43 protein-coding genes and 2 tRNA genes (1 of these 45 running past the window's edge) are annotated in these 57,671 nt (G+C 66.5%); 28 read left to right on the top strand and 17 right to left on the bottom strand.

The window, feature by feature from the left end; translation table 11 throughout:
- A protein-coding gene (locus A5789_RS14415) for a hypothetical protein (protein ID WP_036507404.1) crosses the window boundary here: on the top strand, window positions 1-438 show its 3' portion. It extends 78 nt beyond the left edge of the window; 438 of the gene's 516 nt are visible here — the last part of the coding sequence; its start codon lies off the left edge, out of view; its stop codon occupies window positions 436-438.
- A 9-nt stretch (window positions 439-447) separates the two neighbouring features.
- On the opposite strand, the gene A5789_RS14410 is transcribed toward A5789_RS14415, so the two are convergent.
- Complete coding sequence (locus tag A5789_RS14410) at window positions 448-1,119, bottom strand: DUF4190 domain-containing protein (protein WP_082940712.1); 672 nt, start codon at window positions 1,117-1,119, stop codon at window positions 448-450.
- Between the two features lie 48 nt (window positions 1,120-1,167).
- Window positions 1,168-1,968, bottom strand: a complete 801-nt coding sequence (locus tag A5789_RS14405) for a pirin-like bicupin family protein (protein ID WP_104362356.1) — start codon at window positions 1,966-1,968, stop codon at window positions 1,168-1,170.
- A 95-nt stretch (window positions 1,969-2,063) separates the two neighbouring features.
- On the opposite strand from A5789_RS14405, the gene A5789_RS14400 reads away from it, so the two are divergent.
- From A5789_RS14400 to A5789_RS14390, 3 genes are all read left to right on the top strand, one after another.
- Window positions 2,064-3,428, top strand: a complete 1,365-nt coding sequence (locus A5789_RS14400; RefSeq protein ID WP_064906247.1) for a hypothetical protein — start codon at window positions 2,064-2,066, stop codon at window positions 3,426-3,428.
- A gap of 187 nt (window positions 3,429-3,615) precedes the next feature.
- A complete protein-coding gene (locus A5789_RS14395; protein ID WP_064906360.1) occupies window positions 3,616-5,226 on the top strand; it encodes a DUF4185 domain-containing protein in 1,611 nt (536 codons plus the stop codon).
- Between the two features lie 80 nt (window positions 5,227-5,306).
- Window positions 5,307-6,122: a hypothetical protein gene (locus tag A5789_RS14390; protein WP_063017389.1), complete on the top strand. Its 816-nt coding sequence runs from the start codon at window positions 5,307-5,309 to the stop codon at window positions 6,120-6,122.
- Between the two features lie 27 nt (window positions 6,123-6,149).
- On the opposite strand, the gene A5789_RS14385 is transcribed toward A5789_RS14390, so the two are convergent.
- Entirely contained in the window at window positions 6,150-7,598 is a 1,449-nt protein-coding gene (locus A5789_RS14385; RefSeq protein WP_064906358.1) for a CCA tRNA nucleotidyltransferase, read from the bottom strand.
- A gap of 195 nt (window positions 7,599-7,793) precedes the next feature.
- Between A5789_RS14385 and A5789_RS14380 the strand changes: the two genes are divergently transcribed.
- The 8 genes from A5789_RS14380 (at window position 7,794) to A5789_RS14345 (ending at window position 20,575) form a co-directional block, all read left to right on the top strand.
- Entirely contained in the window at window positions 7,794-8,330 is a 537-nt protein-coding gene (locus tag A5789_RS14380; protein WP_064923396.1) for an NUDIX hydrolase, read from the top strand.
- A complete protein-coding gene (locus A5789_RS14375; protein WP_064906245.1) occupies window positions 8,327-10,888 on the top strand; it encodes a DUF6049 family protein in 2,562 nt (853 codons plus the stop codon). Before A5789_RS14380 ends, A5789_RS14375 begins: the two co-directional genes overlap by 4 nt.
- Before the next feature lie 967 nt (window positions 10,889-11,855).
- Complete coding sequence (gene murJ, locus A5789_RS14370) at window positions 11,856-15,782, top strand: murein biosynthesis integral membrane protein MurJ (protein WP_064906243.1); 3,927 nt, start codon at window positions 11,856-11,858, stop codon at window positions 15,780-15,782.
- A gap of 271 nt (window positions 15,783-16,053) precedes the next feature.
- Entirely contained in the window at window positions 16,054-16,617 is a 564-nt protein-coding gene (gene sigM, locus A5789_RS14365; protein ID WP_030514058.1) for an RNA polymerase sigma factor SigM, read from the top strand.
- Between the two features lie 181 nt (window positions 16,618-16,798).
- Window positions 16,799-17,668 carry a hypothetical protein gene (locus A5789_RS14360; protein ID WP_155525866.1) on the top strand — a complete coding sequence of 290 codons (870 nt, stop codon included), beginning with the start codon at window positions 16,799-16,801 and terminating at the stop codon, window positions 17,666-17,668.
- Between the two features lie 99 nt (window positions 17,669-17,767).
- Window positions 17,768-18,754: a thioredoxin-disulfide reductase gene (trxB, locus tag A5789_RS14355; protein WP_063017396.1), complete on the top strand. Its 987-nt coding sequence runs from the start codon at window positions 17,768-17,770 to the stop codon at window positions 18,752-18,754.
- 55 nt (window positions 18,755-18,809) lie between these two features.
- Window positions 18,810-19,139: a thioredoxin gene (trxA, locus tag A5789_RS14350; RefSeq protein WP_064906239.1), complete on the top strand. Its 330-nt coding sequence runs from the start codon at window positions 18,810-18,812 to the stop codon at window positions 19,137-19,139.
- Window positions 19,140-19,378: 239 nt separating this feature from the next.
- A complete protein-coding gene (locus A5789_RS14345) occupies window positions 19,379-20,575 on the top strand; it encodes an N-acetylmuramoyl-L-alanine amidase (RefSeq protein WP_030514054.1) in 1,197 nt (398 codons plus the stop codon).
- A gap of 61 nt (window positions 20,576-20,636) precedes the next feature.
- Here the strand turns inward: A5789_RS14345 and A5789_RS14340 are convergent, their stop codons facing one another.
- The 9 genes from A5789_RS14340 to rpmH all read right to left on the bottom strand — a co-directional run bounded on the left by A5789_RS14340 (window position 20,637) and on the right by rpmH (window position 27,539).
- Window positions 20,637-21,377, bottom strand: coding sequence for a hypothetical protein (locus A5789_RS14340; RefSeq protein WP_030514053.1), 741 nt, complete (start codon window positions 21,375-21,377; stop codon window positions 20,637-20,639).
- Between the two features lie 192 nt (window positions 21,378-21,569).
- Complete coding sequence (locus A5789_RS14335) at window positions 21,570-22,571, bottom strand: ParB/RepB/Spo0J family partition protein (RefSeq protein WP_063015267.1); 1,002 nt, start codon at window positions 22,569-22,571, stop codon at window positions 21,570-21,572.
- A 4-nt stretch (window positions 22,572-22,575) separates the two neighbouring features.
- Window positions 22,576-23,577, bottom strand: a complete 1,002-nt coding sequence (locus tag A5789_RS14330) for a ParA family protein (RefSeq protein ID WP_104366055.1) — start codon at window positions 23,575-23,577, stop codon at window positions 22,576-22,578.
- A 307-nt stretch (window positions 23,578-23,884) separates the two neighbouring features.
- Window positions 23,885-24,631: a 16S rRNA (guanine(527)-N(7))-methyltransferase RsmG gene (rsmG, locus tag A5789_RS14325; RefSeq protein WP_082940711.1), complete on the bottom strand. Its 747-nt coding sequence runs from the start codon at window positions 24,629-24,631 to the stop codon at window positions 23,885-23,887.
- A 97-nt stretch (window positions 24,632-24,728) separates the two neighbouring features.
- Window positions 24,729-25,304 carry a R3H domain-containing nucleic acid-binding protein gene (locus A5789_RS14320; RefSeq protein ID WP_193615583.1) on the bottom strand — a complete coding sequence of 192 codons (576 nt, stop codon included), beginning with the start codon at window positions 25,302-25,304 and terminating at the stop codon, window positions 24,729-24,731.
- A 44-nt stretch (window positions 25,305-25,348) separates the two neighbouring features.
- Window positions 25,349-26,503 (bottom strand): membrane protein insertase YidC, encoded by a 1,155-nt coding sequence (gene yidC, locus A5789_RS14315; protein WP_063015269.1) that lies wholly within the window; start codon window positions 26,501-26,503, stop codon window positions 25,349-25,351.
- Between the two features lie 4 nt (window positions 26,504-26,507).
- Entirely contained in the window at window positions 26,508-26,873 is a 366-nt protein-coding gene (yidD, locus tag A5789_RS35620) for a membrane protein insertion efficiency factor YidD (RefSeq protein WP_081879322.1), read from the bottom strand.
- Entirely contained in the window at window positions 26,870-27,310 is a 441-nt protein-coding gene (rnpA, locus tag A5789_RS14310; protein WP_082940710.1) for a ribonuclease P protein component, read from the bottom strand. The genes yidD and rnpA overlap by 4 nt, the downstream gene beginning before the upstream one ends.
- Window positions 27,311-27,395: 85 nt before the next feature.
- Window positions 27,396-27,539 (bottom strand): 50S ribosomal protein L34, encoded by a 144-nt coding sequence (gene rpmH / locus A5789_RS35615; protein ID WP_006550910.1) that lies wholly within the window; start codon window positions 27,537-27,539, stop codon window positions 27,396-27,398.
- Window positions 27,540-28,110: 571 nt separating this feature from the next.
- Between rpmH and dnaA the strand changes: the two genes are divergently transcribed.
- The 11 genes from dnaA (at window position 28,111) to A5789_RS14250 (ending at window position 42,977) form a co-directional block, all read left to right on the top strand.
- A complete protein-coding gene (gene dnaA, locus A5789_RS14300) occupies window positions 28,111-30,156 on the top strand; it encodes a chromosomal replication initiator protein DnaA (RefSeq protein ID WP_064902017.1) in 2,046 nt (681 codons plus the stop codon).
- Window positions 30,157-30,990: 834 nt separating this feature from the next.
- Complete coding sequence (dnaN, locus tag A5789_RS14295) at window positions 30,991-32,160, top strand: DNA polymerase III subunit beta (protein WP_064902029.1); 1,170 nt, start codon at window positions 30,991-30,993, stop codon at window positions 32,158-32,160.
- A gap of 166 nt (window positions 32,161-32,326) precedes the next feature.
- Window positions 32,327-33,562: a DNA replication/repair protein RecF gene (recF, locus tag A5789_RS14290; protein WP_064902018.1), complete on the top strand. Its 1,236-nt coding sequence runs from the start codon at window positions 32,327-32,329 to the stop codon at window positions 33,560-33,562.
- A 58-nt stretch (window positions 33,563-33,620) separates the two neighbouring features.
- Window positions 33,621-34,193, top strand: a complete 573-nt coding sequence (locus A5789_RS14285) for a DUF721 family protein (protein ID WP_064902030.1) — start codon at window positions 33,621-33,623, stop codon at window positions 34,191-34,193.
- Between the two features lie 391 nt (window positions 34,194-34,584).
- Window positions 34,585-36,630 (top strand): DNA topoisomerase (ATP-hydrolyzing) subunit B, encoded by a 2,046-nt coding sequence (gyrB, locus tag A5789_RS14280; RefSeq protein ID WP_063015272.1) that lies wholly within the window; start codon window positions 34,585-34,587, stop codon window positions 36,628-36,630.
- A 72-nt stretch (window positions 36,631-36,702) separates the two neighbouring features.
- Window positions 36,703-39,201 carry a DNA gyrase subunit A gene (gene gyrA, locus A5789_RS14275; protein ID WP_063015273.1) on the top strand — a complete coding sequence of 833 codons (2,499 nt, stop codon included), beginning with the start codon at window positions 36,703-36,705 and terminating at the stop codon, window positions 39,199-39,201.
- 79 nt (window positions 39,202-39,280) lie between these two features.
- Window positions 39,281-40,255, top strand: a complete 975-nt coding sequence (locus A5789_RS14270) for a DUF3566 domain-containing protein (RefSeq protein ID WP_063015274.1) — start codon at window positions 39,281-39,283, stop codon at window positions 40,253-40,255.
- Between the two features lie 152 nt (window positions 40,256-40,407).
- Window positions 40,408-40,481 (top strand) — tRNA-Ile (locus tag A5789_RS14265).
- Window positions 40,482-40,514: 33 nt separating this feature from the next.
- Window positions 40,515-40,590: transfer RNA gene (locus A5789_RS14260), tRNA-Ala, on the top strand.
- A 136-nt stretch (window positions 40,591-40,726) separates the two neighbouring features.
- Window positions 40,727-41,971: a site-specific integrase gene (locus tag A5789_RS14255; RefSeq protein WP_155525726.1), complete on the top strand. Its 1,245-nt coding sequence runs from the start codon at window positions 40,727-40,729 to the stop codon at window positions 41,969-41,971.
- A gap of 70 nt (window positions 41,972-42,041) precedes the next feature.
- Window positions 42,042-42,977 (top strand): hypothetical protein, encoded by a 936-nt coding sequence (locus A5789_RS14250; RefSeq protein ID WP_064902020.1) that lies wholly within the window; start codon window positions 42,042-42,044, stop codon window positions 42,975-42,977.
- 659 nt (window positions 42,978-43,636) lie between these two features.
- Here the strand turns inward: A5789_RS14250 and A5789_RS14245 are convergent.
- On the bottom strand, window positions 43,637-45,403 hold the full coding sequence (locus A5789_RS14245) for a hypothetical protein (protein ID WP_064902021.1): 1,767 nt from the start codon (window positions 45,401-45,403) through the stop codon (window positions 43,637-43,639).
- 130 nt (window positions 45,404-45,533) lie between these two features.
- Here A5789_RS14245 and A5789_RS36585 point away from each other — a divergent pair, with 130 nt between their 5' ends.
- Entirely contained in the window at window positions 45,534-45,725 is a 192-nt protein-coding gene (locus A5789_RS36585) for a hypothetical protein (RefSeq protein WP_155525727.1), read from the top strand.
- A gap of 555 nt (window positions 45,726-46,280) precedes the next feature.
- Window positions 46,281-48,365, top strand: a complete 2,085-nt coding sequence (locus tag A5789_RS14240; RefSeq protein ID WP_231953300.1) for a UvrD-helicase domain-containing protein — start codon at window positions 46,281-46,283, stop codon at window positions 48,363-48,365.
- Window positions 48,366-48,462: 97 nt separating this feature from the next.
- Here A5789_RS14240 and A5789_RS14235 read toward each other — a convergent pair whose 3' ends face one another.
- Window positions 48,463-52,542 carry a hypothetical protein gene (locus A5789_RS14235; protein ID WP_156747561.1) on the bottom strand — a complete coding sequence of 1,360 codons (4,080 nt, stop codon included), beginning with the start codon at window positions 52,540-52,542 and terminating at the stop codon, window positions 48,463-48,465.
- Between the two features lie 662 nt (window positions 52,543-53,204).
- Between A5789_RS14235 and A5789_RS14230 the strand changes: the two genes are divergently transcribed.
- Entirely contained in the window at window positions 53,205-54,053 is an 849-nt protein-coding gene (locus tag A5789_RS14230; RefSeq protein WP_064902024.1) for a TIGR02391 family protein, read from the top strand.
- Window positions 54,054-54,145: 92 nt separating this feature from the next.
- Here A5789_RS14230 and A5789_RS14225 read toward each other — a convergent pair whose 3' ends face one another.
- Window positions 54,146-54,580, bottom strand: coding sequence for a hypothetical protein (locus tag A5789_RS14225; RefSeq protein WP_064902025.1), 435 nt, complete (start codon window positions 54,578-54,580; stop codon window positions 54,146-54,148).
- A gap of 436 nt (window positions 54,581-55,016) precedes the next feature.
- Here A5789_RS14225 and A5789_RS14220 point away from each other — a divergent pair, with 436 nt between their 5' ends.
- The gene (locus tag A5789_RS14220) at window positions 55,017-55,331 is read left to right on the top strand and encodes a hypothetical protein (RefSeq protein ID WP_156747562.1); all 315 of its coding nucleotides are present in this window, start codon (window positions 55,017-55,019) and stop codon (window positions 55,329-55,331) included.
- Window positions 55,328-56,248, top strand: coding sequence for a hypothetical protein (locus A5789_RS14215; RefSeq protein WP_156747563.1), 921 nt, complete (start codon window positions 55,328-55,330; stop codon window positions 56,246-56,248). The genes A5789_RS14220 and A5789_RS14215 overlap by 4 nt, the downstream gene beginning before the upstream one ends.
- Window positions 56,249-56,500: 252 nt before the next feature.
- Here A5789_RS14215 and A5789_RS36580 read toward each other — a convergent pair whose 3' ends face one another.
- Together A5789_RS36580 and A5789_RS14205 are read right to left on the bottom strand one after the other, a co-directional pair.
- On the bottom strand, window positions 56,501-57,043 hold the full coding sequence (locus A5789_RS36580) for a hypothetical protein (RefSeq protein ID WP_064902028.1): 543 nt from the start codon (window positions 57,041-57,043) through the stop codon (window positions 56,501-56,503).
- Window positions 57,044-57,184: 141 nt separating this feature from the next.
- On the bottom strand, window positions 57,185-57,671 hold a 487-nt coding region (locus A5789_RS14205; protein WP_064927256.1), incomplete at its 5' end, for a peptide deformylase.

Below are 57,671 nucleotides of genomic sequence, written 5' to 3'. Positions count from 1 at the left end.
CAGGAAGCGCTGGTCCGCTGTCGTCGCTACCGCAAAGAGAACGGGCTCTACGGGATCGTCGAACCGGTACGAGGTCGCATCCTGTTGGAAATAGGCCCGGTCGGCGCGATCACCGTGCCGGCCGCCCTCGGAGCCCCCATTCGCGAATACCTCACCGTGCGTGGACATCGCGGGCCGATCATCGGACATCCGCGATCGGCACGCTGGACGTTTCTCACCGGACACGTCGACGAATCGGCCACCGACGCCGCGATCGCTTCCGATATGTTCCATCGCTGCGCCGCACTGGTAGCCCCGGGCACCACCATCGTGCTGCCCTCACCCGCCGACGAACGCACCGGATACCGGGTGTGGATCGATTCGCCGCACAGCGACTACCGGCCGGAACTGGCCGAGGTGCTCACCGCAACCCGCCAGTGCCGGCCGGACCCGTACTGACCCGGCCGATCAGGAGGTCGGCCGCGGGCTCAGCGTCACGCTGTACTTGTTCTCCAGCGTCTGATTCCAATCACGTTGGCACTGATCGATCTTCGACTGATCGCCGTTGGCCTTGTTCACGCAGTCGAGGAAATCCTTGCCGCCGTTGTTGACGAAGAAGTTGACCCCGATCGCGGCGATCACGATTCCGGCGATGAGCCCGAGCAGGCCCAGCACCAGGCCGGCCATCGCCATACCACCCCCGGCCGCGGTGCCGCGCCGAGCCTTGACCGTCGCGATGATGCCGAAGATCAGGGCGACCAGGCCGAACAGGATTCCGCCCACCACTGTCCAGCAGGTCAGCAGGGCGATGATGCCGAGGACCAGCGCCGTGATGGCCAGCCCCTTGCCCTTGGGCTGCTCCCACGTGCCCTGTCCCGGCGGGCCGGGGTAGCCGCCGGCCGGCGGCGGGGGATATCCGCCCGGATACTGTCCAGGCTGCTGGCCGTACTGTCCCGGCTGCTGGCCGTACTGGCCGGGTTGTTGTGGGTACTGCCCCGGTTGCTGGGGATATTCGCCGGAGTGGCCGGGATACTCGCCGGAACGACCGGGGTACTCGCCCGAGCGTCCGGGCTGTTCGCCGCCCGACTGCGGATACGGTTCCGGCGGGGGATAGTTCCCGGGCGGTGGATTCTCGGTCATCGCTGTCCTCTCCTCGGACGCACGGGCCCTCGACGGCCGCGTCTGACTCTATTGGCCGCCGAGACGTGCGTGCATTTCCCACACCAGGACTTCCGCCGGAACTTCGGCGACGATGCGCTGCCCGCCACTGCGCGTCATCCGCACCGCGTCGCCCTCGTAGAGGATTCCGACCCCCTCCATCTCCACCTCGCCGCGGGCGACGAAGACATGCAGGTAGGGCGCCTCGGGCAGGGTGATCGCCTGCCCCGCACCGGTTCCCGCCGCGCCGGGCATGCGCCCGACGTGCAGGGCGGAATGGCTGCTGCTGATCGCGATCGCGGTTCGATCGCGGTAGCGCGGCATCCCCGTGGCGACCGTGATCAGGCCGCCGCGGTCCAGTTCGTCGTCGATTTCCAGTTGTTGATATCCCGGAGTAATTCCCGGCTCGTCCGGTACTACCCACATCTGCACGAAATGAACCGGCTCGGAATGCGGAGACGTGCCGCCCTGTTCGGGCGGCAGTCGCCACGAATCATTCTTTTCCGAATGCAGAATTCCGGTTCCCGCACTCATTCGCTGCGCCAATCCGGGATAGATGACACCGGCATGTCCCAGCGAATCCTGATGCACCAGAGAACCGTTCAGAACCCAGGTGACAATTTCCATATCGCGATGCGGATGAGTTTCGAATCCCTCACCCGGCAACACGATGTCCTCGTTGTTCACCAGCAGCAGCCCGTGATGGGTGTTCTCCGGATCGTAATGCTCGCCGAACGAGAACGAATGCTTCGAATCCAGCCATGCCACACGGGTTTTCATGCGATCGCCGGCGCGATGAACATCGATGTGTGGTGTCGTGAGTGTGGACAACGGGGGTCCTCCTCTCGAGCTGCTGTCGAGGCCGCCGGGTAGATTCTACCGTGGCTGTGCACCGGCCCCGCACATTGATCCGGAGGTGAACCGAAATGCGACCCGACGCTGCGCGGCGGGCCGCCGTGGCCGCCGCCGTCCGCCGGCCCGGAATGCCGCGGCTGGCGCTGATCCGGTTCTCCGGACAGTTCGGCGACGGAATGTTTCAGGCCGCACTGTCGGGAGCGATTCTGTTCAATCCCGAACGTGCCACGGATCCGCTGGCGATCGCGGGCGGGTTCGCGGTGCTGCTGCTGCCGTATTCGGTGATCGGGCCGTATGCCGGAGCGATGCTGGACCGCTGGGACCGCCGGATGGTGCTGCTGGTCGCCAATGCGCTGCGCGCGGTGTTGATCGTGGTGACCGCCGTCGGACTGTGGGCCGGAATCCGGGATACGCCGCTGTTGCTGCTGGCGCTGGCGGTGGTCGGGATCAGCCGCTTCGTCCTGGCCGGTATCTCGGCGTCGCTGCCCCGGGTGCTGGAACAGCGCTGGCTGGTGCCGATGAATTCGGTCCTGGCGACGGTGGCATCGGGATGCGCCGGTGCGGGAGCCGCGGTCGCGGTGGCGATCATCGGCGCGATGGGAGCAGGCGATGTCGCGAGCGCGGTGGCGGTGGCGGCCAGTGCCTGCGGGTCGGTGATCTCGGCCGTGGCGGCGATCGGTTTCGCGCGACGCCGACTCGGACCCGAACATCGCATAGAAACACCCGGGCGCAGTGCGGCCGCCGAATCCGTACGGGCCGTGCTGACCGGTCTGCGCACCGGTGCCCGTGCGGTCGCCGAATCACGGGATTGCACCACCGCGATGATCGGCGTCGGCACCCACCGCATCGTCTTCGGTGCGAACACCCTGCTCATGGTGCTGGTTTTGCGTCGTCCCAACGAATCCGGGATCTCGGCCGGTTCGGGACTGGTCGGCTTCGGGGTCGCGATCACCGCGGTCGCCGCGGGCATGCTGGCCGCCGCGGTACTGACGCCGCTGCTGATTCCGCGGCTCGGGCGCCCGCGCACGGTGGTCGCCGGTCTGTCGGCGGCGCTGCTGGTGCAGGCGACACTGGTCCCGCCGATCACCGTCGCCACCGGTGCGGCCGAACACCGTGCCCATCAACTGTTGCTGGTGGGCGCGTTCCTGCTCGGCTTGGCCGGGCAGATGGTGAAACTGACCGGCGACGCCACCCTGCAGATCGATGTCGACGACGCCCGGCGCGGACAGGTATTCGCCCTGCAGGACACGATTTTCAACATCACGTTCGTGGTCGCCGTCGCGGTGACGGCCCTGATCATTCCCGCCGACGGCCGTTCCCTCGGCGTGGTGGCGGCCGGCGCCGGACTGTATGCGCTGGGTATCGCGGCGATCGCGGTCAACAGTCGCCGGCCTGCGCCACGCGGTTCCGGACGTTCGCAGACGCATCCCGAGTGATCGGTTAGATTGTTAGCCGCTGTGCTCGGTCCCAGCTGATGCGGTGACTGACAGTGCATGTCACCAGCGGTGCGAGTGGTAGTCGAGGAGTGCGGTGTTCGGGAACAACGCGACGGGGAGAGCGGCTGCCGGTAGACCGGCGGCGGCGCGCGGCTCCACCCGCAACGGAAAGCGCTGCGCCTCGGCGATTTTCACGCCCGCGGTCACCGGACTGCTGTTGTTCGGCACGGTCGCCCCCGTCCCGGCCTCGGCCGAACTCGCGCCGTGGGCGCCACCGCCGAAGAATGCCTGCGGCGAAACGGGATTCGATCCGCTGGCCCGCCAGCCCGATCCGAATGCGCCCGCGCCGCCGATCCTTCCGCCGCGAATCGACATTCCGGTGCCGGTGCCCGAGATCGTGCCCGTGCCGGTGCCGGGCCCGCGACCGGACAACACCCGCATCGTGCCGCAGCCTCTGCCCGCGGACCCGTGCCGCAACCCGTGCCCGGATATTCGCGATACGCCGAAACCACCGCCGGCCGAGGACCCTTCCGCGCCGGGCGAGCCCGCACCGGACTCCGGTTCGGCATCCGGCTCGAACGGTGGCTCGAACAACGGCTCGGGCACCGGTTCCGGGTCCGGCACGGGCTCGGGGTCGAATTCCGGTCCGTTCAATCTGCCGAACATCAACATCAATCCGGAACCCGAACCGATCCCGATCCCGATTCCCGGGGGCGAGCCGCCCGCACCGGAAACCCCGCCGCATCCGGTGCACCCGTCGATCGACCCGGGCGCGGTCGTCGAAGCACCCGCACCGCGCACGGTCGAGAACGTGAAGCTGGTCAATCAGGTGACCGGCCACGGCTCGGTCAACCGCACCGATATGCGCTGGCAGGTCGACGGGACCGACCTCGGCATCATGTGGGAGACCAAGCCCGGCCAGGTCGCGGTGGTGTTCGGCGACACCTTCGGCAAGGGCTGGGAGTACGGCCAGGTCGGCGGACCGGACTGGCGTTCGAACGTGCTCGGCTTCAGCTCCGAACGGGACCTGTCCAAGGGCCTGATCATCGACGACATGGTGCAGGACAGCCGCTGCCACGCCGCCGAACTGCTGAACAGTCGCAAGATCAAGAACTTCGAGACCACCGTGATCCCGACCTCCGGATTCGCACTCGGCGACCGGCAGTACATGAGCTACATGTCGGTCAATCACTGGAGCAAGATTCCGGGGATGTGGTGGACCAACAACGGTGGTCTGGCCTATTCCGACGACGGCGGCAGCACCTGGGTCAAGGATCAGTACGCCAAGTGGGACAACATGTTCGGCATCGATCGCTTCCAGGTCACGACGATGGTGCCGCACGGCGACTACGTGTACATGTTCGGCACGCCCAACGGCCGCATCGGCATGATCGGCCTGGCGCGGGTGCCGAAGAAAGAGGTACTGAACAAGTCCGCGTATCAGTACTGGGTCGACGGGACCTGGGCGCCGGCGCAGGAGAACCGCGCGACGCCGCTCATACCCGGCATCGCGGGCGAACTGTCGGTGCGCTACGACGACTCGAGCAAACAGTGGCAGATGGTCTACCTGGACCCGGCTCGGCATGCGATCGTGCTGCGCACCGCGACCGAACCGCAGGGGACCTGGACCGACGGCACGCTGCTGGCCGATACGAACGACTACCCGAAGGCCTACGGCGGATTCATCCACCCCTGGTCGACGGGTAAGGACCTCTACTTCACGATGTCGGCCTGGGACAGCTACAACGTCTACCTGATGCACGCGACGCTGAACGACCCGGAACCCGCCGATCCGTAGGTCCGCGCCGCCGTCCGATCGGGAAATGTCATCCACAGCCCCTGGCGTATTCACCGGCGGCCAGTACTCTCGAATCAATCATGGCCACCTATTTCGATCCCAAATCCTGGTCGCCGTCGCGGGCAGTGGACCTCGGCCGGCGGCTGTTCGACCCGGAGTTGCTGGATCAGTGGACGGCTTTCACCACCGCCTGGCTCGACCCGGTGGCGGATCTCGGTGCGGGTACGGTCACCGCACTCATGCCGGATGTGCTGATGACGCTGCTCAGCGAGGGGATTCTGAGTCGCTTCGGCGGCCGGGAGGTCACCGCGACCCTGCTCGGACACGATCTGACCGCGATTCTGCAAACCCTCAAGGTGCGCCGCCGCGGCGCCCACTTCCAGACCAAGACGGTACTTACCGAGCTGCGCTGGAACGGGCATCCGATCGAGGAGATGACGGTGATCGCGCACGGGGTGCGGCTGATCCCGGGCGTCCCGACGAAGGTGCGCACCGCGGGACTCGACGTCACCGGCACCGTGACGACCGTGGCCCTGGTCGAGTGGCTCAACGAGAAGCGGCTGGACTGGCGGTTCGAGGTGCATCCGAGCGGACTGATCAGCGCGCGTCATCGCACCCGGAAATTCCAGGCGCTGGTCGACGCCGCGATCAGTGACAACCTCGTCACGATCGCGGTCCATCAGGCCGCCTGGTCGGGCGTCCGGGTGCCGCGGCGCTGGGTGACGGTGGCGCCGGTCACCCTCTCGGACCTGCCCAACGACGTACGCATCGTGCGGGCCGACCGGCAGGGCGACCGGGTGCATTTCCGGCTCGAACTGTCGCAGATCACCGGCTCGTTCGACCTCGGGCAGATGCGGGCGGCGATCGTCGCCGGCACGACGCTGATCGTGTTCTGAGGCGTTTCGGTCCGCCGATTCCGGACGCTATTGTCCGCCGGCGTTCCACCATTCGAGCAGCGCGGCCTCGGCCTCGTCGCGAGTGAGCGGGCCGCGATCCAGCCGCAGTTCCTTCAGATAGCGCCAGGCACGGCCGACCTGCGGCCCCGGCTCCAGGCCGAGCAGTTCCATGATCGCGTTGCCGTCCAGATCCGGGCGCACCCGCTGCAGATCCTCCTCCTGCTGCAGGCGCTCGATCCGGGCTTCCAGGTCGTCGTAGGTCGAGCGCAACAGTGCGGCGCGGCGCTTGTTGCGGGTGGTGCAGTCGGCGCGCACCAATTTGTGCAGCCGCGGCAGCAGATCGTCGGCATCGGTGACGTAGCGGCGCACCGCCGAGTCGGTCCACTGGCCCTTGCCGTAGCCGTGGAACCGCAGGTGCAGATATACCAGCCGCGCCACGTCCTCGGTGAACTGCTTCGGATATTTCAAGGCGCGCATGCGCTTTCGCACCATCTTCGCGCCGACGACCTCGTGGTGGTGGAAGCTGACGCCGCCGCCGGGCTCGTTGCGCTTGGTCGGCGGTTTGCCGATGTCGTGCAGCAGCGCGGCCCAGCGCAGCACCAGATCCGGATCGCCCTGCTCCTGGTCGATGGCCTGGCGCAGCACGGTCAGCGAATGCTGGTAGACGTCCTTGTGTTGATGGTGTTCGTCGATCTCCAGTTTCATCGCCGGAACCTCGGGCAGTACGCGTTCGGCCAGCCCGGTCTCGCACATGATGTCGATGCCGTCGGTCGGATGTTCACCCGCGATCAGCTTGTCCAGTTCGGTACGGACCCGCTCGGCGGTGATGCGGCGGATCTCGTCGGCCATCAGCGCGATCGCCACTCGCACCCGCGGCGCCACCTCGAAGCCGAGCTGGGAGACGAAGCGGGCGGCGCGCAGCATGCGCAGCGGATCGTCGTTGAACGAATCCTCCGGCGCCGCAGGCGTATCCAGCACTCCGGCCAGTAGCGCGTCCATGCCGTCGAGCGGATCGACGAATTCCAGTTCACCGGCCCCGCCGATGCGCACGGCCATGGCGTTGACCGTGAAGTCGCGGCGAACCAGATCGCCCTCGAGGTTGTCGCCGAAGGTCACCTCCGGGTTGCGGGAGACGCGGTCGTAGCTGTCGCTGCGGAAGGTGGTGATCTCCAGCTGCCAGCCCGATTTCGACGCGCTCACCGTGCCGAACGCCAAACCGCCGGTGTCCCACAGGTTGTCGGCCCAGCCACGCACGATCTCCTGCACGACCTCGGGCAGCGCGTCGGTGGTGAAGTCCAGATCGGTGCCGAGCCGGCCCAGCACCGCATCGCGCACGCTACCGCCGACCAGGTACAGCTCGTGCCCGCGCGCGGCGAACAGGCCGCCCAGCGGAATCAGCACATCCGAGAGCCGGCCCAGGGTGATCGCCGCCGCGGCAAGCAATCGCGTCCGGCGATCATGGTCGGGGTCGGACACGGCCCTTCCTTTCACTTGTGTGCCGTCCTCCACTTCTGCGTCAACGGACTTCGGCGAAACCACGGAAACGCAGCTTAGTTGGTACGCACCCGCCGGTACCCGCCCGGACCGGCCGGACGACACCACCGCGGCGCGGCATGACACTCGGCATCGAACACGTTCAGTGCATCGATCCGGCGCGGCTAGACTGACCCGGTGTCTCCGGCCGATCGCGCGAACAGTCGACGCCGCCAGCCCCGGCGCCGCGGTTCGGCCGGTAATGCGGCGAAACCTCGCATGCGCACCGTCCGGGAAACCTCCGCGGGCGGATTGGTCGTCGACGGACTCGACGGCCCCGCCGAACAGCGCTGCGCCGCGCTCATCGGGCGCACCGACCGCCGCGGCCGGCTGCTGTGGTCGCTGCCGAAGGGCCACATCGAGGAGGGGGAGACGGCCGAGCAGACCGCCGTCCGGGAGGTCGCCGAGGAAACCGGTATCAACGGCCGGGTGGTCGCGGAACTGGGAAGCATCGACTACTGGTTCGTCACCGAAGGCCGTCGGGTACACAAGACCGTGCACCATTACTTGATGCGGTCGTTGGGGGGTGAGCTCTCCGATGCCGACGTCGAGGTCACCAAGGTGGCCTGGGTGCCGTTGAGCGAACTCGATTCCCGGCTCGCCTACGCCGACGAGCGGCGTCTGGCCGAGGTCGCGAATCGGCTGATAGATCGGATGGAGAGCGGCAGACAATGACGCGTGCGAGTCGCAGTGGGCACCGCTGGGTGCTGCTGCTCGTCTCGCTGGCGCTCGCCGTATTGAGCGTGCCGTCGGCCGGGTCGAGCCATGCGCAGCCCTCCGGGTCGGGAGGTTCGACCGCCGCGCCGAAATTCCTCAAGCTCACGCTCGATTCGGTGTCGCCGAGCACGATCACCACCACCAGCGATTCCGTCCTCGCGCTGACCGGCACGGTGACCAACATCGGCGATCGCGTGGTGGACGACGTCAGCGTGCGGGTGCAGCGCGGGGCGGCCATCGCCGAACCCAGCGAATTGCGGTCCACGCTGCGTCAGGATCAATCGAATTTTCCGGTCAGCGCACAGTTCCAGGACGTCGCCGACCAGCTGGGGCCCGGGCAGCGCAAACAGTTCACCCTGCGGATCGGGGTGCGCGAGGGCATGTCCAACGCGGCCGCCAATCCGCCGGTCACCGACTCGCTCGGCATCACCGAACCGGGCGTGTATCCACTGCTGCTGAATGTGAACGGCGAACCGGCCTACGGCAATCAGGCACATCTCGACGATGCGCGGTTCCTGCTGCCGGTGCTCGGTCTGCCCGCCCTGCCGAACGGCGCCGATGCCGCCGCGGAGGGCGCACAGCCGGTTCCGGCCGCACCGCAGCCGCCGGTGGCCACCACCATGCTGTGGCCCCTGGCCGACCGGCCCCGCATGGTCGCGGGCATTCCCGGGTCGGTGGACGGCAAGGCGCTGCTCACCGACGACGAACTGGCCGGCGAACTCGCCGCGGGTGGCCGCTTGGATCAGCTGCTCTCGGCGCTGGAGTCGGCGCTGCGGCCCGACCCCTCGCACGATTCCGGCCGCTCGGGCGCCGGGCTGGCCGGATTGCTGTGCCTGGCCGTGGACCCGGATCTGCTGCTCACCGTGTCGAGGATGACCGAGGGATACCGGGTGCTGGCCTCGCCGTCGGATCCGGACGGGCCGACACGCGACGGAACCGGACCGCAGGCCGCGCGGACCTGGCTCGACCGGCTGCGTGCGCTGGCGCCGACGATGTGCACGGTGGCGCTGCCGTTCGCGCAGGTCGACCCGACCGCGTTGGCCGGCGTCCACGATGCCGATCTGGTCGCCCGCGCGATCACCGCACCCGCGGATATCGTCGATTCGCTGCTGTCGGTCAAATCCGTGCGCGGTGTGAGCCTGCCCGCCTCCGGAGCCATCGGAGCCGATGCCGCGGCCATGCTGACCGAGCGCGGTTTCACGACCGCCGTTCTCTCGGGAAATGCCGTCACCGAGGGCGGTTCCGTCAGCGCCGCAACGGGTTCCGGGCGCGGCGAGGCGACGGTGCGCAGTACCGCCTCCGTCGCCGCGGATATCGCACCGGTGGTGCCGGAGATGGTTCGCCTGCCGGCCACCGCGCCGGCCAAACCCGAACTCACGCCGCCGGCGCCCGATTCCGGGTTGAAGGTCGCCACCTTCGACATGTGGTCGGCGACCGCGCTGGCCGCGGTCGGATCGAATCCGCCGACTCCGGCGTTCACTCCCGACCGGGTGCGTTACGCGGTCACCAACGACTCCCGCACCGCTCGACTGCAGGACGCACTGGGCGCGCTGACCTGGCCGGTGCTGAATACGACCGAGACCCGCCCCCGGGCGACCCTGCTGATGCCGCCGCAACAGTGGGGCGCCGACCGCGACGAGGCCGGAGCGTTGCTCTCGCATCTGGAGCTGATGTTCCGCAGCGGTTTGGCCACACCGCGTTCGTTCGCCGATCTGCTGGCCCAGCCGGTCGATCCGCGCCCGTACGACCTGGACTACTCCGGTGATGCGGTGGCGCAGGCGGTGCCGGACCAATTCGTCGCGCCGGTCGGGCAGCAGGAACATCGGATCGACGATCTGATGAGCGCCCTGGTGGAGATCCCTCAGCAGGAGCCGACGCCGCGGACGTTCCTCACGCCGCTGCGCGACGATCTGATCCGGGTGCTGACGCTCTCGGATCGCACCGGCACCGATTCGCAAGCCGATACCGTCGCGCAACGACGACTCGAACAGACCACCCGGACCATGGACGGTTTGTTCTCCTCGGTGAGTGTGCTGCCGCCGGGCGGGGTCTACACGCTGGCCTCGGAGCAGAGCCCGTTGCTGCTGGTCGCACGCAACGATCTGCCGGTCGCGATCCGGATCCGGTTCAAGATCGGGGCGCCCGCCGAGACGAATATCACCGATATCGGTGAGCAGCAGCTTCCGGCGGAGGGTACTCGGTCGTTCCAGATCCCGACCAAGGTGAGCGACAGCCGTAACCTGGTGATTCCGATATCCCTTACCACACCGGCCGGAGTGCCTCTCGGCAACGCCACCTCGGTTTCGGTACGTTCGAACGCTTACGGTCAAGCGTTGGCGATAATTACCGCATGTGCCGGTGCACTGCTGTTCCTGCTCGCCGGTCGCCGCTTGTGGCGCCGCTTCCGGGGACAGCCGGATCCGGCCGACAAGGGTTTGGACCCCGGAAAACGACGCAGGCTGAACCGATACCTGCGCGCCCGCAAACGAGTACTGCAGGAAGAGGAGGCACAGTGAGCAACAATCGCGCAGCGGCTTACTGTGCCGACCGGGTGCGGGTGTCCCGCAGATCGCCGGGCACAGTGAGCGACAATCGCGCAGCGGCTTACTGTGCCGACCGGGTGGTTCACAGGCCGGCCCGAATGCCGAGCAGACCGGAGGTCCGGTGACCGAGTACGACGGCCCCGTCGTGCCCGATCAGGCCGACGACGAGCAGTTTCCGCGACGCGCACCCGCCGCGCCGTGGGAGCGTGGACCGCGTCGGCTGAGTCCCGACCCCTCGATGCCGCCCTCGGGCGCCAACGGTGTCGTGCCCAACGGCGCGCCGCCGCATCGCTTGCCGAACGAGGCCCGCCCCGATCCGGCCGATCCGCGGCGACCGCTCAGCGGCCCGATTCCACAGGTACCCCCGGCCGGCCGGATGCCCGGCCCGAACGGGGCCCGGCCCACACCGCCGCCGCGCCGGCAAACGCCGCCCAGCGCACCCATGCGCCCGATACCGGGTGCCGTCCCGCGCCAGGTTCCGCCGGGAGCAGCGCCTCGTCCGGGACCGCCGAACCCGCCCGACGGGTCCCGGTATCCGGGCCCGCAGAATCCACCGCGCCGGCAGAGCCCGCCGAGCGCGCCCATCCGCCAGACGCCGCCGAATGCGCCGCGCCCGCCGCTACCCCCCAACGCCCCGCCGAGCGAGCCGTTCCGTCAAGTGCCCCCGACGGATCATCGCGGTGCTCGCCCGCAGCAGGACACCCCGCCGCCGGGACGGCCCCGTCCACCGCAGCGCGGCCCGCGCCCGCCGGTCGATCCCTCCGACCAGGAATCCCGGTACCGAGACCCCGAGTACCGAGACCCTCAGTACCGCGAGTCTCAGAATCGGGAGACCCCGCGCCGGGACGTGCCTCGTGCGGATCCGCGACGGTCCTATCCGCCGGGCCCGCCGAGCGGTCCGGTCGACCGAGTCCCTCGCCCGCCCCGCGCGGAGCGGGCGATGCCGCGCCAGATCCCGCCCTCCGAGGCGGCCGAGCCGCGTCGCCGGCCGGCAGCGGAGCGTCCGGCTGCGGCGCGCCCCGATACGTCACGGCCGACACGCGCGCGCGGTGATTCGGCAGGTCCCCGCACCGCCCAGCAGGCCGTGATCGAGCAGGAACCGGAAGAGTCGTCGACTTCGCGATTGGTCCGCGATTCCGGGTCCATCGCAGTCGCCACGTTGGTCAGCCGTATCACCGGCTTCGTCAAGCAGCTGCTGCTCGTCACCGTGCTCGGCCCGGCCATCGCCAGTGCGTTCACGGTCTCCAGCACGATCCCGACCATGATTTCCGAGCTACTGCTCGGCGCGGTGCTCACCGCCATCGTGGTGCCGACCCTGGTCCGCGCGGAGAAAGAGGACGCCGACCGCGGCGCCGCCTTCGTCCGCCGCTTGGTCACCGCGGCATTCACGGTGCTGGCCATCGGAACCGTCCTCGCCGTCGCCGCGGCGCCGGTGATGACCACCCACATCTTCCTGTCCCACGACGGCAAGGTGAATACCGCGCTGACCACGGCGCTCGCCTTCCTGCTGCTGCCGGCCATCCTCTTCTACGGGATGTCGGGCCTGCTCATGGCGATCCTGAACACACATCAAGTGTTCAAACCGGGCGCCTGGGCGCCGGTGCTGAACAACGTGGTCGTGCTGGCGATTCTGACCCTGTACGCGGTGACGCCGGGTGAGATCAGCCTCGATCCGGTCCGGATGAGCGATCCGAAGCTGCTGGTCCTCGGCGTCGGTGTGACCGTCGGTGTCATCGTTCAGATGGTGAGCCTGCTGCCGGCCATCCGGCGGCTGGGGATCGATCTGCGCCCGCTGTGGGGGGTGGACGCCCGGCTCAAGCAGTTCGCCGGAATGGGCGCGGCCATCATCCTGTACGTGTTCATCAGCCAGATCGGCTGGACCATCGCCACCCGGGTCTCCTCGCACGCCGATGTCGCGGGCCCGACCATCTATCAGAACGCCTGGCTGCTGCTTCAGCTGCCGTACGGCGTGCTCGGCGTGACCCTGCTGACCGCGATCATGCCGCGGCTGAGCCGCAATGCCGCCGCCGACGACAATCCGGCGGTCGTCGACGACCTCGGCGTCGCCACCCGTCTGACCATGATTTCGCTGGTCCCGGTGGTCACCTTCCTCACCATCGCGGGTCCGCAGATCGGCCAGGCGCTGTACGGATACGGCCATTTCGGTAGTTCGGATGCGGGCCGTCTGGGCGAGGCGGTCTCCTGGTCGGCGTTCACGCTGATTCCGTACGCGCTGGTGCTGATTCATCTGCGGGTGTTCTACGCGCGGGAACAGGCCTGGACGCCCACCTGGATCATCCTCGGCATCACCGGCGTCAAGATCGTGTTGTCGCTGCTCACGCCGGTGTTCTTCAGTGACGATCACGTGGTCATCGCCCTGGGCGTGGCCAACGGCCTGGGCTTCGTGACCGGCGCGGTGATCGGCGGCTGGCTGTTGCACCGCAGTCTCGGCGACCTGCGCATGGCCAACGTCGGCCGCACCGTCACCCGTGTCGTGCTGGCCTCGGTGGCCGGCGCGGCGGTGACGCTGATCATGGATCAGGTGCTGGGCCTGTCGCGGCTCGACGGCGGCCTCGCCTCGGTCCTGCGGGTCGGCCTGGACGCGATCGTCATGTTCGGCGTCGCATTCGGCCTGATGCGCCTCGCCGGAGTGCCGGAGATCGTCGCGCTCACGGTCGCGGTGTCGCGCCGCCTGGGCTTCACGCCGCCGGCGCCCGACCTCGGCTTGGACGACACCGCGGCCGATATGCACGACACGATGGTGCTGCCGCGCCCGGATCTCGCAGCTCCGTACTACTACCGCTACGACCCGTATACCGACGCCCAGACCATGGTGTTGCCGGTAATCCGTCCTGGTGCGGTTGACCGCACCGCTCAGGGCGAGTTCCCGTACCCTGTTCGGCAGAGAAACGCAAATGCCGGTGCTGCACCGGCGCCACAAACTTCGACATATCAGGGCGAAGGAGGAGCGAGGGTGAGCGACGACGCGGCGGAGGGCCAGCCTTCCGCCGAGGCTGCCGACGCGGCAGGCGCAGTGCGCACCGACGACGTCCCACCCGGGAGTGTTCCGCCGGCCGACCGCACTCGGGACTCCGCATCCGACCATACGGAAGCGTCGAACGCCGCTGCGGCGCCCGACGCCGAGGCCGGTGTGCACGGGGATGCCCCCGACGCGCCGAACGCCGCGGACGCGGTGGGCGGCAACGGCGCGGAAGCAGTGCCGCCCGCGGCGGTGCCGCCGCGGGATCCGGCCTACGACACCGGCATGCTGCCGGTCGGTTCGCCGGAGATGCCCCCGATGCGGGTGGAACCGCCGGCCCGGCGGGTGCCGCGCGGTCCCAAACTGATTCCGGGCGCCTCCGTGGCGGGTGGCCGCTATCGGCTGCTCGCCGACCACGGCGGCGCGCGCGGACTGCGGTTCTGGCAGGCCTTGGATGTGAAACTGGACCGTGAGGTCGCGCTCACCTTCGTCGATGCCGATCAGAAGGCCGCCGACAATCCCGGCCACGACGGCCCGCAGGCCATCCTCTCGCGCACGTTGCGCCTGGGCCGGATCAACTCGTCCGGCCTGGCCCGCGTGCTCGACGTGGTGCGCGGCAGTTCCGGCGGCATCGTGGTCGCGGAGTGGACTCCCGGCCGTTCGCTGCGGGAGATGGCCGAGACCCAGCCCTCGCCGATCGGCGCGGCGCGGGCCATCCGCGCCCTGGCCGCGGCGGCCGAACTGGCCCATCGCGGCGGCGGATCGCTCTCGATCGACCATCCGGACCGGGTACGCATCAGCGCGTCCGGCGATGCGGTGCTGGCCTTCCCGGGCACCTTGGCCGATTCCGACGCGCAATCGGATGTGCGCGGCCTCGGCGCGATGCTCTACGCGTTGATCACCGCCCGCTGGCCGATCCGCACCGGCGGTGTCACCGGTTCGGCGGCGACCGTCGGCGGGCTGAAGCTGGCCGATTTCGGAAGCGACGGCTCTCCGGTGGAACCGCGCCAGATTCGCCCCGAAGTGCCGTTCGAGATCTCCGCGGTGGCCGTCCGCTCGCTCGAGGCCGACAAGGGCGTGCGTACGGCGGCGACCGTGCAACACGTGCTCGAGCAGGCCTCGGTCGTCGACCAGAAGACCGACTTCATCCCGGTCCTGCGCCTGGGCCAGCGCGCGGTCGCGAATCCGGACGAAAGCCTCGCCGATCCGGAACTGCTCGCCGCCGAGCGCGAGCGGTCGCAGCGCATGCTGTGGATCCTGGTCGCTCTGGGTGTGCTCGCGGCGCTGGTCGTCGGCGTGATCATCTGGTGGCTGCTGAGTATCTTCGCGCCGGGTTCGGCCGACGAACCGCTCAACGAACAGCGCAAACTGGGCCTGACCACGGCCAGCGTCGCACCGACGACGCCGGCCGCGCAGACAGCGGGACCCGCGCCGACCACGGCCGCCGGACTTCCGCTGCAGGCGACGGGCGTCTCGGTGTACTCCCCGGAGGGGACCCCGGACAGTCCTGGCAACGTGTCGGCCCTGCTGGACGGCAATCCGACCACCACCTGGCACACCGATCAGTACTTCCAGCAGTTCCCGGCCTTGAAGAAGGGGATCGGGGTGCTCGCGACGCTGCCCGGGCCCAGCAAGGTGAGCAAGGTCGTCATCGATTCCGCGTCGCCGGGCACGGTGGTCGAGGTGCGTACCTCGCCCACCGCGGTTCCCACCCTGGATCAGACCCAGCTCGTCGGCCAGGCCACCCTGGCCGACGGCACCACCACGATCCCGGTGCAGTCCGACCAGCCGGCCCGCTACATCCTGATCTGGATCACCCAGCTGGCCAACAACGGCGGCCAGTTCCAGTCGTCGATCGGCGACATTCACTTCGAGGCAGCTTCCTGATTCCTGCCGTCGCGGCCGGCGGTTGTTCCGGCCCGTGATATCACCTCGCTCTGGTTGCTACCGATTCGTAATAAACGTTATGATTCACAGCGCGCTCTCAGCAGGGGAGCTTCCTGGGATCTGGTGTCTCGGTCCTGGATGATGCGGAATTTGCGGCCGGTCCGGTGTAGGACTTCGCGCCGCCGTGAGCGCTGTCCAAGGGGTTTGTGTGTCGTTCGAAGCGATCGCCAGTGGGGGGACACCGGAGTCGTCTGCTGTTCGTCGTCGCTCGATCGATCCGGACGAAACCACCGATTTCGAATTGCTTTCCGCCCATGTCGCCGGAGACCGCGACGCTTTCGGCATTCTGTTCCGCCGCCATTACAGCCGGCTCTGGCAATTGGCACTGCGCACCTGCCGAACTCCGGAAGATGCCGCCGATTCGCTGCAGGACGCGCTGCTGTCCGCGCATCGCAATGCCGCCACCTTCCGCGGGGATGCGGAGGTACGCAGCTGGCTGCATCGCATCGTGGTCAACGCATGCCTGGATCGTATGCGGCGCAACAAATCCCGTCCCGCGACGTCACTGTCGGACGAATCGGTGGCAGAACCCGCAATGGAACGCGACGACATCGCGCAGCGCGAGGTGAAAATGGTCGTTGCCGCGGCCCTGTTCACGCTGCCGCCCGATCAGCGAGCAGCGCTGGTTGCGATCGACATGGAAGGGTATACCGTAGCGGAAGCGGCGCAGTTGCTGGGCGTCGCCGAGGGGACGATCAAAAGTCGCTGCGCCCGTGGCCGAAAACGGCTGGAACAGGAATTGGAATTCCTGCGAAATCCGGGGAACCGGACGTAGCCGAGAAGCGTCTTTACTAACAGACGGACAAATATTCGTTGTGCCTGCCTCCGCATCGCTGCGATGACAGGCGCTACATCATGAGGCCGGACCCGGAGAGGCGATGGACGACAAGGGCGAATTCGCCGCGCGGCGACGCCGTTCCGGGGTGTGGGGCGACGAAGTGGACACAGGAGGTGTGATGGCAGCCCGTTCCGTGCCGCGCCCTCCGTTCTCCACCGATCTGCTGGCCGAGTTGCACGCCGACAACGTCCCTCCGGAGCAGGCCGAGCTGTTGTGGCCACAAGTTCGCCGGGACCCCGACGCCGTCCGTTTTCTGCACTCGCTCGACGGCGTGAGCGCCGAATTACGCGCGCTGAGCCTGGACGATCGCATCCTGCACCCGATACCGACCGAGGTCGCGGCCCGGCTGGACGCGCTGCTGGACCAGTTGTCCCGCGGCGAGCAACCGCAACCGGTCGCCACCGTCCATCAGCTCCACCGTGACGGCTCGGACGGTGAGCCACCCGCGACCCGTCCGATGCCGGCTCTCGACGCGATACCGCCGGAGCCGGTTCCCGAGGAGCCGCTGCCGCCGGACGCCGACGTCCCGGGCACGGCGTCACCGGACGAGCCGATTTCTCTGGAGGGTCACCGCACGAAGCGATTGCGCTGGTTCACCGCGGCCGCGGCGGCGGTGGCCGTCATCGCCGGAACCCTGGTCGCGGTCGACGCGGCGACCGATCGCACGGTGAGGCCGAACGCACTGCCCGCCGAACACGGCACCAGCGTCGCCCTCGACGACGAGCTGTCCTCCGCGGCCGTACTCAGTGCCATGGGCCGCAACGACGTCACCGGCCCGCTGTCGGGCCCCGGCGCGATGGCCGGGTGTGTGAAGGCCGCGGTCCCGGACCGCACGGTGCTCGGCTCGACGAATGTCACATATCGCGGTGAATCGGCCGTGTTGATTCTGCTCACCGGCCCGCGTCCACCAAAGATCACTGCACTGGTCGTGCGGACCGGTTGCAGCCCAGCGGATCCGCAGATCCTCGATATGCGTGATATCGGCTGACAGCGCGCGGCCTCGGCCACAGCCGGTCGGCGGCGGGAACATCTACGTTTACCCTGTTGTTGACCGACACGCCTGTTGAACACACTTCGGAAGGGCATCATGAGCACGCCTGTACGCGATCTGATCATTGTCGGCTCCGGCCCCGCCGGCTACACCGCCGCGGTCTACGCTGCCCGGGCCGAGCTCGAACCTTTGCTGTTCGAGGGCACCCAGTTCGGTGGTGCGCTGATGACGACGACCGAGGTGGAGAACTTCCCCGGCTTCCGCGACGGCATCATGGGCCCCGATCTCATGGAAGAGATGCGTGAGCAGGCCAAGCGCTTCGGCGCGGATATCCGTACCGAGGATGTCGAGGCGATCGATCTCTCCGGCCCGATCAAGTCGGTCACGGTCGGCGGCGAGGTCTATCAGTCCTACGCGATCATCCTGGCCATGGGCTCGGCGGCCCGCTACCTCGGCGTGCCGGGGGAGCAGGAGCTGCTGGGCCGCGGGGTCAGCGCCTGCGCGACCTGTGACGGCTTCTTCTTCAAGGGCCAGGACATCGTCGTGGTCGGCGGTGGCGATTCCGCGATGGAGGAAGCGACCTTCCTCACCAAATTCGCCTCCAGCGTGACCATCGTGCATCGCCGCGAGGAATTCCGCGCCTCCCGCATCATGCTCGAGCGCGCGAAGGCGAACGAGAAGATCCGCTTCCGGCTGAACTCCGAGGTGGTCGAGGTGCACGGCGACACCGCCGTGACCAGTCTCACCCTGCGCGACACCAAGACCGGCGAAACCTCCGAGCTGGCGGCCACCGGCCTGTTCGTGGCGATCGGCCACGACCCGCGCAGCGAATTGGTCCGCGGCCAGGTCGATCTCGATGCCGAGGGCTACGTGAAGGTACGCGAGCCCGGCACCGCGACCTCGGCGGACGGCGTCTTCGCGGCCGGCGATCTGGTCGATCACACCTACCGCCAGGCCATTACGGCCGCCGGCACCGGCTGCCGTTCGGCGATCGACGCCGAGCGCTGGCTCGCCGAGAAGGGCGACATCACCAGCAACACGCTCGATCACGCCGGCAACCCGGTGGAAGTCACCGCCGGCTAATCCACCCCCGAAGCCTTTCGAATATCGCGTCATCGCACACCGCTAGGAGTTCCGCATGTCCGAAACAGCCACCAAGACCGTCACCGACGCCACGTTCGAACAGGATGTGCTCGGTAGCGACAAGCCGGTGCTCGTCGACTTCTGGGCCTCCTGGTGCGGTCCGTGCAAGATGGTCGCCCCGGTGCTGGAGGAGATCGCCGCGGCGCACGGTGACAAGCTGACCGTCGCGAAGGTCGATGCCGACGCCAACCCCACGAGCTCCCGTGACTACGGTGTGATGGCATTGCCGACGATGATCCTGTTCACCGGTGGCAAGGAAGCCAAGCGCATCGTGGGTGCCAAGGGTAAGGCCGCCCTGCTGCGCGAACTCGAGGGCATCATCTGAGTCGTCCCGTTCGAGGCCCCGGGTTACCGCACGTCGCGAGCGTGTCCGGCCCGGGGCCCCGATGCGGTTCGAACCAGGGGGCACTCCGGGACCCGATGGCTGTGTACTATTTCGGCACCCGGAGAATTGCCGAAATACGGCTCGGGTCTGAGACAATCGACCGACGCTCCGGTCGTGCGAGGGTGTGTGCCATCGCATAAGTGGGTACCCGGGTTGGCGGAAGGAAAGGGCTCTCACGCATGCACCGACTTCGTCACGGCGATACTGGTCCAGCCGTCGCTGAGGTCCGGAGCAACCTGGCAAGTCTCGGATTCCATCCACACCCGCACGGGACCGACCGGTCCGGTGGGCAGGGGGAGTACTGGAAGGATTCCGACGCCGTCTTCGATCGTGAACTCGATTCGGCCGTACGCGCTTTCCAGCAGCAGCGAGGCCTGCTGGTCGACGGCGTCGTCGGGCCCGCGACCTATCGCGCGCTGAAGGAGGCGTCCTACCGCCTCGGCGCCCGGACCCTGATCTATCAGCTCTCGGCACCGCTGTACGGCGACGATGTCGCCACCCTGCAGCGGCGCCTGCAGGATCTGGGCTTCTACGTCCATCGCATCGACGGCTACTTCGGCCCGCATACCCACGATGCGCTCACGGCCTTCCAGCGCGAGATCGGCCTGTCCGCGGACGGCATCTGCGGTCCGGACACCCTGCGCTCGCTGGAACTGCTCGGAGCGCGGGTCACCGGCGGCAATCCGCATCGCATCGCCGAGGAAGAGGTCGTCCACCGGGCCGGCCCGCAGCTGACCGGAAAGCGCATCGTCATCGACCCCGGAATGGGCGGCGAGGACAAGGGTTTGGCCGTGCCGACGGAATTCGGCGACGTGTACGAGTCCGAGATCCTCTGGGATCTGGCGAGCCGCCTCGAGGGCCGGATGGCCGCCACCGGCATGGAGACGTTCCTGTCCCGCCCGTGGGGCGCCAACCCGACCGACGCCGAGCGCGCCGAGACCTCCAACACCTTCGACGCGGATCTGATGATCTCGCTGCGCTGTGCGGCGAATCTCAGTTCGTCCGCGGGCGGCGTAGCCAGTTTCCACTTCGGGAATTCGCACGGTTCGGTATCGATGATCGGCCAGGTGCTGGCGGGATTCATCCAGCGCGAAATCGTGGCACGAACCTCGTTGCAGGACTGCCGCACCCACGCCCGCACCTGGGACCTGCTGCGTCTGACGAAGATGCCGACCGTACAGGTCGATATCGGCTACCTGACAAATGAATACGACGCCTCGGTGCTGACCAATCCCCGGATGCGCGATGTGATCGCGGAAGCCATTCTGATCTCGGTCAAGCGGTTGTATCTGCTCGGCCAGGACGATCAGCCCACCGGCACTTATACATTCGCCGAGCTGTTGGCGGAGGAATTGGCCGCGGCCGACCGGATGTAGTTCCCGCATACCGCAAGAGGGCGCCCCCGGAATCCGATTCCGGGGGCGCCTTCTTTTTCGGTCAGTGGCAGGGAACGCTCGGTTGGGCCTGCATCGCGGCGGCGGCCAGCAGCTGGTCCAGGGCGCGCTCGACGTCTTCCTTCCACAGATGATCGCTGTCGAGTTCCAACCGCAGTCGCGGAAAACGATGGTGCTGCGCCACCACCGAGAATCCGACGTCCTCGAGGAAATCCGCGTCGATCATGCAGCTCTCGGGAGAGCAGGCCCTGTTGGCCTTCGGCCGCGGGGCCGAGGCGATGCCGTGGCCCGGCGAGTCGATGCGCTCCATGAAGAACATGGATCGCACTCCGCGCGCCGGCAGCGCGGTCGCGGCCGGATCGGTGCGAATTCCGAAGGCCTCGATCGCTCGCACACCTCGGCGCATCAGATCGCCGACTACGGCCTGAATCAGCCGATGGGCAATATCTCCATCGTTGTGCGGCGGTTCGGCCCGCAGCGTGGTCAGCAGGACCGCATCCGGGCTCACGGGGGAGGTGGGGAACAACGCCGCGCGCGGCACCACACTCGGCGGCGAATACAGCGCACATCCGGCCGGCTGGCCATCGACCAACGCGATCTGCCCGCAGGACCCCCATTCGAGCATGACCGTCGACAACCACGCCTCCTTTTCGAAGACGGGATCGCTGAATTCACGAGAGTCTGCCGCCACGGCAGGGTCGATCTCCCAGAACACGCATCGACGCGCATGTGCGGGAAGTTTGTCCAGTCCGCCGAGGGTTAGTGCGGTCACGCTGGTCGACACCGCTCTGCTCAGCCTCCAGCTTTCCGATTCATCTATGCTCACGCCGCATCAACATCTTCTCGCCAGCAAGAATATGCGATCAAAGCGAACGCCTCATTTCCCATCCCTTATCGATCGCGGCACATTCGGATCGGCGCGAAAAACAGCGGTGTCACAGTGACGTTTCTCGCCGAACCCCAGGGTTCTGTCTCGTCAGAGCTGTTGTTGCTCCATCAGCCCGACAATGCGCTCCAAATCGTCGACCGAACCGAACTCGACGACGATCTTGCCCTTCTTCTTGCCCATACTCACCGTGACCCTGGTGTCGAACGAATTGGCCAATCGCTCGGCAACCTTGTCCAACCCCGGTGCGTAGATCTGCCGCCGCTTGGGGGTCGGCTTCGCTTCTTCTTCGGGGTAGCGGTTCGCGAGAGTGACGGCCTCCTCGGTCGCACGAACCGACAACCCCTCGGCGACGATGCGTTCGGCCAACCGCTCCTGCGCCTCGGCGCCCGCTTCCAACCCGAGCAGCGCGCGAGCATGTCCGGCGGAGAGCACGCCGGCCGCGACTCGTCGCTGCACCGGAATCGGCAACTTCAGTAGGCGAATCATATTCGTGACGACCGGTCGGGATCGGCCGATTCGGTTCGCCAGTTCTTCGTGGGTGACGCCGAACTCCTCCAGCAGCTGCTGATAGGCCGCCGCCTCTTCGAGCGGATTCAGCTGCACCCGGTGGATGTTCTCCAGCAGCGCATCGCGCAACATGGCGTCGTCGGTGGTCTCCCGCACGATCGCCGGGATGGTCTCCAGACCGGCTTCCTGGCAGGCTCGCCATCGCCGTTCACCCATCACCAGCTGATAACGCGGAGTGGGGGAGGACTCCAGCACCCGCACCACGATCGGCTGCATCAGACCGAATTCCCGCACCGAATGGACGAGTTCGGCGAGCGCATCCTCTTCGAAGACCTGCCGCGGCTGCTTCGGATTGCGCTCGATCTGATCCGGCGGAATCTCCCGGTACACCGCACCGGCGCTCGACTCCTCGGCCGCATCGGGCACCCGATGCAGATAGGCCGACGCGGGATGCGGCCCGATCGGATCGAGTCCGATCACCGCATTGGCTGCCGCGCTTCCGAGTCCCTGCACATCGGCCGGACCGGTCGGAATCAACGCGGCTAGCCCGCGCCCCAAGCCACCCTTCTTCGCCTGACTCATCGGCCTACCGACCCCTTTCCTGTGCTGCACCAGCCGTACCGACCGACGCGCCTTCCTGGCCCGGCGACACTCGGCTCTGGATGACGGCCGAGCGGGCCGCGATCTCCCGCCCCGCGTCGAGATAACTCATCGCGCCGCGGGAACCAGGATCGTAATCGAGCACGGTCATGCCGTAGCCCGGCGCCTCGGAAACCTTGACGCTGCGCGGAATCACCGAGCGCAGCACCGCGTCACCGAAGTGGCCGCGGACCTCTTCGGCAACCTGGTCGGCGAGTTTGGTCCGGCCGTCGTACATGGTGAGAACGACGGTCGAGACGTGCAGCTCCGGATTCAGATGTGCCTGCACCAGACCGATATTGCGCAGCAGCTGGCCGACGCCCTCCAGCGCGTAGTACTCGCACTGGATCGGGATCATCACTTCCTTGGCCGCCACCATCGCGTTGACGGTCAGCAGGCCGAGAGAAGGCGGGCAGTCGATCATCACGTAGTCGATGTCGTAGCCCGCCAGGTTGGCTTCTTGAATGGCCGCTTTCAATCGGCCTTCACGGGCGACCATGGAAACCAATTCGATTTCGGCGCCGGCGAGGTCGATCGTCGCCGGAATGCACAGTAGGCGTTCGTTGTGCGGGCTCCGCTGGATCGCGTCCTGCACCGAGATCTCACCGATCAGCAGTTCGTAGCTCGACGGCACGCCGGAGTGGTGCTCCACGCCGAGCGCGGTGCTGGCATTGCCTTGGGGATCGAGATCGATGACGAGCACCGTCATCCCCTGCAGTGCCAGCGCGGCAGCGAGATTCACGGCCGTCGTCGTCTTACCGACGCCACCCTTCTGATTGGCGATGGTGATGATGCGTTGTTCGCGCGGCTTGGGGATGTTGAGGGAGCCGGGGTGCAGGACCTGGCTGGCGCGATGCGCTTCGGCCGCGATCGGAGTTTCAGCGGCGGAGATGTTTCCGAATGCGGTCTTGGCGAATTCATCTCCCTCGAGGCCGCCGCTGTCCAGCATTCCGGGCACCCGGGATGTTGTTTCCCGTGAAACATTCGCCGGACGGTTCGACATACAGGCTCCTAACCCCGAGAACTTCAGACACGTGCCCAGGCAGCACCGGCGCCGCATGGCTCGAACAAGCAGAACGCGGAGCTGCCGGGAACCGCGAAACCGCGCGCTCACGCTCGACGACAACTAGCTTGCCAGCACCGGCCAGAATACGGAAGTTGAACCGCGGCAATCACTATCCGACACGCACGGAATGACTCGCTGCGACCGTCCCGAGCGGCCTCGCGGGGCGTTGTTTCATGTGAAACAACGAAAGTTACTGTGCGCGCCGGGCGCGTCGACTCGCTTCCTTGTTCGCCCGCTTCTCCGCGCGGGGCACACGCTCGACACTGAGCACGACGGTCGGCGGCGACACGATGCCCACACCACATTCGAGAATCTTCGCGTGGCCCGCACCCGCGCGCGCCAGTTCAACCTGATCCCGCTCGAGTTCCTCGGCGACGCTGGATCCCTTGAGCGCCAACATATGGCCGCGCTCTCGAACCAGCGGCAGGGACCACTTGGCCAATTTCCCGAGGGGAGCGACCGCACGGGAAGTCACGTAATCCGCACCGCCCGCTTCCTTTCGAACGTCCGGCTGTTCGGCGCGACCACGCACCACGGTGATCTCGAGCCCCGCCGATTCGACGAACTCTGCCAGGAACTTGGTGCGCCGCAGCAACGGCTCGACGAGTGTGATGCGCAGATCCGGACGCGCGATGGCGAGTGGAATTCCCGGAAGTCCGGCGCCACTGCCGATGTCGACGACGGAAGCTCCGAGAGGAATCAACTCGCCCAGCACCGCACAGTTGAGGATGTGGCGGTCCCAGAGCCGCGGCACCTCCCGCGGACCGATCAGACCGCGTTCGACGCCCGCGGTCGCCAGCGCGGCGCAGTACTGCTCGGCCAGCGGAAGACGATCGCCGAATACCTCGGCCGCCACCGCGGGCGGCGTCAGATCGACGGAGTCACCGCCGGGGGAGTGCTGAGGAGTGGCACCCGCGCCTCGTTCCACGTGAAACATCCTTCCGGACCGTCGAAATCCATCACACGCAACTCATCACAAAGAGTAGGGCCCCCGGTTCGATGAACCGGGGGCCCTACCTTACCCATCCAATTTCTCAGGCCGGGATCACGACCACGTGCCGGTTGGGTTCGACACCTTCACTCTCACTAGCGGCACCGTCCACGGCCGCCACCGCATCGTGGACGATCTTGCGCTCGAACGGAGTCATCGGGGCCAGCGATTCGGGCTTGCCCGATTCCGCCACCCGCCGCGCCGCATCGGTTCCGAGCGCGCTGAGTTCCTCGCGACGCTTCGCCCGCCAGCCGGCCACATCGAGCATCAGGCGGCTGCGCACACCGGTCGCCTGTTGCACGGCCAGTCGGGTCAACTCCTGCAACGCGTCCAGAACCTCGCCGCGCCGACCGACGAGCTTCGACAGGTCCCGCCCGCCGTCGATGCTGACGACCGCCCGGTCGCCCTCGACATCCAGATCGATATCGCCGTCGAAGTCGAGAACGTCCAGCAGCTGCTCCAGATAGTCGCCCGCGATCTCGCCCTCTTCGATCAACGCCTCTTCGGCATCGGTCGTATCCGGCTCGGTCGTCGCCTCATCGCGGTCGTCTACCGCTGACGCATCATCCTGCACACCGAGGGCCACAGTGGCGTCCCCTCCATCGGTCTCAACAGTCATATGTCGTTTCCTTCAATCTGAATCTTCCGTCGTATCCGGATCCGCTAGCGACGTCGCTTCTGATTCGCCCGACCTCTGTTGCCGGACCGCTTGCGATTACCCGGCCCGGGTGACTTACCGGACGAGCCCGACTTGCCGGAGGCCGAACCTGCCTTGGCCGAAGAAGTCGGAGTGGTGGACTCCGACGTCGTGGAGGCGGAGGTGCCGTTCGTCGCGGCCGCGGGCTTGTCCCCGTCGGCGGCCGACGGCTCGGCGGCCCCGGACTTCTTCTTGGCGGTCGGCTTGGCGCCGGGCTTCGGGGCGTTCTGCGCCTTCCGCTCGATCGCCTCTTCCTTCTTCTGCTGCTCTTCCTTATCGATACGCCCGAAGACCAGATGCTGCTGCCCGTAGGTCCAGATGTTGTTGGCCACCCAGTAGAGCAGGATCGCGATGGGCAGGAAGGGGCCACCGACGACGACACCGAGCGGGAACACCCACAGCGCCAGTTTGTTCATCAGCGCGGCTTGGGGATTCGCCGCCGCCTCCGCACTCTGGCGTGCCACCGAGGCGCGGGCGTTGAAGTGGGTTGCGAGGCCGGCGATGATCATCAGCGGCACCGCGACGACGACCATATTCCACACGTGCGGAATGCCGCCGTAATCGGCGTACGCGTCCAGGGTTGCCTTGGGCGAGGTGATCGCGGCGGAGATCGGCGCACCGAAGATGCGGGCACTCAGGAACGACTGCACATCGTGCGCGCTGAACACGTAGTTCGGCGTCATCGCGTTCTGCTCGGGCGTCATGTGCAGCTGGCCGATACCACTACCGGTGCGGTTGAAGGACCGCAGCACGTGGTACAGACCGATGAACACCGGCACCTGAGCCAGCACCGGCAGACAGCCCATCAGCGGGTTGAAGCCGTGCTCCTTCTGCAGCTTCTGCATCTCGACGGCCATCTTCTGGCGGTCGTTCTTGTATTTGCGCTGCAGTTCCTTGATCTGCGGCTGCAGTTCCTGCATCTGCCGCGTGGTGCGCACCTGTTTGACGAAGGGCTTGTACAGCACCAGGCGCAGGGTGAACACCAGGAACACCACTGCCAGCGCCCAGGCGAACCCGTTGCTGGCGCCCTTGTCGAAATCTCCGAGTCCGAAGACGAACCCGAAGATCCGGTGCCAGAACCAAAGGATCCAGGACACCGGGTAATAGATGAAGTCGAGCACGGCTCTATGTACTCCCGTCGGTCGTGTCGCCGGTCACCGCGCGCGGCGACCCTTTACAAGACTTGTGTTCGGCCGCCTCGTCGTGGGCCCGACTCGTCTCGTGAGCCGCTTCGGCAGCAGCCCGTTTCCGTTCCGGAACCGGGTCCCACCCACCAGGGTGCCAGGGCGCACATTTGGCCAGACGCACGGCCGTCAATCCGAGACCTACGAACAGCCCGCGCGTACGCAGAGCCGTCACCGCGTACTCGCTACAGGTCGGGGTGAATCGGCATACCGGCATGCGGGTGGGGGAGACGTACGTCCGGTACAGCTCGATCAGAAAGATCAAGAGATTCGCCGGAAGCCGCGTCACTACGCGTAGGCGGTTCATGACGCATCACTCGAAGCCACCCGCGCGGCGGAGAGATCGAACGACATTTTCCGCAGCGCGGACCGCAACTGCTGATCCAGCTCCGCCGAGGTCGCCACCGCGGCACCCGGGAGGGCGCGGATCACGACATCGGCCTCCGCCGGTAGATCTGCGACGACCCCGGCGCAGATATGACGCAGGCGGCGGGCGACGCGGTGTCGAACCACCGCGGTGCCCACCGCCTTGCTGACGATCAATCCGAAACGAGGACCACCGAAGCGTGCGAGCGGCCTAGCCGCCGCATCGTCGGACCTCACGGCATCGTCGGATCTCGGTTCCTCCGACGCCGACGGCATCACCACATGCACGACGATGTCCCGTCTCCCGACTCGTCGGCCACGTCGCACCGTCCGGGAGAAGTCGGCACGATGATGCAGCCGGTACGGCTCAGGCAACACCCGAGTGTCCGACCACGTAACGGGTGAACGGAAGCAGCGAGACGATCGACGAGTCAGGCATGGCGGCGATGCCGATGCCGTGCGATCAGGCCGTCAGAGAGGCGCGGCCCTTGCGACGGCGCGCCGACACGATCGCGCGCCCGGCACGGGTACGCATCCGGAGTCGGAAGCCGTGGACCCGCGCACGACGACGGTTGTTCGGCTGGAACGTCCGCTTGCCCTTGGCCACGGTCAACACTCCTCGAGTTGGTGGGCGCCAGGCGGCGCCCGAAGCTGTTCGGTGAAACGTATGTGGTCGCGATGAAAACTGGTCTTCATCGGCACAACGCCCATTGCGTGGTGGTCCCGCTGGATCGACGATTCGACCGGGCAGCAGGCAGCCAACACCGCGTCAACGGGTGACTGTACGAGGGTACTGATCAGCCAGGAGAGGGTCAAACTCGGGGTCCCCCATGAGACGCCCGCCACTGCTTTCCGGGTCGACGATATCCGTTCGCTCCGCGCGACGCACCGAACGGCCGCGACGCGCCGTGCGGACGGCGCGGTCGTGAACCGCCCTTGTCACAGCCACCGCGGACCCACTACGATTCATAGCTAGAAGATAGCTGTAGAAGCGCGGGTCCAGGCGCTGACCGGGGGGTTGTCGCAGCGAGCCACGTATCATCCGAGTTCTCCACATCTGTGGATAATTGTGTGGAAAGACCCCTGGAGTGGCATATTCGTATGGCTGACGGCCAGGCTTGTCAGTGGTCGCCGACCGTTGGAGCTCCTGTCGACTTGCTCCGGGGAGGAAATAATACGTGGACGACGAGCAGAACGTGTTGACCGCGGTCTGGCCCGAAGTGGTCGCCGAGCTCACCGCCGGCTCCACCGACGGAGCCATTCCGCCGGTGACCAACGCCCAGAAGGCGTGGCTCGGCTTGGTCAAGCCGCTGACGGTCGCACAAGGCTTTGCCCTGCTCTCGGTGCCTTCTTCCCTGGCCCAGGAGGCCATCGAACGCGATCTGCGCGAACCGATTCTGCGGTCGCTGGCCCGTCGGCTGGGCCCGCAGGTCGAGGGTCTGGGCGTCCGGATCGCCGCGCCGGCCAATCCGCCGCCGGACCGCCCCGGCGCCGGCGCCCGACATGCTCGCCTGACGTCGCGTCCGGAGCGGATGCGCGACAAGCCCCGTGAACCGGTCGGCTTCCCGGCGCCACCGCAGTATCCCGACGCCGACGATTTCCCCACCCCACGCTATCTTTCCCCAGCCGACTACCAGGCCCGGACCGCCTATCCCCAGGGTGAATATCCGTCCGCGCCGATGGCCGGGGAATTGCCGGACAGCCTCGGACCGTCCTCCCCGCTGCGCCGGGACCCGGAAGCGCATCTGCACGACGAAGCGCTGGTCCGGCATCCGGAAAGTCTGCGTCGCGATCCCGACGATCTGCGCCGGGAAGCCGAAGCCTTCCGCCACGACCCGGACGTACTCCGCCGCGAAGCCGACGTCCTGCGGCGGGACCCGGACAGCCTGCCCGGCCGGGACGGCCTGCACGGTCCGGATTCGCTGCGGCGTGAGGCGGACACCCTGCGCCGCGACCACGAACTGCATCCCCAGGAGGCGTTGCGGCGGGAGACCGAACCATTGCGTCACGATCCCGAGCTGCCCCGGCCGGGCGGCCATCCCGGACAGGAGTCGCTGTTCGCGCCGGAGCCGGAGGTCGGTCAGCGGCCGGGCGCGGCCGAAGAGGCCGACGAACCGGTGGTGAGCGCGCGCAATTCCTGGCCGACGTATTTCACGAAGTCGCCGGAACCGCCGCCGCCCGCCCCCGCGAACTCCTCGGCCAGCCTGAACGCCAAATACACCTTCGAGACCTTCGTCATCGGCGCCTCGAACCGATTCGCCCACGCGGCGGCGGTCGCGATCGCCGAGGCGCCGGCCCGTGCGTACAACCCGCTGTTCGTCTGGGGGGCTTCCGGTCTGGGAAAGACGCATCTGCTGCACGCGGCCGGGCATTACGCCCAGCGGCTGTTCCCTGGGATGCGCGTCAAGTACGTCTCGACCGAGGAATTCACCAACGACTTCATCAACAGTCTGCGCGACGACCGGAAGGTGGCGTTCAAGCGGCGCTACCGCGAGACCGACATCCTGCTGGTGGACGACATCCAGTTCATCGAGGGCAAGGAAGGTATCCAGGAGGAGTTCTTCCACACCTTCAACACCCTGCACAACGCGAACAAGCAGATCGTCGTGTCCTCCGATCGGCCACCGAAGCAACTGGCGACGCTCGAGGAGCGACTGCGTACCCGGTTCGAATGGGGCCTGATCACCGACGTGCAGCCGCCGGAGCTGGAGACCCGGATCGCGATTCTGCGCAAGAAGGCGCGGATGGACCGCCTCGATGTGCCGCACGACGTGCTGGAACTGATTGCCAGCCGGGTCGAGCGCAACATCCGTGAACTCGAGGGCGCGTTGATCCGGGTAACGGCCTTCGCCTCCCTCAACGGACAGCCGCTGGATCTGTCGCTGGCCGAGGTCGTCCTGCGCGATCTGATGCCGGACACCACCACGATCGAGATCACGGCGTCGACGATCATGGCCGTGACCGCGGAATACTTCAACACCACGCTGGAGGAGCTGACCGGTCCGGGTAAGGCTCGGCCGCTGGCCCAGGCTCGCCAGATCGCGATGTACCTGTGCCGGGAACTGACCGACCTGTCGCTACCGAAGATCGGTCAGGCCTTCGGTCGCGACCACACGACGGTCATGTACGCGGAGAAGAAAGTGCGCAAGGAGATGACCGAGCGCCGCCGGGTCTACGACCAGGTCCAAGAACTCACAGCCCGAATCAAACAGCGCTCGCGCTGAATCGCTACACAAGCCGATCCACCCGGTTGACCTGGGTGGATCGGCTTTTTCGTGTTGTGGATTCCTCGAGGAGTCCTTGTGGATTCCTCGAGGAATCCCAGGTTTGTCCTCGAGGTTGCGCACAGTCGATGCGCGGGGCTGTGCACGCATTCGCTCACAGCCCTCGGTCCACAGTTCCCACAGCCGAATTCGTCCACGGGGTCCGAACTGCGAAGACGGCCGAATCGGCATGTGGATTCCTCGAGGACTCCCTGTCAGGTCCTCGAGGAATCCCCCGGTAGTGCACCGATCGGCACACACGTGTGTACAACAGGTCTCGGGCCATGGAAGAACTCGAGGATGGCTCGAGGATGGAAGTTGAACAGTTTCGCGGCCTCCACAGCGGCCCACTGTTCATCCTCGAGTCACCCGCCGGACATCCCCACGCCGCCACGCCACCTGAGCTGGGCGGACGGGCCGCGTCCACAGAATCCACAGTGCCTACTACTACTTCAGTTCTTCTTCTTTAGATTTCTTCTTGAAAACAGGGTGTGTGGAAACTCGGCTCGGAGGCGGACGGATCGATTCGTGGCACTCCACAACCGAACGAAGCAGGGAGCGGAACGCGTCCGGCCCATCCCGGCGGACGACGCACCGGGCGAGGGGGTGACGTAGTCATCGCCCGCATGCGCGGGTACGGTTTGATGTCGGTCGCCTGTGCCACACTGCGGTGCGTACGGGCGAGTCGTTTCGACCGCATTGCCGCGCGAACCACGCTGTTGTATGAACCACGCTGATCACCACGGCGTCGAACAGATCACGACCGATCGAGACTGGGAGAGGACATACCGAGCGATGGAGCTTGCAAGTATGAAGTTTCGGGTCGCTCGCGAGGATTTCGCGGAATCCGTCGCCTGGGTGGCCCGTAGCCTGCCGTCTCGCCCGCCCGTGCCCGTCCTGGGCGGTGTGCTGCTGGTGGCCGACGAGGACGGTCTCACGGTCTCCGGATTCGACTACGAGGTCTCCGCGCAGATGCGCGTCGCCGCCGAGGTGGCCGGCCCGGGACAGGTGCTGGTCTCCGGTCGCCTGCTGGCCGACATCACCAAGGCGCTGTCCAACAAGCCGGTCGACGTCTCGGTCGACGGCACCCGGGTGCTGATCGCGTGTGGCAGCGCCAAGTTCTCGCTACCGACCATGCCGGTCGAGGACTATCCCCAGTTGCCCGAACTGCCGCCGCAGACCGGCGAACTGGGTGTGGATCTGTTCTCCGAGGCCGTGGGCCAGGTGGCCGTCGCCGCCGGCCGCGACGACACGCTGCCGATGCTGACCGGCATCCGCGTCGAAATCGAGGGCTCCCAGGTGGTTCTGGCAGCCACCGACCGCTTCCGCCTGGCGGTGCGGCATCTGGAGTGGCAGCCCGGTCGCCCGGATGTGGAGACTGCGGTCCTGGTCCCGGCTCGCACGCTGTCGGAATCGGCGAAGACGCTCGGAGCCTCCGACGCGCCCGTCCAGCTGGCCTTCGGCACCGGGACCGACGGACTGCTGGGGATCGTCAACGGCGGCCGCCGGACCACCACGCGACTGCTCGACGCGGAATTCCCCAAGTTCCGCCAATTGCTCCCCAAGGAGCACACCTCGATCGCGACCCTGCAGGTGAGCGCACTGATCGAGGCCATCAAACGTGTGGCCCTGGTCGCCGAGCGCGGCGCCCAGGTGCGGCTCGAATTCTCCGACCAGGGCCTGCAGCTGTCCGCCGGAGGTGACGACGCCGGTCGCGCCGAGGAGTGGCTGGATGCCGAGTTCCGCGGTGAGCCGTTGACCATCGCGTTCAACCCCAGTTACCTCAACGACGGCCTGTCGGCGCTGCATTCGGACCGGGTGACCTTCGGTTTCACCACACCCAGCCGCCCCGCGGTGATGTGCCCGACCACCGACGACGAGCCGGAGCTTTCGGAGTCCGGTGCGTTCGCGGCGCTGTCGAGCAACTACATCTACCTGCTGATGCCGGTTCGTTTGCCCGGCTGATCGATTCGGCTCCGATCCTCCCCGCCTCGCCGGCCACGATACGACCGGCGAGGCGGCACTCGTTCAACCCGACCTGTGGAGATGTTGATAAACCTGTGAAAAACCCCGGGCGCGTGTGCATTTCGACCCGTCCGTCACAAAGTGCCTGGTGACGGCGGGTTCATCTATGCACATTCGAACGCTCACGCTGCGCGATTTCCGCTCCTGGGAGCATGCCGACCTCGAATTACCCACAGGCAGAACCGTTTTCCTGGGGGCCAACGGCAACGGTAAGACCAATCTCGTCGAGGCCGTAGGTTATCTGTCCACACTCGGTTCCCACCGGGTTGCCGGCGATGCCCCGCTGATCAGGTTGGGGCAGCAGCGATCTCGGATCGGCGCCACCGTCGTCAACGGTGGCCGCGAACTGCGCATCGATGTGGAGTTGAACCAGGGCGCCGCCAATCGCGCTCAGATCAATCGGTCACCGGTCCGCCGCACGCGCGAGATCCTCGGGATCCTCCAGACCGTGCTGTTCGCGCCGGAGGATCTGGCGCTGGTCCGCGGCGACCCGTCCGAACGACGCCGTTTCCTGGACGAACTGGCCACTGCCCGGCTGCCGCGGCTGGCGGCGGTGCGCTCGGATTACGACCGTGTGCTGCGGCAACGCTCCGCGCTGCTGAAAACAGCGGGGCGACAGGCGCGTTCGCGCTCGGGCGCGCCGGCCGAACTGAGCACCCTCGACGTCTGGGACGGGCATCTGGCCGCGCACGGCGCCGAACTGCTGGCGCAGCGGCTGCGGCTGGTGCACGAACTGCACCCCTATCTCGAGCAGGCCTACCGGTCCATCGCCCCGGAATCGCGGACCGCGGCCATCCGCTACCGCAGTTCCGCGCTGCCCGAGGAGTTCCTCGATCCACACCGTTCTCCACAGTCCGACGATGTCGAGGCGCTGGAGGCGAATATGTTGAGCGAGTTGGCATCCGCGCGCGGCAAGGAACTCGAGCGCGGGGTCTGCCTGGTCGGCCCGCATCGCGACGATCTGGATCTGATGCTCGGTTCGGCACCCGCGAAAGGCTTTGCCAGCCACGGGGAATCGTGGTCGTTCGCGCTGGCCCTCCGGCTGGGCGCCTTCGAACTGCTTCGCAGCGCGGGTACCGATCCGGTCCTGCTGCTCGACGATGTCTTCGCGGAATTGGACCGGCGTCGTCGCACCGCGTTGGCCGCGGTGGCCGCCGGGGCCGAACAGGTGCTGATCACGGCCGCGGTGCCCGAGGACGTGCCGCCGGAACTCGAGGCGAATCCGGTCCGGGTCGAGACCGACGGCGTCGCGGACGGGCGGACCTCGCGCATCGTCGAGCCGCCGACCCTCGCGGACGAGACCCTCGCGGACGAGAGCGCCGAAGGCCGGCACATCGGCTGAAGCTGTCGGACCCAGCGGCTAGCCTTGCCGCAACGTAGTGACCGGAAAGGAGTCGAAGGTGGCCGCAGACCCCGGGCGCGAAGACGGCTCCCCGCCGTCCACCGGCCCCGAACCGGAACTGCGTGGTGTCGACCTGGCTCGTCGTGCCCTGGAGGAGGCGCGCGCCGCGGCTCGCGCCAGCGGTAAGGCGGTCGGCCAGGGGCGCGCCTCACCGCGTAAGGGCGGGGTTCGAGCACTCCGCCGGCGTTCCGGCTGGTCCGGTGCGCGGCCCGACGACCGGGATCCGCAGCTGCTGTCCGCACTGGCCGGATCGCTCGCCAGGAGTCGCGGGTGGTCCGGAAAGGTCGCCGAGGGAATGGTTTTCGGCCGGTGGTCGGCCGTGGTCGGCGACGACATCGCGGCACACGCCGACCCGGTATCGCTCACCGACGGCGTGCTGAGTATCCAGGCCGAATCCACCGCCTGGGCCACTCAGTTGCGAATGCTGCAGTCGCAGCTACTGGCGAAGATCAATGCCGCGGTCGGTCAGGGCGTGGTCACCTCGCTGAAGATCAGCGGTCCCGCCGCGCCGAGTTGGCGCAAGGGTGAGCGTCATATCAAGGGGCGGGGTCCGCGCGACACCTACGGCTGATCCGCGGGCGCCGAGTTTCACGTGGAACCGGTGCGCAGTCCGGCGGCCGGCCGAACCACATCGGCGTAACTTCGCGCCGCGGGATCCGAGTGCCCGTCGCTTTCGCTGAGGCTCACGGGAGCGGGTTCGCCCATAACCGGACCCGGCGGCGACCGATTTCACGCACTCACGACGCTCTCAGGGGTGTCATAGGTGCATCCTGTGCCGGGGGTACCAGTAGGATGGAAGAGTAACTAGCGGCGATACCTTCGGCGCGTTCCGTGCAGCACGCGCGAGGACCCGTAATTCTCGAGCAGTTCGAAATCTCGAGCAGAGGCCATACGGGGCTCGGGCTGTGTGTGTTGTCCGACGTCGCATCGAGGGATCAGCAAGTAAGGAGAGCTACCGAGCAGTGGCTGCCAACGACTCCAACGCAAGCGGCTCGTCCAAGGCGAAAGCGGGCAACAAGGACTACGGTGCCTCCAACATCACCGTTCTCGAGGGACTCGAGGCGGTCCGCAAACGCCCCGGTATGTACATCGGTTCCACCGGTGAGCGCGGTCTGCACCACCTGATCTGGGAGGTTGTGGACAACTCCGTCGACGAGGCGATGGCCGGCTACGCCAGCCGAGTCGACGTGACCCTGCTGGCCGACGGCGGCGTCGAGGTCGTCGACGACGGCCGCGGTATCCCGGTGGCGATGCACGCGACGGGCGTGCCCACCATCGAGGTCGTCATGACCCAGCTGCACGCCGGCGGCAAGTTCGACTCGGACGCCTACGCCGTATCCGGTGGTCTGCACGGTGTCGGTATCTCGGTGGTGAACGCGCTGTCCAGCCGGATGGTGACCGAGATCGACCGCGACGGCTTCCACTGGAGCCAGGAGTACAAGGACGCCAAGCCCGGCAAGCTGGTCAAGGGTGAGCCCACCGACCGGACCGGCACCACGCAGCGCTTCTGGGCGGATCCGGACGTCTTCGAGACCACGACCTACAACTTCGAGACGATCTCGCGCCGGCTGCAGGAGATGGCCTTCCTGAACAAGGGCCTGACCATCACCCTCACCGACGAGCGGGTGAGCGATGCCGAGGTCACCGACGAGGTGGTCAGTGAGACCGCCGAGGCCCCCAAGCACGACGAAGGCGCGGCCGCGCCCGAGCACAAGGTCAAGACCCGGACCTACCACTACCCGGGCGGCCTCGAGGACTTCGTCAAGCACATCAACCGCACCAAGCAGCCGATCCACAACACGGTCGTCTCATTCACCAGCAAGGGCACCGGCCACGAACTCGAGGTCGCGATGCAGTGGAATTCGGGTTACTCCGAATCCGTCCACACCTTCGCCAACACCATCAACACCCACGAGGGTGGCACGCACGAAGAGGGCTTCCGCGCGGCGCTGACCACAGTGGTCAACAAGTACGCCAAGGACAAGAAGCTCCTCAAGGAGAAGGACGGCAACCTCACCGGCGACGACATCCGCGAGGGTCTGGCCGCCATCGTGAGCGTCAAGGTCAGCGAGCCGCAGTTCGAGGGACAGACCAAGACGAAGCTCGGCAACACCGAGGTGAAGTCGTTCGTCCAGCGCACCTGCAACGAACATCTGGCGCACTGGTTCGAGGCCAATCCGGCCGATGCCAAGACGATCGTGCAGAAGGCGGTGTCCTCGGCGCAGGCTCGCGTCGCCGCCCGCAAGGCTCGTGAGCTGGTCCGGCGCAAGAGCGCGACCGATCTGGGCGGATTGCCGGGCAAGCTGGCCGACTGCCGGTCCAAGGATCCGAGCAAGTCCGAGATCTACATCGTCGAGGGTGACTCCGCCGGTGGCTCGGCGAAATCCGGCCGCGACTCGATGTACCAGGCGATCCTGCCGCTGCGCGGAAAGATCATCAACGTCGAGAAGGCGCGCATCGACAAGGTCCTCAAGAACAACGAGGTCCAGTCGATCATCACCGCCTTCGGCACCGGTATCCACGACGAGTTCGACATCTCGAAGCTGCGGTATCACAAGATCGTGCTGATGGCCGACGCCGACGTCGACGGCCAGCACATCTCGACGCTGCTGCTCACCCTGCTGTTCCGCTTCATGCGCCCGCTGGTCGAGCACGGTCACGTGTATCTCGCCCAGCCGCCGCTGTACAAGCTGAAGTGGCAGCGCTCCGAGCCGGAATTCGCCTACTCGGACCGCGAGCGCGACGGTCTGCTGGAGGCCGGTCTAGCCGCCGGCAAGAAGATCAACAAGGACGACGGTGTCCAGCGCTACAAGGGTCTCGGCGAGATGAACGCCAAGGAACTGTGGGAGACCACCATGGATCCCTCGGTGCGGGTGCTTCGTCAGGTGACGTTGGACGACGCGGCCGCGGCCGACGAGTTGTTCTCCGTGCTGATGGGTGAGGACGTCGAGGCGCGTCGCAGCTTCATCACCCGCAATGCCAAGGACGTTCGCTTCCTCGACGTGTAGCCGGCGCTGCGCAGCACACTGCGCGCCCGTCCACATGCCGAGCCCTATGCACAGGCCCTCTAAGGAGACTTCATGACCGAGACCACGCTGCCGCCCAACGGTGGTGCGGGCGACCGGATCGAGCCGGTCGACATTCAGAACGAAATGCAGAGCAGCTACATCGATTACGCGATGAGCGTGATCGTGGGCCGCGCGCTGCCGGATGTGCGCGACGGCCTCAAGCCGGTGCACCGGCGCGTGCTCTACGCGATGTACGACAACGGCTACCGGCCCGACCGCGGCTACGTGAAATCCGCGCGCCCGGTCGCCGAGACCATGGGTAACTACCACCCGCACGGCGACGCCTCGATCTACGACACCCTCGTGCGCATGGCGCAGCCGTGGTCGCTGCGGTATCCGCTGGTCGACGGCCAGGGCAACTTCGGTTCCCGCGGTAACGACGGTGCCGCCGCCATGCGGTACACCGAGTGCCGGCTCACCCCGCTGGCGATGGAACTGCTCCGCGAGATCGATCACGAGACGGTCGATTTCACGCCGAACTACGACGGCCGCTCCCAGGAGCCCGTGGTTCTCCCCAGCCGGGTGCCGAACCTGTTGATGAACGGGTCCAACGGCATCGCCGTCGGTATGGCGACCAATATCCCGCCGCACAACCTGAACGAGCTGGCGGATGCCATCTACTGGGCGCTGGACAACTACGACGCCGACGAGGAGACCACCCTCGCGGCGTGCATGGAGCGCGTCAAGGGACCGGACTTCCCGACCTACGGCCTGATCGTCGGAAGCCAGGGCATCCACGACGCCTACACCACCGGTCGCGGCTCCATCCGGATGCGCGGTGTGGTCGAGATCGAAGAGGACAATCGGGGTCGCACCACGATCGTCATCACCGAGCTCCCGTACCAGGTCAACACCGACAACTTCATCAACTCGATCGCCGAGCAGGTCAAGGACGGCAAGATCGCGGGTATCTCCGATATCCACGACGAGTCCTCCGACCGCGCGGGCATGCGGATCGTGGTCACGGTCAAGCGCGATGCCGTGGCGAAGGTGGTGCTGAACAACCTCTACAAGCACACCCAGCTGCAGACCAGCTTCGGCGCCAACATGCTGTCGATCGTCGACGGCGTACCGCGCACGCTGCGGCTGGACCAGATGATCCGGCTCTACGTCGATCACCAGTTGGACGTCATCGTCCGGCGCACCCGCTACCTGCTGCGCAAGGCCGAGGAGCGGGCGCACATCCTGCGCGGCCTGGTCAAGGCGCTGGACATGCTCGACGAGGTCATCGCCCTCATCCGGCGTTCGGCCAACACCGACACCGCGCGCACCGGCCTGATGGAACTGCTCGAGATCGACGAGATCCAGGCGACCGCCATCCTCGACATGCAGCTGCGGCGCCTGTCGGCCCTGGAGCGGCAGAAGATCGTCGACGAATTGGCCCGCATCGAGGCCGAGATCGCCGATTTGAAGGACATTCTGGAGAAGCCGGAACGTCAGCGTGCCATCGTGCGCGACGAACTGGCCGAAATCGTCGAGAAGTACGGCGACGACCGCCGCACCAAGATCGTCGCGGCCGACGGTGACGTCGCCGACGAGGATCTGATCGCTCGCGAGGACGTCGTGGTCACCATCACCGCGACCGGCTACGCCAAGCGCACCAAGACCGACCTGTACCGCAGCCAGAAGCGCGGCGGCAAGGGCGTGCAGGGCGCCGGCCTCAAGCAGGACGATCTGGTCAAGCACTTCTTCGTGACCTCGACCCACGACTGGCTGCTGTTCTTCACCAACCTCGGCCGGGTCTACCGGGCCAAGGCCTACGAGCTGCCCGAGGCCAACCGCACCGCGCGCGGCCAGCACGTGGCCAACCTGCTGGCGTTCCAGCCGGAGGAGAAGATCGCCCAGGTCATCCGGATCAAGACCTACGAGGACGCCCCCTACCTGGTGCTGGCCACCCGCAACGGCCTGGTGAAGAAGTCGAAACTGACCGACTTCGACTCCAACCGCACCGGTGGCATCGTCGCGGTGAACCTGCGCGACGGTGACGAATTGGTCGGCGCCGCACTGTGTTCGGCCGACGACGATCTGCTGCTGGTGTCCGCGCACGGACAGTCGATCCGGTTCACCGCCAACGACGAGGTGCTGCGTCCCATGGGCCGCGCCACCTCGGGCGTGCAGGGTATGCGCTTCAACGCCGACGATGAGCTGTTGTCGCTCAACGTGGTTCGAGACGGCACCTATCTGCTGGTCGCGACCGCGGGCGGATACTCCAAGCGCACCGCGATCGAGGAGTACACCGCGCAGGGCCGCGGCGGTAAAGGTGTGTTGACGATTCAGTACGACCCGAAGCGTGGCAGTCTGGTAGGAGCGCTCATCGTCGACAACGATGACGAGCTCTATGCCATCACGTCCGGCGGCGGTGTCATCCGGACGGCGGCGAATCAGGTACGCAAGGCGGGCCGGCAGACCAAGGGCGTGCGTTTGATGAACCTCGGCGAGGGCGATACCTTGCTCGCGATCGCGCGTAACGCCGATGAGCCCGACCAGGTTTCCGGGGAAGAAGAGGCCTGAGGCTCGGATTAGCGTTAGGTTCTGGAAGCGGTAATTTCTCCACAAGCAGCGGCGCCACGACGGATCGAAGGATTCTGCATTGACCACTCCGAATCAGCCGAACGACGAGCGAAACCACGCCAACGGTGTGACCGAGCGGATCGCACCGTCACCGATTCCGCCGCGGCCGGCGCCGCGGTCCGGGTCGTCGGCCGACAACGGCTCGGGTAGTTCGTCCGCAAACCCCGAGTCGCAGGGCGATTCCGCGAAATCCGGCGCTGCGGCGCCGGAGGCCGCCGAGGCCGGTGAGGGTCGTGGTGGTTCTCGCTTCGAGGAGGGTTGGTCGCAGCTGCCGCAGCGGGAGCCGCAGTCGAATCTGAATCGCCCCGGCCAGGCTCCCGTGCAGGGCCGGGCGAACCCCCAGACCGGACTCGGCGGCGGGGTTAAGAACGCCCGTACCACCACCGACCTCGCGGCCAAGGCGGCGCGCAAGGAAGCGGCGATGGTGAAATCCGTCGGCATCGACGGACCGACCCGCAGCATCGCCCGTCCGGAACTGATCAAGGATCTGCCCGATCTGTCGGATCTGCGGCATCCGCTGCCGCAGGCGGACGCCGGTGCGGCACAGTCGGTTCCGATGGCGGTGAAGACCGCGGCGCCGACCGTCTCGCCGGCCGCGCAGGCGGCGGTCGCCCAGGCGGTGACCAGCGGTGAGCCGTTGCGCGCGACCGTGCAGGTGCGCCATATCGACCCGTGGTCGACGTTGAAGGTTTCGCTGGTGATCAGCGTCGCCATGTTCTTCGTGTGGATGCTGGCCGTCGGATTCCTCTACATCGTGCTCTCCGGCATGGGTGTGTGGGACCGCCTGAACAGCACCTTCACCGACATGGTGAACGACAACAACTCCTCGGCGACGACGATCATCGACGCCGGCAGCGTATTCGGATACGCGGCCGTCATCGGCCTGATCAACGTGGTGCTGTTCACCGCGCTCTCGACGGTGGGTGTCTTCATCTACAACCAGTGCACCGATCTGGTGGGCGGCGTGCAGGTGACGCTGGCCGATCCGGACTGACGCTCCGCGACGAACGGCCGGCCGGTTCTCACCGGACTGGCCGTTCGTGCTTTATGGGTGCTTTGACCAGGCGTTTTGGAGAGCAATCGGGGGGTTGTGTAGTCTCTACCGAGTCAGTCACGACAGCATGTCGAGTCGAGACGAAACACTACGGGCCTATAGCTCAGGCGGTTAGAGCGCTTCGCTGATAACGAAGAGGTCGGAGGTTCAAGTCCTCCTAGGCCCACATTCGCATACCTGGTCGTCGACGACGGCCGAGGGGGCCTTAGCTCAATTGGCAGAGCACTGCCTTTGCAAGGCAGGGGTTAGGGGTTCGATTCCCCTAGGCTCCACCACACAGACTGGCCGCTCAGGGCGCGGAAACGTATCCTGAGCGTGCATGGCGTCAGCATCTGGCGTCAGCAGCCGGTTACCAGCGGTCGGTAACAGGACATCTCACGAGATGTCGCCTGGAACCGACCGGAGGTGACAATGCCGACCCCTCGACCCCGTCCTCGTGCGGACGGGACCGTCGCGTGGCAGGTGCCGTTCAACATCTACATCGATGGCCGCAGGCGCCAGAGTTCGGAGACCTTCGACGACCCCGCCGAGGCGACGCGCTGGGCCGCGCTGCTCGAGCGCGTGGGCGCCGAGGAAGCGCTGAAGATCCTCGACGTCCAGCGCGGGACCGACGTCGAGTACCTGACCCTGACCGAGTGGCTGCGCCGCTACGCCGACACGCTGACCGGGATCGAACCAGAGACCCGCAAGCGCTATCACCGCTATATCGACCGCGACATCGCCGATTTCATGGGCTATCTGCCTCTCGGCGCGATCACGGCCGAGACCGACAAGTCCTGGGTGGTGCACCTGGAAGAGGAAGTCGGCAACAAACCCAAGACCATCGCGAACAAGCACGGATTTCTCTCGGCGGCGATGAGCGCGGCCGCCGCGGTGCGCCCGACCCCGCTGATCGCCTACAACCCGTGCGCCGACACCCGGCTGCCCCGCAACGACGCCCCCGAACCCGACTACTTCGACGACGCCGAATGGGAGCTGTTCGAACAGCTGATGCCGCCGCGCTGGCGCGCGCACGCGGAATTCGGCCTGATGTCGATGGCCCGGCCCAGCGAGGTCACCGCTCTGCGCGTCGGCGACATCAATCCCCGCACCGGCGCGGTGCGCATCACCAAGGCGTGGAAATGGGCCGGCGGCGCGCTCAAGCTCGGCAAACCCAAGTCCAGCCGGGGAATCCGCACCGTCAACGTGCCCCTGGAAACCCTCGACCGGCTCGACCTGAACCGCCCGCGCGACGAGCTGCTGTTCCACACCGCCACCGGAAACCCGATCAGCGTCACCTACTTCTACAAGAAGGCGTGGCTGCCCGCCCTGAGTCGGCTGCAAGCACTCGATGAACGCAACTTCCGGCCGTTCAACCCCGCCACCGGATGGAAGGGCGCCGATCCGCACGAGCTGCTCGAGCGGTTCGACGACGCGGTCACCGGCCTGCTCGGCAAGCGCCTGACCCCCTACACACTGCGCCACACCGGCATCTCCTGGAAGCTGCAAGACGGTGTGCCGCTGTTCGTGGTCTCCCGCGACGCCGGACACGAGTCGGTCAACACCACCGACAAACGCTACGGCCACATCGACCGCCGCGCCAGCGAATCCGCCGCCGACGTCATCCGGCTGCATCTGCCCCGCGTGCGCAACGGCGGACTGCGCCCCGTCGCCTGACCAGCCGCACACCGCAATTCATTTCATCGCCGCGACGGTCATGGAATGTAATGAAACGAAATGGAATTCAATGCCACAACCCATTGATCTCCACTCCCGGACACGCAGCACGCGAAGCGAATGCGGCTATCCCGGCTGCACGGCCGAGCCCGAGGCGGCGACCCGGCGTCCGGGGCGCCCCTTCGCCTACTGCGCCGACCCGAACCACAACGCGCAGACGGCGTTGCGCGCTAAACGCAAACACGCCCAGCAGCAGACCCGCGAACCCGCCGCACCCAGTCTGCGGCCGGTCACCGACGGCGCGATCACGGTCGCTGGTTTGCTGAGCGAGGCTGCGCGTCTGCGCGACGAGTTGTCCGCGATCGTCAGCGACAGCGCCGACTTGCTGGCCACCATCACCGGCGCCGAGGCGATCGATCGCGAAATCGCCGAGATCCGCCGTGAGGCGGCGGTCAAGATCGCCGTTGCCGAGCAGGCGCAATCGGCCGCCGAGCGGGCGCTGGCGGAGATGACGGCTCAGCGGGACCGAGCCGCTGAATTGGAAACACTGGCGCTGCAAGCCGCCGACGAGGCGGCCGTCGAAGTCACCGAGGCCCGCCGCGCCGCCGACCAAGCCCGCACCGACGCCGAGGCAAGAATCGCTGCGGCGGAGAAGGATCGCGACAGCGTCTACACCGAGGCCGAGCAAGCACTGACCAGGATGCGAGACGAGCATGACGCCGCACGCACGGCACAAGCGCGCGCCGAAGCCGAAGCAGATGTCATCCGGCGTCAAGCCGAGGCCACGTCCGCGGAGAACGTCACCCTGCGGCGGCAACTCGACGAACAGGCCGACGCACACCGCCAGCAGATCGAGGCGCGCGAGCGCGAGCACTCGCGCGCCATCGCCGCCGCTCACGCCATGGCCGACCGCGCCGCACGCGAACAACGCCGACAGCTCGACTCGATCCTGCGGACCCACGCGCCGACCGGGCTCGTCGCCGACGAGGCCGACCCGGCAACGTAAGAAGGCGAACGGCGGTTGTGCACAACCTGTGCACAACCGCATTTGTCGTCGCAGCAGTTATCCCCAGCGGCCGGTTTGCGCACAGGGCTGTGATGTGTCGGTGGTATGTGCTAACGCGCGAATTACCATGCTGAACAGCGCTTTCCCGGTTAGTGCGACGGCGAACACGACTCGCGTGCGCAGAAGTGACACGTCGGAGGTCTCGCATAGAGTGCGGCGTACCGGAACCGCCCAGAACCATCGGCAGGCCGGAAACCAGCGGACCCCGCCTGAGGCAACAGGCGGGGCCGCACAACACCTATCCGCTCTGCGACACGAAAGGGCTGGGCGAACATGAGCCTAACTCCCACCTCCGACCATCCCCGACTGGAGCCATCGGACCCCAGACCGCCCGAGATCCACCCGCTCCTGGCCCTCTCGCTGGCAGTCAGTCTCGCTACCGGGACCGGGCTGCTGACGGGCTGGTCGGAGGCGGTAACAGTGCTGGTCTCCTGCCTTGGTGTCCTCGCAGGAAGGCCCCGGCGCAACAACTAGCCCAGTCGACCCGTTGGGATTCGACCTCCGCGATACGCTCGGTTAGATTGGCGCCGGATCTCTTCCAGGCGATCTCGACGGTCAGGTCGCCCTCAGGAGGGGGCCATGACACAGGTGCGGTCGTCCTAGACATCGACGTTGCTGCGATCATCGCCGGGGCGCTCGTCGGCCGGCAACCGGTTCTGGCGAGGTTGAGTGATTCCATCGAGCTGCCACAGTGTTTCGAGCTGATCGTCGAGCCGGTCGGGCGGTAGTTCGGCGGAGGCGATGAAGAAGAAAGGATCGCGCCCTGGCTGAAAATCGACGCTGACGCTATCGCCCTCACCGGCATCCAGCGCAGCGAGAACCGTGGTCGTGTCTACTGTCGTCGCTGCGGGGTGGAACACCCACGCCGGCCCGATCGGCAGGACCCGGTTGCCGAGAGATACAGTGTAGTCAAACTTGAAGGCTACCGGCACTTTTCCTGATTCCAGCAGTGCCCGCAGCTTCCCATAGTCCTCCCTCGGCACTGTTGCGGTCACAGTGCCGGCCTCGGGTGAGGCAACTATGCCGCCCTCGATCACGATGCGCGCGACGCGGAAGGCCACACGATCGTCCTCGGAGATCGTGTCCGGAAAGGCGAAACGCTGCTGGCAATGCTGTTGCACGATGTCGAGGTCGGTCGCGAACTCCTCCAGCCTGAGTTCCTGTTCGTCGGCCGGCAGGTTGGCGTCGCTTCGGACCGACAGCGCGAAGTCCCCATTTATGAAGACTTCGAGTCGGCGTGCGGCGCGCATCTGGCGCACGAAGGCCAGGACCTCGGCGACGACCCGTGGCCGGGCACGATAGATCCCGTGCGATACGTTCGCTTCGGGTGGGACCACTTGCTGCTCGGCGGTCCTGGCAAAGGTGAGTTCCACCGTTAGCCGCTGATCGTAGAAGGTCGTTTTCACCGACATGCCGTGCGGTCCTGATCCCAAATTGGTGATGCGACCTTCATGGGAGGCGACGAGGGTGTCGTCCCCATCGAGGAAACGCAGCTCCAGCGGGAGGCCCACTCCTGGAGCCGCAGGGCCGCGCCCTATGACGACGTAACCCGAATCAAACCGTTGCGCAATCGGCGCCGGCCCGGCGATCTCGATATCCTGCACGACCTCGGGCGGAAGTTCGACTGTATCCGCAGTGCCGAACCCCAGCTTGCGCCGGAACCGCTGTTCCAGCTGGGCATGTTCGGGTCCGAATCGAGGTTGGAACCTCAGAGACACTGGGCTGGAGAGGTGGGCGCCTGGATGTTGGGCTCGCAACACTTGCGAGACCGTGTTACCGACCCGGTGGAAGTCGAAGGTCCAGTCCAGATCTGCCGAATCTGCCAGCTCACCGAGAGCGCCGACCCGTGCGCCGAGATCGGCGGGGCCCAGCAGACTGCTGCGCTCACGGTCGTAGAGTTGCGCATCTTCACGCAGTTGGCTGGTTACGTTCCGCTGTGCCCACTTGTCGACCTCAGGGAAGTCAATGAGCAAGTCGTCTAGTTCCAGCCGACCAATGATTCGCCAGTGCCGCGGCGCGTCAGCCGTCTTCCCGAGTCCACCGACGAATGTCCGCTCAGAGGGAATCACATTGTTCGGCACCACCAGGACCCACTCGTAGGGTTTGTCCTTGAGCATCGAGTCGTACGAGCGCCGGATCTGTTTTCGTCGTGTTTGCGCGAACCCGCCACTGAAGCCTTCTGGAAAGTACTTCAGCTGAAAGATACGCAGCCGGCTGCCTTGGCGCACTTCGATATCGATGCCACCATCACCACCGCGACCGTTCACCGCAATCACGCTGTCCGCGTCGCGGTATCGGCGTTTGATCAGCACCTCGACAATGCGGTCGAACCACGACTGCCCAATCCGATCCCAGTCGACGCTCACTGGCCGTCGGTCCTTTCCCAGTCCTCGGCAGATTCGGAGTCGGGCCGGCGGTGCCCGAGAACACCGCCGTACGTGGCTGACGAATCTTCAACGTAGGCCGTCGCAGGGGATTGCCAGCGACGAGGCCGCGGTGTTGAACCTGCTGCTCATGATCCTTCCAGTGTGCACCGATACCGACCGAATCGACGCGAGGATCGTCGGCGATGCCATTTTGGGCGCTGGCGGTGATAGCGGCAGCGCCGGCTGTGCCCGTGCCGACGGCGGCAGGCCGGGTTTTGACCCAGAACGTCTCTGGTGTCTTCACATGCGCTTCGTGGCATAGCTGCCCGTAACTCGTTGTGCTCAACTGTATTTCACGTAGAAGTCGACCCGGCAGTGTGTCGGCGATACTCCGTGGAAGCGGATGCCGCTGTAGGTTCGGCCGGATACCGTGTGAGCAGCGCGACAGATTGATGTGGCGGATGGGGCCGTCGTAGCGAGGAAGGGGCGCGCGGTGGAGGAAGGCTCGGTCTCAGAGCTCGCCGTGTTGTGGGGAATTGCGGATTGCACGTTGGCGGTGCCACGGTTCGGTGAGCCGGGCTGGTCGTATGAGGAGACACTGCTACTGGCGTGTCCGAAGGGGCATTCGACGGTTCATGTTGCGCGAAAGCCGTTCGAGTACAACGGGAAGCAGCTGCGCTACGTCGCGTTGATCTGTCCCGATTGTGCCCACGCGTACGAGATGCGGGACTTCGCGTTCACGTCCTACGCTCAAGTGCGAAATGCGTCTTCAGGACGCGGGCCCCGGCCACAGCTGGTGAACGCCTCTCGTTCCCGGACCACTTCACCCGCGAACCGATCGCGGCGGAAGTATGAGCCAACGCACGAGCAGCAAGCGGTGATCGAAGCTGCCAGGGCTGGAAAGCATCTTGTTGTGCAGGCCGGCGCCGGTGCGGGGAAGACCAGCACGCTGGAGTTGGTGGGTCACGCGTTGGCGGGCCAGAAGGTCGCCTACATCGCCTACAACAGGGTCACCAAGGACGAGGCGAGCCGCCGATTCCCCTCCCATGTCCGCTGCGCCACCGCGCACGGATTGGCCCGCCGGTTTCTGCAGCGCTACCGACATCGACTCGACAACACGCAGCGACAACGGGCCGAGGACCAAGCCAGGATCCTGGGCATCAACCAGGGTGTCGGGCTCACGAAAACCGCGTTGTTCCCCCGCGACCTGGCGCGGATGGCGATGGAAACAGTGACCCTCTACTGCCACTCCCACGACACCGAGATCGGACCCCAGCACCTCCCACGGCAAGTCGGTATCACCGACGACGAACTGGCCTACCTGGCAGAGACCGTGCTGCCCTTCGCGTGCCGCGCGTGGGCGGATCTCCGAAGTACCGACGGCCAGTTGAAATTCGAGCACGACCACTATTTCAAGATGTGGGCTCTGTCCGGGCCGCGTTTGCCATTCGATGTGATCATGCTCGATGAGGCGCAGGACACCAACCCGGCCTTGGCGGCGGTCATCGCCGCCCAAAGTTCCCAGCAGATTCTGGTGGGCGATTCCAACCAGCAGCTGTACTCCTGGCGCGGAGCGGTAGATGCCTTGGAGAACTGGCACGCCGAGGAGCGCCTGAACCTTTGTCAATCGTGGCGCTTCGGTGAGGCCATCGCCGCCGAAGCCAACCTGTGGCTGGGCCTCATCGGTACCGATATGCGGCTCATCGGCAATCCGGGCCTTAACTCCACGGTGGGGCGTGTCCATCGCCCCCACGCGGTGTTGTGCAGAACCAACGCCGAGGCCGTGAGGCAGGTGATGGAAGTGCTGCGGGAGGGGCGCCGACCCGCGCTGGTCGGGGGCGGTGAGGCAATCAAGCGGCTGGCCGAAGCAGCGCAGCAACTTCAACGCGGCAAACAGCCCAGCCATCGTGAACTGTTCGCGTTTCGCAGCTGGGCAGAGTTGCAGGACTACGTCGACAACGACCACGGCGGGCGGGACCTGCGGCCGCTGGTCGACCTCATCGACGAACACGGCGTGGAGACAATTCTCGATACCGTCGATCACCTGGCGCACAGCGAAGACGACGCCGACATCGTGGTCTCCACCGCACACAGAAGCAAAGGGCGGGAATGGGATACGGTCACCATCGCCGACGATTTCGCTGAACCAGCACCCGACAATACCGGCCGTCCAGGGCCCCTCCCTCCCGCCGATGCCATGCTCGCCTACGTCGCTGTCACGCGCGCCAGGCAACGGCTTGATCCTGCCGGCCTCGACTGGATCTTCGACTACCTCAAACAAATCTCCAACCAGCGAAGCGGCACCTCGCCATCGCATCCGGGCTACACAACCGCATCGGTGGGCGGGCGCGGACCGACAGCCTCGGAGCCTCCCGGCCGCGTGATCGATACACGGCTGGCCTACAGTGAGCCGGTTGATCGTGACTTGGCGAGGCATGTCCAGCGCTACGCCGGGCCGGTCATCGACCGTACCGAGGTAGCTGATCTATCGGGAAACACCGGCGGCCACAGCATTTTGGTCTGTAACCATGCCAGCACCGACCTGCTCACCCTTGTCACTACTGGCCTGCGTTTCATCCTCCCGGCGCCCGATACCGAAGTGGCGCTGTCGATCTGTGCTGATCAAACCGACCTCGGGCGGGAGTTGCTCGCCACGGTCGCCTTGTCGTTCATCGTTCGATCCGCTGTCCCTGACCTCGGAGACTGGGTCGTCAGCCGCGAATCCATCCTCGACGAGACCTGGGTTCGTGGCGTGCTCGTTGCTCATCACCCCACCTTCGGACCAGGATTCAGCACAGTTCGCGATGCTGCCGGCGATCCGTCGATCAATCTGTGGACCTTGCTGCCCCTTGTCGGGACCGAAGCAGAACAAGTCACACGATTCGGACCAGATGTTCTCGTGGAGCACTGGCAGCGCAGATATACGAAGACAGCCGACTTGACGCGTGGCCGGGTGACATAGCTGGAAAGGCTTCTGCGGTTTACGAACAACGTGGCGGGTCTGTGCTGGCTGCGCAGACGTGGATGGGGATAGCTGGTTGGATGGTGGCAGGTGTTGGTCAGGAGTGATCGAGCCAGTAGCGGTGCGTTCCGGTTTCGTCGAAGCCGTTGCGTTCGTGGAACGGTGTGGTCTCCCACGCGATGCGGTAGCCCTGCTGGGAGATGCGGGCGCGGAGGCCGTCGCTGATCGCAACGAACGGCAGCATGTGGGTGTCGGCAACGGTCTGCTGTTGGAGAACGTTGCCGTGGGGGTCGGTGCAGGTGATCTGTCTGCCGGTCCATGTGAGATCGAGCAGAGCGCGGAACTGCGCGGTCGGCACGATCAGCATGAACCGATCCGGCTGCGGTCCTGGGTTGAAGTAGTAGCAGGTCGTGGCGATTACTTTCGTGTCCGCATCGGTCGGGGGTGGACATGTCATGGCCTGGGCGAGGGTGTCCCATTGGGCGGCGGCGAAGTCCCCTGCGGTAGCTGGAAGCGGCAGTGAGCTCGACTTCCCGGTTGCGGAGTGGACGAGCCAGGAACGCAGTCGTACCTGAGTGGTGTTTCGTGTTCGTGTGAGTGCGGGCCGAATTTGGCTGGCGGTGGGGGTGTCGGGTGCTGAGTTGATGAGCTGCCCCAGGTTGACCGGTGGACTGTATGCGCGGTTCTCGATGACGAATTCACCTGCCAGAATCCACCATCGGCTGCCGTCGGGCTCGATGAATGAAAAGTCGGCGCCGTTGATGGTGTCGTGGCAGCCGGTCGGGTCGTACACCGCGGCGGGAATGGGGAGTTTGCCGGCGTCGCGGCGGTCGATCGACCCGGCGGCATACAGCGGCACTTCCAGATCGATGGTGGGGTCGGGCAACTCGTCGTAGCCGTCGTCAGGAGCCAGCCAACGCCCGCTGCCCGCCGGTGGCGGCTCCCAGCGACCGTTGATGCGGTGCAGCTGGTCGTGGTAGCGGTGTCGTGCGGAGAGTTCGGCCAGCCACATCTGCATGGCCTGGTCGTTGAGCTTTTTCCGCACGCTCACCGATTGATGCCGTAACCGCAGGCGGTCACGGTGGGGGATCGCGTGCTGTGCAGCGGCTTCGGCGAGCAGCTGCGCAGCTCGGTCAATCTGTTCGTCGAGACCGGTTGTGCTGTCATCGGCGAATCGTTGATGCAGCTCACGCAACGGCCCGATCTCGATGTGATCGCTGTGGGCGCCGACACGGCGATGGCGCCAGCGGACGCGGGAGGCGCTGGCGTACGTGCATGTCAGCTCATGCAGCGTGGGCGGGCACAGTGTCGTGTCGAGGACCTGGTCGGCGGCGTGGAGGGCGCGGTAGAGCGCGACGTGCAGTCGCAGATGCATCGTCAGGCTTCCCGCAGTCGCGTGGCGGGTGCGGAATTGATCGTGGGCTGCCAGGGCGAGGGTTTCGGCGGTGGGTGTGGCGGTGGCGCGGGTGATCGCGCCGTACACCGCGTTCCACACCCCGGCGTAGATGTCGACGTCGCCGCAAGCGTGGGCGTGAACGAGCAGGCCAGCGGCGAGATGGGGTTGTGCGGCGAGCACGGCGGCCAGGGTGCGGGTGGCCGAGGCGGCGGTTTCCCCTGGTGGCAGCGCAAGCCACCACATGAGCATGCGCGCGAGTTCGCCGGCGTGCGCCGGGTCCAGCGTGTTGGTGTCGGCGCGGCGGTTGATCCACAGAAGGATTGCCGCGAGGTCGCTGTCTTCCTCTTCTCCCGCATCGAAGGTGGCGATCGCGTGGAGTACCTCGATCCATTGCTGTGCGCGTTGAGCCGGTGGCGTGCGTGTCAGTTCCTCATCGATGAACCGCGCACCGAGCGGATGGCCGGCGGTCACCGAGTTGTGGATGGCGAACATCCAGATCGCCAGTCTGCGGGCCGGCACGGCCAGCATCTTGCGCGCGAGCGTCACGGTCGTGGGCGACACGGTGCTGATCGAGCGGCCTTGCAGCGACAGGATGAACGCTTCGGGCATACCCGCACGCCACGTCCAGGCAGGGCCACGCAGAACTTCGTGACCGGAATGTGCCGGTGACAATTCGGCCATCGCCAACGTGATCGGATCCGGGTCTGTCCATTTCCTGCGGGCACGCCGCCGCGGCGCGGAGGGAGCATGCCGGCGCCGGGCATCGAGTAACGCTTGAGCGTGCCGGAATTCGGCGATTCGTCGCAGCCCGTATTCGAGGCGGCCTTCGGTGTCGACGAGCACGCCCTCATAGCAAAGGAAGTCGACGGCGCGGTCGACCTCGGCGCTGGACAACCCGTCGGCGTTGCGGCGGATCTGCTCACGAGTGACTGCCTGGCCGGGACGGCTGTCGAGGTGGCGAAGAACTACCTGTAGTTCCCCGCGGTCATACATCGCCGGCGAATGCGAGGGGCGTTGCGCGGCAAAGTCTCGGGACAGCAAGGCGATCCAGCTGGCGAATAGGTCCCCGAGAGCGATCGGCGCCACGGTGTCGGCGTTGCTGCCGCTGTGGACGCGGGCGAACATCCGCAAGACGAGCGGACGCCGGTAGTCCGGAATCGTCCATGGTGCGGCGACCGGGGGCAAGGCGAAGGATCGCCGCAGGATCTGCCATGCATGTGCGGGGTCGACACCGCGGTGGGGGTAGATCGCCCACGGCGATTGCCGGGCGTTGGGTGGCGATGTCGGGGTGCCCTCGTCATTGCGTCGTGTCGCGATGAGGGTGATTTCCGGGCAGGGCGCGACTCGCGCTGCCAGTTCCGCGAGCTGGCTAGCCCAGTGCGCGGGGGCGGCTTCGTTGACGGCATCGATGATGATCACGGCTCGATGGCCGCTGGCTTCGGCGTGCAGACGTAGCCCGTCCAGAAATTCGCGGCCGCTGATTCCGGTGTCGACCGAGCGGGCGAGCTCTGTCAGCCACGAGCGAGTCGAGCCTCGCCACATCGTGCCGTTGACGAAGATGGTGGGCGCGCCCTGCTCGATGCGGTCGAGTGCGAACTGCGCCGCATGGTAAGTCTTGCCGGTTCCCCACCCGCCCTCGATGAGCACGACGCCGCACGCCTCGGCGCGCAACCGTCGCCGCAGAGACGCGATCGCGCCCTGCACGCTGTCCAACCGGCGTCGAACATCGAAGATGCGGCGCCGGCGAGGCACTGCGACCGCTGACTGCGCGGACTCGTCGAGAGCGCTGCCGACCTCGTCACACCTGGCAGACAACTCATCGATCGCACCCAACAGTTCACTGGCCCATCCGATCTCGCGGGCCAGCGGCACCGCGCGGGTAGGGCGCGGTGTTCCGCCCACGGCCTCACAGGTGTCGAGGCGGTGGACCGCGTTGTCCCACAGGGTGCGGATCGCGGCATCGGAGCGCCGCTGTGCGGACTTGTCCCCGGAGACGTCGATGATGAAGGGGGAGCGCCATCCCTCTTCGACATCGGCGAGCAGGGTCCGCAGCTCCTGGATCTGCGTGTTCATTGCGTCGGGACAGGTGAGTTCGGCCAGCTCGGTTTCCAGCGCGGAGTGAAACCGCACCGCGCTCTGTTCGTCGTCGAGCCTGCCCATCGCCGAGAGCGCGCGGGCACGGACGACGGCGTGGATGTCGGTCAGGGTGTGCTGCATGGGCAGCAATGCCGGCGGCAGGCGCAGAACGTCGATCGCCAGCGCCGCGAATTCCGGGCGGCTGAGGTCATCGGCGAGCATCGAACCGTCGATGATCACCAATTCCACAGCACGCGCGGAGACCGAATCCGGTGCCCGGCGGGCCGCTGCAGCGAACAGCTCCGGTCGTCGATAGTAGATGTCGACGCCAGCGACGTCGACACGGTCACTGGCACGGCTCCACTGCGTCTCCGACAGGGACTCGACTGTGTAATACAAGATCCGGCCACACGGGAGACTGTCGGAAAGAATCTGTGTCACATCGGATTTCAGTTTGTCCGGCAGCCGGTCGGGCAGCGTGGTGGTGCACGCCACGACTGTCGTGGTCGCGCCGGGTGGCTGGAACGTGGCCGCGAACGAGGCCGCGTCGTCGTCGAGAGCGGTCCAGCGGCTGAAACCGTCGCGGCCGCGGTCTCCGCCCGCACTGACCGGCCCAACCGATTCGCTGAGGCTGGGATCGAAGCGTTGTCGCGCGTGCGCGACACACAAGCGCTCGAAATCATGGTGGCGGTTGGCCGACCTCAAATCCTTGATCGCCGACCTGAACGATGTCCTGAGCCGTTCCTGCGGCTCGGGTAGACGAGCTCGATCCACCGGTGTTTCTCTGGTCATCGCACCACTTCCCGGTGTGTCACCGATCGATGCAATTGAGGTCGAAGATGTTGTGCCGGAACCGGTCCCGGTTTGTGAAGCCTACAAGAGGGAGTGGCGGTTCGCCCGCGAACCAACGCTGGACTGCCCGCACCGTGGGTTTCGGGCGCGACGACACCAATGTCTACCTGACCGTTGACAAGCTCGCCCCCGAAGCGGGGCGTCCTGATCGAGGCACTCATCCAGCAACCAGCGCGATCGTTGCGGGCCCAGCCAGCCCGCAGGGGCGCGCGCTACCTATTTCCGGGCCAGCCGCCCAGTCAGCCCCGCAGCCTCAGGCGCCCCAACCATATGGTGCGTCAGCACGGCACGGCATCCGCACCCACGTGGCCCGCAACACCGCGATGATCGAACCGCCGAAGAGCCACCGCCAGCGGTGATCAGTGACCTGTTCGGTGCTTGCCTGACCACCGAATTTGGGGCGGATTTGTTCTTACAGCCCGATCGCTGTAGGTACCTCCTACGTGACGACTGACGGCGAAGTCGCCTGGAAGTCATAGGCTTCATACAACGAAAGAGGCAGGATCGAAGGCACTATGGACGCCTCACGAGATCCCGATTACCTACGCACCACGCAGGATGCGGTGCGCGAGTTTCGGAGCAAGTTCCGAGAGTTCCTCGCGCTGCACGTTCCAACGACCGAAGCCGGATTCGGTCGAGGGATACTTCCGGCTGTCACGCGGCGTGAAGGCGTCACTCCCGAGCAGGTAACCGAGATCGCGGAGCAGGTCGCCGAGGCTGCGGGCCGTGCTCGGCGGGCCGCGCTGCTTACCGAGGTCAGGTACAGCATTGAGGGCCAGAGTCGCCTCATTGACCCTATCGCTGCGTGGTCTTCGGTCACCCAGCCCAAACCTGTGTTGGAACCGGAGAACGTGCTGATCGCTTGCGGGCAGATCATCGGCTCACTCGATGAGATGATCGAGGCGGCCAAGATCGAGCAGCCGCGACCGGCCGGTCCCGCCGAGATGCACCCCACCGTCTGGGGTGCAGCTAGACCTCTGTGGGATGACGGTCACTATCGCGAGGCTGTGGCCGCGGCGGCGGAAGCCTTGGTCGACAAGGTAAAGACCCTCGTCAAACGGCGAGACATCGCAGAAACGTCGGTGTGGCAACACGCGTTCTCCAACTCCGCCGCTAAGCCAGGAGAAATCCGTCTCCGTTGGCCTGGCGAACCCGAGGACCGCGACGTGAAGTCGATGAATGACGGGCTCAGGTTGTTCGCACCTGGTGTCCAGATGACGATCCGAAACGGCGCAGCCCACTCGACGGAGAAGATGTCTGAGCAAGACGCGCTCGAACGGCTCGGCACCCTCAGTCTGCTCGCTGGATGGGTCGACACCTGCGAGCGGGTCGAAGCGCCGCAGCTCGAAACCGATCAGGCGTGAGGGCGCCTGCGGCAGCGATGGCACTGCAGAACCTCGAACCTGCCTCTGATTCGATCGGTGGAATGCGTTAACCCAGCGTTCCGGTTGTCGATCTAGATGTAGGGCCACCGGTCGGCGTCGCGGTGGGTGGCGCGTTGCAGCCGCGGATCCTCGGGCGGGTACAGCCACCGCACCGGGACCCGGAGGGTTTCCAGCGAGGGAATGTGAGCCGGGCGACCGGTGTGGTCGACCAGCACTCCGGTGACGCGGTAGCCCTGCCCGGTCGCCAGGCCGAGGGCGGCGGCCTGGCCGTTGGTGAGTTCGATGTCGGCGTGGGCGCGTTCGATCAGTCGCAGCCCCTCGACCGTGGCCGGATCGGCGTCGCAGTCGATGCTGGTGACGGTGAGCAGGAACCGGGCGCCGGCCAGCAGCCTGGCCACCCACATCGACGACCCGGGCCGCTCACGGTCGGGGTAGCGGGCGGCCGGTAATCGGTGAGGTACCAGCACCACGTAGGTCTGCCCGATACGCACGTCACGGGCACGCACACATCAGATTCGTCGCCGCCGCACATCCGGACGACGACACAGGGGCCACCGTGGGTCAGACATCTACGGCCGTACGCGCAGGCCCTGAAACTCCTACTTTTGTGTGTAACGCGCGCAGTTGTCACGTAAGCGCGGGAAGTTCCGCCCGAGTGGCCGAGTTCCCACCAGGACATTTACGCCGCCCGGGAGCCTCGAAACAAGACTGGTGCTTTTCGGGACGGACGGCGCTGCAAGCCCGCAGAAACGTGCCATGAGCAGCGCAAACCCCTATTGCGTTGCGCGCCAGCAGATTCAACTGCTACCGTCGGAAACGAGGGGACAGTTGTGTCCTCACCCCGACACCGAAGTGGTCGGGGTTTTTTTGTATCCGTCACCCACATCGATCCGAAGCCCTCAGCGCCAGCTGGGGGCTTTTTTTGTGCCCGAAGGAGCCCACGTGGAAGTCATCAAATCTCTTCTTGCCCAGGGTATTTGGCCGATGGTGGTCTTCACGGCCATGGTCGGCGTAGTCACGCTGATCGCGCTGATGCGCGCCGATCGGAAGGACATTCCCGAGATCTTCGCGTCGTTTGCCGCTGCCTTCGGTATCCACCGCCGCCGCAGTGCCGACGATCACGGCAGTGACGAGGAGGCACTCCCTGGCGGCCGTGACGACAGACCTATGCTGCCCGACGGACCGCCCGCCGATAACCTTGGCTCGCCGGCCGATGCCGGACCGACCGAGGGCGATTCGGCGGAGGAGACCCAGTGACACGGCGCCGCAGCCATCGTGACCCCACCCCAGAGCAATTCGACCGGGAAAGTTCCGAAGCGATCCGCCATTCGATCATTTCGACTCTGCTTGCCACGGTGCCCGGATGCGACGCCGACATCATGCGGCTCGTCTACGAAGGCCGAACGATCTTCCAGATCGCTATCGAGGATCTGCCGAACCTTCCGGTCTCGCGACTCATCGGCCTCGAGGGGGTCAAAGCGCTGTTCCACCAATCGCTGGCAGCCCTGGCCGAGCCAGAGAATCGGTGGATCGCCGACCTGATGACTCAGTCCTGGAGCGTCGAAAGGGTAGCCACGCCAGTCGTGGGCAACGTCTGCATCCGGGCCCGCGGCCCGCGCATGGATCAAACCCTGGAGTGGTGCGGGTGGCATCAGCAGTGGAATATTCTCCGGCAACGGCAGGACCACTGGGCCTGGGGGCTGTGCCCGGTATGCCGTTGCCGCCTGGAGCTGTCTGGTGGACGACCGCGAAAATTCTGCAGCGACCGCTGCCGCCAGGCAGGACGACGGACACGACAAACCACGGATGCTGTTGTCGGAGGGTGGATACCATCGCCTAGCCGCCCCCGGGACCGGCTTTTCGGCGCGCTGATCCTCGGCGCCTACGACGCCTCCGATGACCTGGTCCACACCGGGACCGTCAGTACCGGGTTCTCGCCCTCGCAGCGGCGAGAACTGCAGGCACAACTGGACGAAATCACCCAAGAAGCCAGCTCCTTCGCCGAGCCGCCGCAGTGGGCCGACGTGCCGGCGCACTGGGTCGAGCCCAGGCTGGTGGCCGCGGTGCACTACCACGGCATTTACCTCCAGGACATCGACCCCACGCTGCGATATACCCACTGGGGCGGTTTGCGCGTAGACCGGGACCCCATCGATGTCAGGCTGCCCCGCTGATCGGCTCCAGGAATATGGGTGCCTGCAGCCGGATCCGCAAACGAACTGTCGTTGGCGTCCGCGTGGTGAGCAGGCCACCGTTTACGCGCCAAGGTGCCTCGGCGGCCGGGAGACTGTCCGTGCCGTCGGGGTATCAACCCTCGGCGCCGTAGATGCTACGTGAGTATCGCGGTGGTGCCGATTCGTGACGAGTTGCTGTTGTTCAGGCGCGGCCGGCGAGTGCGGTGATGAGTCTGCGGGCCGAGGCGCGGGTCAGCCGCCGTACGGCCCGGCCAGTGGTTTCGGCTTCGCCGCGCGGGTTGATGTCGGTTCCTTTGACGGCTTTGGCGAATTCGGTGTCGAAGCGCTCGGGGTCGGTCTTGGCGGCCAGGGCCTCGAGGTATTTGATCTGCTTGGCGGTCGCCGGTGCGACTTTGGCCGCGGCAGAGCGTCCCGCAGCTTGGCGTAGTGGGCGTCACTGGCGGCCTTCTGCGTAGCCTGGGCTTCGGGGCTGCGGTCGACGACGCGGACCTGCTCGTACCAATCCTGAGTACCCGGCTTGCCGGTTACGGCCTCCCACAACGCGTTCGCGGTGAGCGTGCTCTCGTCCACGCCTTCGGTCAGGCCGGGCCCGGTCAAGGAGGTGAACCCGCTGTCGGAGCGCACGACGGTGAATCCGGCGGGCTCGGCGTGCGCGGTGATCCAGTCTTGGCCGCATTGGCAGTGGGTGCTGTGGTAGCGGTCCCATTTCGAGTGCAGCGCCTCGTACACCAGTTTGTCGCCGTAGTGGTAGGTATCGCGCGTGAATCCCGACATCGGCGCAGTCTGACATGCCCGCAGAGCAGGCGGGCGCTATTCGAGCCGAAAAGGCATGCAACGCAACAATTTACACAAGACTCTAGACTATAAATTCTAGAGATTAGAGTCTGGACTTCCGGTGTTCGCCCTCGGAATGTGTCACTGCTCGTAGGTCCAGTTCTGCCCGCTGAGCCGGTATTCCTCGACGGGGATCGGCTTGATGCCGGGGCGCATGCGGGCGGTGTACAACGCGCCGTCGAGATGGTCGAGTTCGTGGTACACCAGCCGGGCGAGGCCGTGGTGGTAGTCGGTGGTGACGAGTTCGCCGGTGAGCGTGGTGGTTTCGACTGTGATGTGCAGGGGCCGGGGTACCAGTCCGCGCACGTCGAAGAAGCTCAGGCAGCCTTCGTACTGTTCGTCGGTGTCGTCGGACTGGTCGATGACGCGGGGGTTGAGCAGCACGATCGCCGGGGCGTCCGGGTGGGCGGGACGGACCACGGCCGCGCAGCGGTCGATGCCGATCTGGGGTGCGGCGATGCCCATGCCCTTGGCGAAGGGGTGCACGCGGGCGACGCGTTCCATGGCGGCGAACAGGTCGTCGACGACACCGCCCGCGGTGTCGGCTTCGGCGGGCAGGGTGAACGGG

Origin of the sequence: Nocardia sp. 852002-51101_SCH5132738, assembly GCF_001665695.1 — a bacterium.
Lineage (GTDB): Bacteria > Actinomycetota > Actinomycetes > Mycobacteriales > Mycobacteriaceae > Nocardia > Nocardia nova.
Note: the sequence above shows the minus strand (reverse complement) of the source record. Positions and strands in the feature narration are given on the sequence as shown.

Coding starts and splice junctions, on each gene's coding strand:
- A5789_RS14410 (WP_082940712.1), bottom strand. CDS start 1,119: ATGACCGAGAATCCACCGCCCGGGAACTATCCCCCGCCGGAACCGTAT.
- A5789_RS14400 (WP_064906247.1), top strand. CDS start 2,064: ATGCGACCCGACGCTGCGCGGCGGGCCGCCGTGGCCGCCGCCGTCCGC.
- A5789_RS14390 (WP_063017389.1), top strand. CDS start 5,307: ATGGCCACCTATTTCGATCCCAAATCCTGGTCGCCGTCGCGGGCAGTG.
- A5789_RS14375 (WP_064906245.1), top strand. CDS start 8,327: ATGACGCGTGCGAGTCGCAGTGGGCACCGCTGGGTGCTGCTGCTCGTC.
- murJ (WP_064906243.1), top strand. CDS start 11,856: ATGCCGCGCCAGATCCCGCCCTCCGAGGCGGCCGAGCCGCGTCGCCGG.
- A5789_RS14360 (WP_155525866.1), top strand. CDS start 16,799: ATGGCAGCCCGTTCCGTGCCGCGCCCTCCGTTCTCCACCGATCTGCTG.
- trxB (WP_063017396.1), top strand. CDS start 17,768: ATGAGCACGCCTGTACGCGATCTGATCATTGTCGGCTCCGGCCCCGCC.
- trxA (WP_064906239.1), top strand. CDS start 18,810: ATGTCCGAAACAGCCACCAAGACCGTCACCGACGCCACGTTCGAACAG.
- A5789_RS14345 (WP_030514054.1), top strand. CDS start 19,379: ATGCACCGACTTCGTCACGGCGATACTGGTCCAGCCGTCGCTGAGGTC.
- A5789_RS14335 (WP_063015267.1), bottom strand. CDS start 22,571: ATGAGTCAGGCGAAGAAGGGTGGCTTGGGGCGCGGGCTAGCCGCGTTG.
- A5789_RS14330 (WP_104366055.1), bottom strand. CDS start 23,577: ATGCTGGACAGCGGCGGCCTCGAGGGAGATGAATTCGCCAAGACCGCA.
- rsmG (WP_082940711.1), bottom strand. CDS start 24,631: ATGTTTCACGTGGAACGAGGCGCGGGTGCCACTCCTCAGCACTCCCCC.
- A5789_RS14320 (WP_193615583.1), bottom strand. CDS start 25,304: ATGACTGTTGAGACCGATGGAGGGGACGCCACTGTGGCCCTCGGTGTG.
- yidD (WP_081879322.1), bottom strand. CDS start 26,873: ATGAACCGCCTACGCGTAGTGACGCGGCTTCCGGCGAATCTCTTGATC.
- dnaN (WP_064902029.1), top strand. CDS start 30,991: ATGGAGCTTGCAAGTATGAAGTTTCGGGTCGCTCGCGAGGATTTCGCG.
- recF (WP_064902018.1), top strand. CDS start 32,327: ATGCACATTCGAACGCTCACGCTGCGCGATTTCCGCTCCTGGGAGCAT.
- gyrA (WP_063015273.1), top strand. CDS start 36,703: ATGACCGAGACCACGCTGCCGCCCAACGGTGGTGCGGGCGACCGGATC.
- A5789_RS14255 (WP_155525726.1), top strand. CDS start 40,727: ATGCCGACCCCTCGACCCCGTCCTCGTGCGGACGGGACCGTCGCGTGG.
- A5789_RS14250 (WP_064902020.1), top strand. CDS start 42,042: ATGCCACAACCCATTGATCTCCACTCCCGGACACGCAGCACGCGAAGC.
- A5789_RS14230 (WP_064902024.1), top strand. CDS start 53,205: ATGGACGCCTCACGAGATCCCGATTACCTACGCACCACGCAGGATGCG.
- A5789_RS36580 (WP_064902028.1), bottom strand. CDS start 57,043: ATGTCGGGATTCACGCGCGATACCTACCACTACGGCGACAAACTGGTG.